This window comes from Rhizobium sp. Leaf321 (assembly GCF_001423215.1).
In the GTDB taxonomy this organism is placed as follows: Bacteria; Pseudomonadota; Alphaproteobacteria; order Rhizobiales; family Rhizobiaceae; genus Neorhizobium; species Neorhizobium soli.
Map to the genome: position 1 here is coordinate 814,883 of NZ_LMOF01000007.1, position 42,691 is coordinate 857,573.

Below are 42,691 nucleotides of genomic sequence, written 5' to 3' on the forward strand. Positions count from 1 at the left end.
CCCGGCGACCTCGTCAAGGTGAGCATCGAACGCACCCTTGTAGGCGGCCAGACCCGCGTGTTTGGCCTCGGCGGCCTTCTGCGCAGCGGTCACGAACATGCTCGGATCAGGTGTCCACATTGTCCATCTCCTCGGCCGGGTCCCTCGGGATAACGAGGTCGCCGTCTTCTGGGTCAATAAGGGGGTCAGGGAAGGCTACGGATTGTGACGGATCGCTGCCGTGAGGCAGGACGAGCGTAAGGCTAATCTCCCCGTCAATTCGCTCGACAGGTCCGGCTATCCATTCGCACGGTACGTTCCCGTACGGTATGGTCGCGCCGTCGGGCAGGGAGATGAAGCTGAACAGCGCGCCGTTGATGCGCAGTTTGTCTCCATCTTTCACAACTTTGAGCGATCCTTCACGACGCTGCGGCGAGAACGAAATACGCATCAGAACCACCTGCCGATTGCCATGAAATAGATGCGGATGCTGCTTCCTGAGAGAGCGGTAGGAGCAAACACGGGAACGCTGTTTACTTGTGACGCTGAAGCGGCACCAACGCCGGTCCAAGCCGCGTTTGACGCCGCCGAAGCAGAGACGGCCGGCGCGGCGGCAAACGCCGCTGGATAGCTCCAAGCGCCAACGCCCGTAGTGTCGCGATGAATGGAACCGACAGGCGACGTTGTGATAGGAAAAACGGCGTTATAGGTGCAGATCTGCGTTCCGTCCGCGTATCGCACATACTCACCGTTGGCATTGCTGCCACGCTCGACGATCGCGCCGGTCGGAATGCCACCGCTCTGGGAAACAGGGCCGACGATATCCTGCATGACGGCGGTATTCGGCCCCGTAGAGCGGATGAACTTTCCATTGCCGCCAGTCAGACCGATGATTGCACGGCCATGGGCGACCAAGTCCGTTAGCGCCGCCACTCCGGCACCTGTGTAGTAGGCAAGCTTGTTCACGGCGGTAGTCAGGGCACCGATCGAAAACAGGTTGCCGTTCGTCAGGGCATCGAGCACTTGGCGGGCCGCCGACAGCGCTCGCGTCGCATCGGACGCGAAGCGCACCTCATAGACATCGGCCGAGCGGGTCGTTCCCGGCCAGGCGTACGCTAAAGTCAGGGACGTGTTGCTGTTGACCGCGGCAATACGAACAGAAAGCCCGGCCGCCCAGAATATGTCACCCGCCTGCAAGCCAGACGTCAACCAGCTTGTCCCCTGCCCGGTCACCGCAGTGCCGTTGGCGTTCACCGTGGCTGTGCCCGTGTTATAGGATGTCGGTAGAGCCATCAGTCGTCTCCTCCGACGCGCTGCGCAGTTTCGAGTTGCGCTTTAAGGTTCTCGACCTCTTCCTGGCTTCGAGCGAGAGCATCGCGGAGTTCCGCAACGCCTTGGGCCAGGATCAGAACGCGGTTCTTCAGCGTAGCCGAAATCGCCCGCTCTTCCTGAAGGGCGACTTCAGGCGCGATATTGACGGTTGTCATGGGGTTGTCCCTAGTTTTGGGGGATGCCGAGGATGTAGTAGCGGATGCCGATTATAGGGTCGGGCACGTAGTCGAATTTCCACCGGTTCTCGGCGTAACGCTCATTGTATGGGTTACCGTTGAACGTCCAGAACGTCGCCTGATTGTCGGTGAGCTGGCAGTAGGACGAATTAGCCTGATGATACCGGGCCGAGCCGTTGTAGCTTTCGGTGATACGCGTCTGCGGAAACTTCACGCATTTTCCGAATTCCTCATGGTGATGCACGGTCATGTACTTGACGATCGGAAAGAAGCCGTCGCCTTTGAAATCGACCGTGAAGGACTGCCCCGAATTCGTCCCGCTTGGCGGGGTTCGGTTCGCCTGCGCGGCGATTGGCTTGTAATCTTCGGCCAAGATTTGCAGGCAAGGCCAACGGCTGTCCAGGACGATGTCGCGGAAGGCCGGCGGGTTGCCAGATCCGGGACGCAACAGCTGCATGACCCTTTCGCCGCCAGACGTAAACTGGCGAAGAAAATTGTTATCTCCGGACGTGAGCGGCGCACGATCGTTCGCGAAAACGACAAAGCGACAACGGCAAGCGCTGGATTGCTTGTTATCGAAGTAGATGCTGTTTCCGGAAAACCAGTATTCCGCGACTAACGACCGATTAAAGCGGCTCATCGGGAATGTGATCACGTCATCGACATACAGGAACAGATCCGCCAGCATGTTAGGCGTGACGGCGAACCCTAGATCGTAGCGGGTCACGCCGGCAGGAAGATTGATGTCAGCCGCTCCAATTGCCGATAAAGGCCGCCCAGAGCTATCGAAAGCAAGTTGCGTCTGGCTAGCTGTTCGGACGTCATAGCCCGGCTTTGCGACCCTGCAGAAATCCTTGCTGAACTGCGCAGACCACTGCCCCGCGATCGGAGCCTTCGGCGCGCCGTCGAGGATAGGCGTGTTGTCGGCAGGCAGTCGCCAAATGACGATTTCCTTTTCGAGCTGGTCCGCATCCCCGGTCGCATAACTGTTGCCTTGATAGAGTAGCCCGTTTCCGAGCGCGCCAATGACATCACCAGTGTTGCTTGTCGTGTCCGGCCGATTTTCCCACCAAACGCTCTGACCGCGATCGAAGGTTTCATAATAGCCGGGCTCTGCCCCGCCATACCCCTCGCGACCCTCGCGCCTCACCCGGTTCTGCTCGATATACTTGCCGTCAGAGAGGCGACGGGTTTTGATATCGAACATGGGAAGCGAGTAAGGAATAGCGTCTCCATAAAAGCTGTTTCTGACGCCGATATCCTTGACCGCAGCGGAACCCGCAGAGGGAGCCTGCAAGACTTTTTGGTAGTTGTTGACATTGGAGCCGGAGGGCAGGTAGCGGCTCCCGGTTTGAAAGGGAGTGCTGTCAGTGACGGCCAACTTCACATCGGCCGCCACTTTCGAGTTGTATAGGAAGGACGCTGTATTGCCGTCCGGTTCGGTCACTGGATCGATATTCCCCTTGGTGATTTTCACGCATGAATGCCCCAGGTTATCGATGCCAATCATAAATCGCGTCATGACTTGATCACTATCGTTCCGGCGTTGATGTCGATGGTCATCTTGCCGTCAGGGCTTGTAATAAGCCCCGCCTTCACAGTGCCAATGCTGGCGATCGCAAGCGTCAGCTCGCCGCCTTCGAAGACGAAGGGCTGCTTTTTCGAGCTCCCGTTCAGGATTGCGAACCTGTCAGCATTGATTAGGAACTGCGTAGGCTCCGAAACGTCCGTTGGGACATCCATATACCAGCCGGCAGTTCGCCACCCAGCACCGCTTGAAACCCTCGCCTGTGCTGCAATACGGGCAAAGCCGCTAGGCCCTGACGTTGCAGTCATCCGGAACCGGGCATCAGCCGAGACGTCGTCTACCCGAGAGGTAACTGTCGACAGGCTGTCCGATACCGCCGAGATCTGGCCTTCTGCGGTGCCTACGCGGGTCGTGAGCGCCGTAAGTGCTGAAGCGCTCGCCTTCGTTCCGACAACGCCCTCCAGGTTGCCGAGATCGCTCTGAAGCGAGGTGATCGCGCTAGAGGCGCTACTGATGTTGGCTTCCGCGGACGATACGCGCGTAGTGAGTGCGGTGAGTGCCGATGCGCTGGCTTTGGTGCCCACCACTGTAGTGAGATTGCCTAGATCACTCTGCAGCGATGTAATGGCACTCGACGCACTGCTAATGTTTCCTTCGGCTGCCGTGACGCGTGTGCTGAGAGCGCTCAAGGCACTCGAAGTCGCGAGGCCTGGCAACACCGACTGCACCTGAGTTACGGCTCGGGCTACGATATCGATGCTGTTGTTGGTCAGGGTTATCTTTGTGTCGAGGACGTCACTTGCGTCCGCAGTGACCTTGAGCGCACCCATTGTGCCAAGGAAATTGGCGAAGTCCTGCTCGATCGTTTCGCTGGCAAGCGGCCATATTTCGTTTCGAACGGCTCGAATATCACCGCCCTGCGAGACTAGCCCACCGCCGCCCAGAGCCTCGACTTCAGCCGACAACTCATTGACGACATCGATACCCGCCTTACCATTGAGTGAGACTGCTAGCGCATCGAGCGAAGTTGCCTGCGCGTTGATCAGCCCCTCGTTATCGGTTACGCGGGCTTCCAGGATGGAAACGCCGGTAGCGACTGCACCAAGACCGGTCTCCGGATCGTTGAACTCCGCTTCAAGAGCAACGAGACTGCTTGCGATTGCTTCGTCCTGGTCGATCCTTGCAAGACGCTCGGCCGCCAGCTCGGCACGGGACGCGCCGGGGGACGGGGCGCCAACCGAGATCCAGTCGATGATGAAATAGTCCGTAGCAGTCTGGGCCGCTGAGAGGTCGATCCTGATCTGCGCAATCAAGCCGGACCATTCCGGGTTGAACGTGATCAGCCCGATACCGTTGGCATCATAGGCAGGTTCACCGACGACCGCGCGGCGCGCCGTGTCCCATGTGCTGTCGGTGGATGCCTTCCAGTAGCAATACCCCTCCCATACTGGCGAGCCGAACTTGCGGATGCGCAACCTGACTTGCCGATATTTCGCGGCCATGACCTCGATAGCAGGCGACGCCACGTAGGGGTCCGTTGCAGCATTCGCCGGTCGTAGAAAGCCCGAGGCGACTGTCGGCGTGCCGTTGCCGGTCCAGCCGGAAGCGTCGACCTCGAAGTCCCATAGGTTGACAGGGTCAAACTGGTTGTCCGTGCCGGCCGATAGAAGCGAGATCTGTTGGGCAAGCGCAAGATCTCCATCGACGCGGGCTTCGTCAATATCGGTGATCTGCGCCGCGATGCTGCTGGTCGAAGCTTCCAGCGTTGTCACGCGCTGCGATACCGCTGATGTATTCGAGGCTGCTACCGTGATCCGTTCTTCGAAAGATGCAAACCCACCTTCGACGCGGGCGGTTATGGCTTGGCGAAGCTGCTCCTTGTCCCGGTAGTTTGCGAAATCTTGGTCGGCTGCATAGTCGCGTATCGCCGACATCTCATCCAGGATCGAACGATACCGGGAAGCGTTCTCGATAGCCCCGGATACCCTGTCACCGATCTCACTCGACAGGTCTATCACGACCTGATCGAAGTCGGCCTTGAAGTCCTCGTCGATCCAGCCCTGCAGCGTCTCAAGATCTTCTTTGATCTCTGCTGCGAGCTGGCCAACGGTGATCTGGATCGAGCCCGTTGCGACAGTTGTGGTCGCGTAAGGCGTCCATGTCTTGAAACGATCCGGAACCGTCGAGATCGTCGCGCGTGCTTGGTAGATCAGCGTTGGCACCACGTTCGTCGTGATAATAAACTCGCCTTCGTCAGGGTTCGGGCACGACGTGGTCGACAAATCCGAGCCGTTGGTCTGGGCCTGGTACTCGATGCGGACCGCAACAATCGTCGGGTCATCCGGCGGCGTCCAGCGAAACCGCAGTGCTGGCTCCTGATACCCGCCATCGTTCTTGATCAGCCAGGCTTCAACCGTGAAGTTCTGGACCGTCGACAGGACCGAGGGGTTCACTGGCGGGGTCGGCGGGATGACGACCGGACCCGGCTCAATGTCCTCGTCGTCGTAGATATCAGCGCCGGTCTCAGTGAGCTTCAGTGTGACGCAGAACTGCTCGTCAAGGCCCCACTCGGAGATCATCCATTCACGGCCGCGCCATGAGACCCATTCGCCTTCCTGGACACGGAAGCCGACCGACCGGCTTACTGGGAGCGTGGCGGTGGCACCCTTGCGGTTCTGCCGATACCGAATGTTGAGCAGGTACTGAGCCAGATCGGGGTCGCTGACCTGCAAGAAGTCGTTCGACGTCTGGCGATTGCGTCCATCTTCTGCGATGTCGGCGTTTACGTAGACAGGCTTCAGGCTTTCCGGGTTCCACATCGACTCGATCGAGGTGAACTGTCCGGAGAGGTGGTTGAACCGCTCGAACGCTGATTTGCGGAACTGGATATCTTTCGCGCGGTCAACCGGAATATCGTTCGCCGTGATCTCCAGAACGGGGATCTGCGGTGCGCCCGGGATGACACCGGAAAGACCTCTACGATTGAGGCCGTAGCCTGCCATCGCATCTTCGAACTCGCGAAGAACTTCCGTGTGGTCATCGTCGCCGGTCACGAAGAGTGAGCACTGGTAGCGCTTCTTGCCGTCCGTGCGCAGCGCATCGCAGACGTTCATGGCGAGGAAATATGTCCCAAGATCCAACTGGCCGAGGGACTTGCCCTCACCGATCAGTGTGCGGCCAGAGACAAGCGCTCTGAGGCCAAGCTGATAGTTCAGTCGGTGAACAGCGGGATTGAGCGTGTGACGCCACGTAGACGGATCATCGACCCTTTGCGTGCCCGATCCGCCGGCAACTGTCGAATCCTTGCGAGGGTCATACTCGCGCAGACCACGCAGCACGAACTCGATCTCCGGCTTGCCCTTCGTGCCGAAGAACTCTTCTGACCAGCGACGCTCGACAACCACATAGCAGATGCCAGCGTTGACGCTTGTCGTCTTCCACTTCTGGCCAAGATCCGCCGAGACGTCGACCAGCCGCTGATCGACGGGTTGACCAGGGCGCCCGTCGTAGAACCGGAGGACGAGCATGCCGTTCGGGCCGTCCAAGAAATCTTCAACGAAGTAGCGGGCGGTCTCGCCACCAACGGTAGGCTGCGAGATGAGAGACTTCTTCTCACCGAAGACATAGATGTAGGGTTCAAGCCCGTCGCACCATCCGTTTGCCAGCAGGAAGACGTCGGCGTTCAGGCGGTTACCCTTATCCCACTTGGCGTAAAAGACGCGCTGGCCCTTGGTCTTGCCGGTGCCATACAACGTTTGAGCGGAGATATCGCCGCCGTACTGGGTCTCACCCTGAACAGCCGAGTACTTCCGGGCCTTCGGCCGATTCAGGTACTGCATGCCGATCCGGGCAGCGAACGCCAGACCTGTGCTGATCACCGTCGCTGCGAGAGCGGATCCAGCAAAGAGCGCACCAGCTATGGCCGCGCCGATCGCAGTGAAAATTGCCATTCAGATTTTATCCGATGTGAAAAGCTGCGACGACGTCAGCGAGCGCGTGATCGGTTGAACCGTCAGGGGTTTTGGTTCGGAACCGGGTGCCGATGCAGATGGCGACATGCTCGGCGCCATCATCCAGCTTGAGAATTACGAGATCGCCGAACTGCGCTTCCGCTGGCGCCACAGGTGGGCGGCCGAGTTCTGTAGTCCAAAAGTCTGTGAGGCTCGAGAAGCCCCGCTTGCGAAGCGCCTTCTGCGCGCCCGGGAGCGTCTTGTAGGTTCCGGCATAGGCCCTTACCGTCGAACGACCCTCAAGCGCGTCCACGAGCGCGCATCCCATCATGAAGCAGTCGGAACGGGCGGGGTCGCCATAGGCGTACGGCTTCGCAAGCTCACGCTCGAGCGTGGCCTGTACAACACGGAATCGGTTCATGATTACTGAGCTGTCCTTTGGCCCCATTCCTCGGGAATGGTGGCATTGGTGGCGACGTATTCGAGGCCCGTATCGGTCGGGTCGTTGTCAAATTTCTGCTCGGCCATCGACCGTTTCACACCGGTGGAGCCTCGCGCCGATCGGCCAGGCGGCTGCAGGTCAATCGAGAGGGTCAGACTTCGTTCCGATCCCGACAGCGCACCCTCGTTGAACCGTACTTGGTCAATTTCATAGATGGACGAGGCAAGGATGCCGACGACCTGGTCCGTATCGGGGTTGCCGGCAAGGTGGGCGATGATCACCGGCGAGTTCTGATAGTTGAACTCCTCGATCGTCGCGACTGCGTCGTCTGGGTTCGATACCGGGATATTCGAGAACACGATCGTTCTCGTCGTGACCGCCGTTCCCAGAGCGCTTGTCATGCTTCCCATCTGAAGGAAACGGTTCGGGAGGTAGACCAAGCCATTGTAGGTGTACGGGCGCCCGCCGCGGTGATAGCCGACAGACTTACCGGGAAGATCGAAGCGGATCAGGTCAAGGCGCGCGATGCGTCCGGCGATGACCAGCGCTTCGACGCTTGGGTCTAGAGCGCTCATGAGAAGAACACCTCAGTAGCGGCGAATGAAATTTCACGGTTGTTGAGCGACTTTGGTGCGGAGGAGCTGCCGGGATCCATCATCATGACAGTACATGGCTTCTCGAAGTGCACGGTAGCAGACGTTGTGAAAATCTGCGTGTCCAGACCGTATAAGATTGAAACGGTCACGACGCCGAAGTTTGTAGCCGTTGCAGGCTCCATAACCCGATGCATTGATCGAATGAGCAAGCTCTTGCGGAACTCAATGTAGTCACCCGGCAAAAGCTTGAAGCCTGCTGGCAGTCCGGCAATCACGACCTGACGGCTATTCGAGATCGTCTGTAGGACGGCCTGCCCGGTGAAGGCCCCGCCGCCGGACTTCGTTCCAGAGAGCGGCTTCCCTGTGTCCATCGCAATAGGCCTCGGGCGCCACGGATCATATGCTAGGAAGGTGAAGCCACCGCGCGCGTCCGCTTTCATTAGAAAGGCATCGAAGAGACCCGACTGCTCCCGAGTGAGAGTGCCAGTCTTGTAAGAAGCAATCCAGTACGGCGTCAAGCTCGCCATGACTTCGGAGCGGCGCCCCTCCATCATGCTAACATTGGCAGGGCTGACAGGCGTCAAGTTCACTTCTGCCCACGGGATAGCAGGTAGATTGATTGGGTCTGCCATTATTGCGATTGTCCATTGGCATACAGGTTTTGCTTGTCGAGGTCGTACTGCTTTATCTTGGCGGATGACCTCTCATCGGCGATCTCGGACGACCGGCGGTCGACAAAAGCTTGCAGATTGCCGTTCTGGTCAACCGAGACCTTGACTTCGCTCGTTACATGGACGCCCGATGATCTAGCGCTGCCCTTTGAGTGATCAACGACACTTTCATCGGGATGGAGCAGAGCCATAAACCCGCCCTTCCCGTCCAAGCCGCCACTGCGCGCTCCCGCCCCTGTGTAGCCGCCACCATCAAATGATTTGAAGTCGCTCAAGCCCGAACTCCAACTCGTGGTCGACTTAGAGCCACCGCCGCCAAACAGACCACCGAAGAGAGAACTCAAGAGCCCTCCCCCGCCGCCAGAGCCGGTGGCAGCGTTGTTCACGGTGAAGATGGAGTCGAGCACGTCATCAAGAAGTTTGTCGGTGATCTTGTCCAACATGCTGATGCCGATATCGGCCCATTCCTTCCATGAAATCTTGCCGTCATCCAAAGCGCTCTTCATGTCATCGATCACGGAGCGCGTCAGATCCTTCTCGAAGTCGAGCTGGTCCGCCAAGGCTTCCCGGGCTTGCTCTTCTTGGTAGATCGCTTCCGTCAGACTGATGATCTTCTGACGCTCGCCATCCGTGGCCGCCGCTCCTGCTTGGCGGGATGCCGCAGCTGACCGCTTGGCCGCATCACCAGCATTTACGAGGGATAACTCCTCTTCCAGTTCGGATATGAGGTCAGCTACGGCTTTCTTTTCCCGTTCAGCTTTTGCGGCTTCGTTCGACCGCCCGCCGCCGCGTCTAGTTCGCTGCCTGTTGAATTCCTCCCACGGGAACCCAGACAATTCCGGCGTGCCGCGCGACCCAGGAACAGGAACATCGCCTTTAGGGACAAACTGGTCGTCCGTGAACATCTGGCCGTTCTCGGACCACATTGGAGAAAGGGACCCCAACTGGGTTTGGGTGACCGTCAGCGCCTGGATAGCGCCCTCTTTGAAAGCATTTGCTTGGCGCAGTGCCCCAGCGATCGTCTGAGAAAGGCCATCGAAAGCGACACCAAAGTCTCCTACTGCAGGAATCCCAGTCTGCGAAATTGCGGCAGACAAAGCGTCCTGCATGTCCTTCATCGCAGCAGCGTCGTCTTTGCCTTCGGCGATAGCAGCTGATACCCGCGACCACGCGTTTTGCAGCTCGAGTATTGTATCGGTCTCGGCGCCAGCTTGCTGCAAGTCCTGCACAAGGGCGGCCAATTCGATGTTGAGGTCGCTGACCTGGACGCGCGCGAGATCCCACGACTGGTTCGCAAGAGCATCGGTTGCGGCTAGGAGATCTGATACCTCCTTAGCGCGACTGAGCTGGTCAACGTAGTCTCTTAGCGCCGGGACAGCTTCACCCCAGCTGTCTGCTACGAGGCGGATAAGCGTCTCTTGTTCCTTCAGAGCCTCTGATGCATCGCCTCGATTATCAATGACACTCGAAAAATACGAAAGCGCGGCGCCGGCCGCAGCGCCTGCCGCGATACCGATCGGGCCGAAGCCAAGAGCGAGGTCCGGCAACTGGATCGCGATAGCCTGCAGTACATTGCCGGTAGCACTGGCCTGCTGCGCCACCTGGGAAAGCTGCATCGCCTGCATTCTGAGCTGCTGGGTAGCAAATATCGAGCTTTTACCCACGCTTTGCATGCCCTGCGACATGCTGTCCGACGACCGCTTTACCTGTCTTTCTGCTTTTTCGGCAGCGCCAGTGATGCTGTCGAGCGCCTTCTCCCCTGAGACGATGCCGCGCGAGTCTGCTGTGAGTAGCAATTCAAAATCAGACACCTTTACGCCTCCAATGGCTAAGCGTTATCGTCCCGTTCGTTTTTCATGGGAGATTCGTAATGGACGGTTGGTTGAAGGGGCTTGTCACAGTTACCTGTGTCGTAGTGATCGCGGGGGGCGGGTACTACGCCTGGTCGGAATATCAAGCGGCTCAGAGACGTGAAGTCGCTCGGAAAGCAGCCGAAACTGCTGCTAACGGACGCTTCTGCCGAAATATGGTTAGCGACCTCTCCCGCAACGAAAACAAGAACTACAAAGGCGGCCATATCGCCTTTTGCATTAACGATGGATACGTCACTGAGCTGGACTTCCAAGCGGCCAACGCGATCGGCTACGTCGACAGTGTTCGGAGTTTGATAGAACCGAAGAAGTGAAAGGCCCGCCGAAGCGGCCGATCCCTAGCTTGACCTATCTGGGATATTTCGAATGCCTGTGAGGGAGCATTAAATGGCTACGTGTAAGGTCTGCGGCCAGAAATTCAGTATCTTCGAAATAGGAAGAAGCGGAATTTGCGATGGCTGCCTCGCAACGCAAGAAGACCGTGACAGAGAAAAACTTGCGAAAACAGCCGAAGCCGCCGCGGCGGAAGCCGAAGCTGAAGGCCGGATAGCCCGAGTTGTTGTAACTACCGCCCCGGCGCTTCCAGGAACGAATGACTATAAGATAATCGCAGTGATCGGCGCCGAAGCCGCCGTTGGGATGAACGTCTTCCGCGACATTGCAAACAGCTGGATAGACACCTTGGGCGGGCGAAGCGGGTCCGTTCAGAAGATGCTCAAGGAAGCTCGCGAGATTGCAATGCGTGAACTCAAGCGGGAAGCATTCCTTGTCGGTGCAGATGCCGTCGTCTCGGTAGATATAGACTACAACCAAGTCAGTACGTCTGGCGGGTCTGGCGGCAGCATCCTCTTCGTCGCTGCGACCGGCACCGCCGTAAAACTTGCGCCATAGAAAAGGCCCGCCGCACCGCCAAGAAACCCTGACTCGACTCCCGGTTGCCGCCGTGCTTCTTTCTGAGCGCCAAGCTTAGGAGGAACGCATGACATCTAAAGCAGACGAAGACGCCACACGCACCGCGACATGGAGCGTGATGAGCTGCTTAGTTGAAGAACTTACGAAGAGTGGGGCGATCGACTTTGGATCGCTGATCGAAAGGATTCAGGTGACGTCGATTGGGCACCAAAAGTCGGGCAATCCGCAGACTGCTCAGGTGATGTATCTTCTGAGCGAGTATCTGCAAAAGACAGTCCCTCAATCTTAGCCGCCAACTCGATATCAGCGTCGACACGGTTTTCCATCCTCATCTCCAATAAAAACGAGGCCCCCCATTATGGGAGCCTCTTGTTGCTATTGCAGCGCTGCGCGCTCGTTCGGCGGGATCGACAAAGGCTCCTTACCCGATTGGAGCCCAGAGAGGTATGCCGAACACATCTTCCGGATGGCGCGGTATTCCCAAGGGGCCAGGCGCAGGCCGTTAGCAGAAGCGAAAGCAGTGATCTCCTGCCATTCAGGGGTGGTCAGACCCATTCCGTTTGACCGTATTGGCCCAAGCTCCCGCATCGCTTCGAGGAGATATTCCCCGCCATCTAGAGGAGCAAGCGGGAGGCGAGCACCTGCCTCAACGTAACGCTGCGCTCTAGTCTTGGTCTCGTTGGTGATTGTAGAAGCCAGCCACCCCAACTGTTCAGCAGCAAGAACTAGCTGGCGTTCCCGTTTCCCAAGATGGCCGCACGATCGGTCGCGAACGTCCGAACCTGTTCCGCAAAGGACAGTTGCCCGCGTGTCCCACTGACGATCTGCAGGTTCAGGAACCACTCGACGTCGGCCGGCGCCACAGCGGGCTTGCTTCCGCGGGAAACGTTCTCGAAGCCAACGATCAACGGTGAGATTTCCTTCACCAAGGCGTCGTGGATGTCCGAAACGGGCGTAGGCTCTCCGGCTGTCGTATCCCTCTTCATCCGCTCCCGTTGGCTCTGGAGAATGGCCGCCTGGCCAGTCTCGCCTTCAATGCCGAGAACGAGCAGCCGACACGGCTTGCTCTCGTCATTGTCGTCGTACAGCAGCTTGCCTGTGCCAGGATGCTTGAGGTGGAGCGCTCGCGGTGTTTCGGACGCTTTTCGGCTGTCGAACTGGTTGAAATCCATATTTCACCTTAAGGCGCTGTAGCGAAGACGGACGGATAGTTCGACCGAACGGTGGCAGTAAAGCCCGCGTAGGTTGTCGTGCTCCGCTCGTTACGCCGCCAATTTGAGGGGACGCCAGTGATGTACTCGGCTTGGCCAGACGCCGTAGGCTCGAGAATTTTGAAGCTATACTCAACAAAAGCATCGCAGGCAGCTTTGAAGGCGACCTGGCCAGGGTCGGCTTTGACCTCGCGAAGGGCAACTTCCGTCTCCGTACCGCTGCGAGCGCCCTTCACACCGAGTGTAAACCCGCTTTCCAGATCCGGAACATCGATAATGTTGTCCGAAACGCCGGTAGCGCCAATAGATACGACGCCTTTGACCTGAACCCACGTCATAGCCTCGTAGCCTACCTTGGTGAAGGTAGCAGGCTTCCCCGTAGCGACAAAGAATTTGCTGGTGATGTCTGAAGTGCTCATTGCGTTCCCCTTTCGTCAGGAAGCTTCGTAGTCGATTTGGACTGGCGTTCGCCAATCGGCGTCTTGAGGGAACCCCTCTTTGACGTCGGGTGGTTTGATGATGACGATCTGGCCACCGGTCACTGGTATGCGTCGACCCATTGGGAAGATGTCGGCAACTTGATCCGCCTTTTGATTGCTGACCCGGGACGAGGTGCCGCGAGCTGCAACAGTAGTGATCATGAGCATGCCGCGAGAGATGGGCATCACTCCATCAAGCGTCTCATCGCGGCGGTTCACGCGAACAATCTCGCACTGAATGTACGGCTTCGCGCCGTTATGATCCTGGTTGGGCCAAGCGATCGACCAAGACAGGCTTCCCGCCTCGACCGCTGCCTTCAGCGCGAGTTCAATGTCTGTTTCTGCGATGGGCATTATTTTACCTGACCAGACCACTTGGTGACGAATTGTGGGAACATCGCAGCAGCGGCGCCGACGAAGTGGTTCCCGGTCTGCTCGTAGTGGCGGCCGAGGCTGTCGGTGCCAGAGAAGCCATACTCGAGCCTGCGAGCGTAGGGGGCGGTCCATGCGAACTGCGCCACGTCGCCGATCATCATGCTTTGGAGCGTGACGACATAGCTCGCTTCGCCTGCCGCGCCGAAAGAGCCGTTCAGGCCGCTTACGAGGCTATTGATGAGGTTGCCGCTGATCCGGTTAGGCATGCGCCCGCCCTTGCTCTTCTCTCGCTGGGCGGTCTCGACAACGTCCTGAACGGCCTCTGCGAACACGTCCCGCATCCGCTCTTTCATGACCTGCGTCCGAGCGCGGAAGTGTTTCGCGTCTGCTCCGGCCATCAGCGAATGTACCTTATCCTCACCCGCTCGAAGCAGCGGCAACGAATGGTCTGCTTTGTGGTCGCCCCTAGAGACCGATCGCCGGGGAACATCAGGAGAGAGCCATCGGGTGCAACGAAGGGCGTTGAAAGGCCTTCGACCTTCTGCCCTTCCATCGCGAGATGATCCGGCCGCGTCTTCTTGTCCTCGGCGGAGTCCCAGGACCGTTCGATTTGGTCTTCGGATACTGTCCCGCCGTCGACGAGCTGACGAAATCCCTCGTGCCGCCCGGCCCGCATCGCGGTGATCGTCTCGTTCTCCGCAATCAACCTGGCTCGATACTTGAGCGCCCGGTCTTTGTAGGACGCAACGATGCGCCCGATCAGCTGTGCCTTCTTTAGGGGTTCTTTGCGGCCTTTATTGTAGGCAGCAAGAGCGGCGTCCCATCCCTCAGCCGCAGCACGCCTTGCGACGGCGTCATATCGCTTGTCGCGGAGATTGTATCCGAGATAGCGCGCGATCTCAGCCTTGTCAGCTTGGATCAGCCCGTTGCGGGCTCGCATGACAGTTCTGGCCATGTCGGGCGTGAGCCCGATCATCCCGCCTTCCCTGAGGCCAGTCACCGCACTCTTGCGCCCAAGAAGGTCGCCGGCGATGGCTGTCGGCGTGCGGTTCTCATGGAGCCCGGCGAGGATGACCTCGCGAGCCGCCTGCCTTATTCCTTCGATGACCCCTTCTGGTCCGGTGATGAAGGCTGCGATGTTGTTTCGACCCCAAGCCTCAGCTCGTTCATGCCTTCCATTGAAGCCAAAAACCGCTGAGCCACCCGAAAAGGGTCTGGTATCTTCGGGAGCGATGCAAGCGTGACCACTCCTCCCTGGTAAAAGGCTTCGGAGAGAAGCCGGTCCATAGGTTGGAAGAATGTCGGATCGATGCGCAGCGCGAGAACCGCTGCTTCGATGTTACCGGCCTCAATGTGGGCGATGACCGTGTTGAGTTGTGCCGTCGAGGTGATCCGTGCGATGGCGTCGAGAAAGGCCTGCCGGACCTCGGGCTCAAGCTTGTCGAGCACTGCCTGCACTTCAGAAGGTAGAGCCATCAGATCACCAAATCCAAATCATAAAGCACGGCGATGCCGGCCGGCGCCAACGGGCGCACTTCTTCGATCACAATCCAGTCGCTATCCTCGTCCGCCTGCTCAGCAGTTATGCCGACAGCGATCTTGAGACTCTTTAGCGGGACCGCATCAGGTTTCGCGGTGACGGTCAAGGTATGCCGCGTCTGGCCTATGAGGGTTCCGTTCTGATCGCGGATCTCCTGGTATCCTTCGACGCAGTGAAGCGTCTTGTATGTCGGAGCGCCTTCGACCGGGTCATAGCTCGGTCCTGTCTTCGCGCCTGGGAAGCGCAACGTGATGGGATATCCGTTGGGCTGAGACACGTCGCCGATCGAGCGAATGGCACCGTCAACCTCGGCAGCTATGGCGTTCCAATCTTCCATCAGACCACCATGATTGCGGGGCCGCAGCACATGTACGGGCCAAACAGAGCGTCAATTAGTGAGGAGGAAGGCATGTAGGCGTAGGCCCCTTCACTCTTGCCGACAACGGTCCACTTGATGCCTTTGACCTCGGTGAGCACCTTTGATTCCGCTCCGGTATAGGTCTTGGAGAAGAACCCCGGCGTTGTCAGCTCCAGAGACGCAGCAATATAGGCGGCTTCCTCGACGATCGGGATATCGGAGCCGGCCGGGATAGATGTGATGTCATAGCCGCAGAGATTGGCTACGTAGCGGAGGCGGATCATGTCCGACCCACGCATGAGGGCAGCTGTAGCGGCTACGTCTGAGGCCGCAGTGGGCGCGTTGTCGCCGCGGGCAAGCGCATAGGCCCGGAAGCCGGACAACGTTCCAAGCAAAGCCATATTCATTCTCCTAAGGGTGGGGAGCCCCGGCAGTTGCCCGCCGGGGTCAGTGTTTACGACTGCTTGTTCAATTCAACGAACGCGGCCTTGTCGTCGGCGCTCATCGTCGGGAACTCGGTCAGGTCATCTTTGCGAAGGGACTTGGTGACCTCGGCATCGCCCTTGACGATGACGAACCAGCCAGGGCTCTTCTCCTTGACGACGAACTCGGTCGCGGAGCCATCGTCCTTCGGCTGGCTTGCAGCTTCGAGCGATGCCTTCAAGCCGACGATCTCGCCATGCAGTGCCTCGATGGTCGCATCGCGTTCGCCAACCGTCGTCGTGAGGTCGGTGTTCTCGGAGTTCAGACGGCCGATCTCGGCAATCTGCTCCTCGAACTTCTTGCGCAGATCGTCCATCTGCTCTGCCGTCACTCGGACGCCCTGACTGGGATCAGCAGAACCGAGCACGTCTTCTTCGGCCTCACCGTCGAGCTCGAAGAAATCGAGGCCCTTGGCATGGCCTTCGAGCGTCTTGTTCAGCCGAACGGTCTTTGTCTGACCCGGCTGAACGAAGACGACGCCGGTCAGGGTGTGAATACCCTGAGGCGCCTTGCTGTTGTTGGTGACTTCCATCGTTCCGTTCTCCTTACGGTGCCGGGGTGATTTCGTCGCCATAGGCGGCTGCGCCAGGCAGACGCCATTCCGTGCCACCGGTGCGGGCGATCAGACCGGTTTCAAAGCCCATGATGGACTTCTGACGCGGCTGCAGCGCGCGGCGAGGCATCGGCAGGTGGAAGCGAAGGACTTCTTCATCCTTGCGATAGACCACCATGCGACCGCCACCGTTCTGCGATGCCTTGGCAAGCTCGCGGAGCGGCTGGATGTCCAGCGGCTGGTTCGTCTCAGCCGTGTAGACGTTGTTCTTGCGCAGGTATTCGAGCGCGGTGATGTAGCCATCGCCTGCGCCGAGGCGCTTGGTGGCGATGTACCGGAAAGCCGCCGGCGGGAGGCGGAGCGTGTCGACCCACTCGACTTCGCTGGTGTTGGTGCGAACGCTGGAAATCAGGTCGTTCACATCGCGCAGCATCTGGTCGACGGTCTTGTTCGCCCAGAAGGTGGTGGCGCCGGTACCGTCTGCAGCGACCGTGACGCGGGCAACCCCCGGGTTGTTGGCGAAGCCGGTCCAGTTCCTCTCGGTGTTGCCGATGATGGCAATCGAGTTGAGCAGGCGCTCGACCTTGTCGGCCGCGGACAGGGCCTTGGTCGAGTTCAGGTCGATGCCATAGAGCGCCGCCTGGTTGACCTCCTCCAGGTTCCATTCCCAGCCGGAGCCGATCATGGCGAAGTCGGTGCTCGACTGGTCGCGAACAGCCTGGTTGAACGGCATGTCGGTGCCAGCGCCAGAGAGGAACTTGGCCTCGCCGGCAGTGTCGACGGTGAAGAACGTCGTGCCGATCGCCCATGCGTTGCCTTCCGTCACCACGGGCACGGTGGCGCCGTAGTTGAACGTCGGATAACGGCGCTGGTAGATCTTGGTCTCGATGTTCCGCCCCTGCGCCAGGACGAACGGATAAGCCGCCTGGGCATCAGCAAAAGGCTGACGGATGATCTGGTTCATGGCTTATGCGCTCCTGTGCTTGAGCGACACTTCGACGATCGCTTCCGCGGCGCCTGTGGTGTCGAAGAATGCGTCGGGGATCGGACCGACGATGTTCGTGCCGGCTGCGGCGACGAAGCGGTCGGTGACGGTGTTGTAGTAGACGGGATCGCCGTCAGTGACGCCGCCGACACCTGCGCGCACGTACATCTGACCATCGGTCATGAACGCGCCGGTGAAATACTGCGGGTAGCCCTCGACGAGCGTTGCGCCCGGTGCGACCGGCGGGACGGCAGGCGTCAGGACAGCGAGGCCCATGAACTTGCCGCTGGCCGCGAGAGGCACAACACCATGATCGTTAGCGCCGCGCTGGACAGGCTGGCCGAACTTGACGCCAGCGGCGTTCTCGACGGTCCGGCTGACCTTGTTGCACTTTTCCTCGTTGGCGATCTGGCCAGGCAGGCCCTTCGGAGGAGCTTCGGTATACGTGGTCTGGTAGGTAGCCATTGAAGCGCCTCCTTAGTTGACCGTTGGGGAAGTCTTGCCCGCCTTCATGTCGGCGACCATCTCCGCATAGGCATCGGTCACGACCTTGTCGGCATCAGCGGTGGGAGTGACGCCGTCCTTGACGACGGCGGCGAAAGGATCAGCGCCGGCGACCTTCTTGGCGTCTTCAGCCAGGATGTCGAAGCGAGCATCGATGTAGGCGTCGGCCTTGCCAGCGACGGCAGCATCGCCGAGCTTGGCGGTGACGACAGCCTTGCGGATTGCCGCATCGGAAAGGCCAACGGTCTTGACGTCCTTGGCGATCGATGCTGCCAGCGTGATCAGGTCGGCGCGATCCTGCACGCGCTTGTCGAGATCGGCGTCGGACAGCACCTTGGCCTTTTCGGCGTCCAGTGCGGCGTCCTTCTTGGCGAGTTCGGCATCCTTGGCAGCCAGCGCGGCGAGGTGCGCAGCGTCAGCCGTGCTCATCTTGCTGTTGGCATCGTCCAGCCGCTTAAGCAGCGTGGTGATGACCGTGGCGCCCTGGTCGGTCACCTCGACCGGGATACCATCGACGGTTACCGTCTTCAGGGTCATGATCTTTTCCTTCTGAGGTTGGTGATCATTGATCGGGGCAACGCCCCACACATCGGAGGCACCATCGCCTATCCGAGCCATTGAACCGGCCCGGCCGCGATCTACGATTGCCAGGTGGTTGATCTTGATGTTGGTCTGGGTGGCGTTGAACGGCTCGCCTTCAGGCGTGATGCCGTCGCCCCACACCAGTTCGCAGGTATAGCCGGCGGACAGCTCGCGCTTGCCGCTCTCGACAGCTGCGATGGCAGCGCGATCCTTCAGGATCAGCGGCAGGTGTACCCATTCGCCGTCCCTCTTGGCTGCCGTGCTCACCTCGCCGACTGCCAGATCCTTCCAGTTGCCGTCGTTCACGGCTTCTGCTGGATGGTTCATGGTCACTGGCGCATGGGTGAAACTCTGAAGGCTGTCCTGCGCGAAGACCTGATCAGCTGGGCGGTAGACCCGAACCACGGGCATGTCCGGCTTGCCGACTTCATCGCCGGAATAAAGCTGGATGCCGGTGCGAACCGACCGAGCCTCGGCAACAAGGTATCCGTCGCCAGTCCGGCGGGTGCCGGACAGCGTTACAGCGTCGGTGAATTGCATGGTCGAAGCCCTTATATAACAGCCGCTTATAAGCAGCTTCGGGAGGTTCCTGCCCGAGGGTATCGGGACCCGGCGTCGGACGATTGATTGAGAGTGACGACCACTACAGGCCTGTAAGCTCTCTTATTTTCAATATATGATCTTTAAATATCATTATTGGCTTGATAAGAATCATAAATGGTTATATGATGAACTTATAGTCAGCTATTTAACCAAAAAGAGGAAATATGAACGCCAAAGTCTCGAATACCATTCTTAAAAACATTCGCCAGCTCTATAAAGAGAACGATCGAGCAACCATTTTGTTTGATGCAATGGCCAGTCGCCGTAAAGACACGGGCACCACAAGCATAGACCACCTCTCCAAGTCCCTAGGCATTTCCCGTGGAGAGGCAGTCAGCTTTGCTCGCGTTCTTGAAACAGCCGGATGCGGTTCTTTTCTTGTCGGTCGCAGGGGTCAGAAGTCGCGTTTCGTATGGGCCTACAGCCCTATCAGCCTTGGAAAAGCAGCTTTGGGCGAAGATGATGAAATCGAGGATATCGACAGCACAGTCGCGGCTGTTGAGGATGACGAGGAAGAAATGGATGATGCTCACACCGCAGATGCGGCACCCGTACTTTCGAGTGCAAGGAAGTTCCCCAACATAACGATCTCGGAGGCAAAGGCTGCACTCGCAGAATCGCTCGGTGTTCCCATCACGTCGGTTGAGATAACAGTGCGGTCCTAACGCCCACTATTATCGAACGCAGCGAGAAGTCCCTGATCTGGGCAAAATCCTTGATGTTCTGCGTGCCATGCACTAAACTGTAATTAGTCGCCCGTCGTTTCAGACGTTAGCCCAAGGACTGCGAAAGCAGGGCATGAGGCAGGGTGACAGTCTCCCTACTTTTTCCACATCGTAACCATGTCGATCCTGCGCTTCTTGCGCCTGATCTCGGCGACGTAAACGTATCGATCGCCTTCAATGGTGGCATGAACCTCGACACGACGTGGCCCGAAAGGTCGCTGATCAGTTTGGCGGTAGACACCCTCTCGCGTAATGTCGGGAATGCGCGCCAAATCACGCTCGGTCAGCGCCTTTTGCCCCCTCGCCGTTTCTGACGCATAGTCTCCGTGTTGCCGAAGGGCATGACGCATAGACTGGTTGCTGGCGGCATGTTTGAAGCCTCGCACGTCCTCGCCAACCAGTTTCGACAATTCCGCCGGACGGCGTACAGAGCCAATCTCGACGTGGTTGATCGTGTTCTGTCCCGCCTGCGCAGCAGCAGACCGAAGCCGCTCACCAGTCGATACAAATCTGCCGTTCGCGCCACGCGGATGCTGTGACGGATCAAACCTCCGTCCGCTTCCGCGGCTTCTTCGCTTTTTCGCGTCCTCGAAAGGTCGCGCCACCGAATGGCGCACCTCCGTCTTCGGTCACACCTTCCTTCCAGTCTTCCTTGACCTCCTCCGCGAACAGTTCCGGTCCGAGGATGATCTCACCCTGGTAAGGCTCGACGTCGGCTAGATCCGGCGCATCCGGATCGTAGCTGATGGTGATGTGCGGCTGGTACTCGGGGTGATCCCACGACGCGCCAGCTTCCTTGATGCTCTCGTGCCGCCACTGCAGCTCGCTCGCCTTGAACAGCAACACTCGGGCTTCCCCGAACTGCTCCATCAGCCGCGGGCCACCGGCTGCCACCTTGAGTTCGCTCTGCCAGCTCTCGCCGATCGACATCCAGTCCACCGGCGTGCGGCTGAAGGCGATCGTGACATGCAAGTCGCCGGCCGGGAGCGTGGTCTTGAACCCCTGCCCCTTTGCCCATGCGATCAGGTCCGCAGCGTTCAGCACCTTGCGGGTTACGTAGAGCGTCCGCGGCGCGGCGTCGTTCGCTGCCTGCTGCATCCGCACCACGTTGTTGGCGTTCGGCTGCTGCGCGGCCGCTGACGCGGCAAGCTCGGCCTCCGATGGCTCTTGCTCGCCGATCTCTCCGAACACGTCGACTGCATCCTCAAGGCCTGGCAGAACACCATCCTCGACGAGGCGATTGACCAAGGCACGCGATACCGCATCACGAGCAATGATCTCCTGACCTGTCCCGCTACCGACGAGCTGCCTTGCGGCGTCTGCGGTGGTCTTGAATATCTCCGCCCGTTCCTTCTCGCTCATCTGCTCGAGAGGCGCCCAGACCGAGTGAACCTCCGCCGGCCGCGATCCGAGGGCCGATCTGATCAGGCACTCATCAGCGATCTGCAACGCCGGCGAGATCTCCAGCTCCTGGATGGACTGGATCCGATCGTGGTAGTTCTTCATGTCCGAGGTGCCGGTCGCGCTCATGCCTGCAGGCGACTGACCGAGCAGACGCGTAACCGGGATATCAGCCGCACCCGACACGATCTGCATGAAGGCCATGAGAATATCGGTCAGGCCCGCGAGCTGCGCGCCCTTGGTCTCGTATTCCTCTTCCTTGTCGAGGAGCAGCGTGCCGTTGATGCCTTTCGACATGTTGGCCAGCGTGTAGCGCTCGATGATCTTGGCCTTGTACCGCTCGTCGCCGAGCGAGGCCATGAAGTTCGGGATTCGGATCACATCGACCTTCGCCTCGAACACCAGCGATGCGATGTTGCCGGCCGTGCTGTCGGCGTTCTTGATGGCATCAAGCGTGGCGGTCAGGACGCTGTCGCCCCATCCATCCAGCGCATTGAACGTCATCAGGCTGTCGGGCTGGCGCGCTCCCACGAACAGGATCAGGCGCGAGGGATGGATTCGCACCATGACGTTGGCGCCGGTCACCTCGTAGTAGGACGGCTTGCCATGATACGGGCTTGTCACGTCCTGCTCGATCGGGCCTGCCGTCATGTCACGGCGGGACAGGACCGTGAGGTACTTCAGTCCACCTTGGTTGACCGTTGCCGGATCGAGCGGCTTCTCCGGGTTCTGGTCACCAGTCCCGATGAAGATCGCAGAGCCGCCGAACAGACGCGCCTTTGTCAGCGCATCGAGCACCTTGCCCTTGTAGTTCAGCCGGATCTCTTCGGCCTCGATCAGCTCAATGTCGGCAGCCTTCGCCTGCCAGTCACGCCACTTGCGGCAGCTGTCCAGCGCTGGGATGTCGACGATCTTGCGCGGGAGCCATGAGCCCCGATAGGCGGCAAGGGCCTGCTCATCGGTCATCACCGGATGGTTGTAGAAGACCGTGGCGGCCTTGTCCCTGTCTGTGCCCATGCGGGACACGAGACTGGTCAGGCTGTCATTTGCCTGAAATGTCGCTTCTCCCATTGCAGTCCTCAAAGGTTGTCGAGTGTGAAGGTGGACCCGGCAATATGCACGTTGTCAGCGGCGATCACGGCGTCGGCCAAGTTGTGCGACTTCACGCCGAGGTCCTTCTTCAGCTTGAGCTTAGGAACAACCCTCTTCTTGCCTTCTGTCTCGACCCACCAGGGGACACAAAGCTCGGTAAAGAGCGCGTCAAGCTTGTCCTTGCCAATCTGCGACGAGAACGACAGCACATCACCCGTCCGGATCGCTTGACCTCTCGTCACGGCATTGAAAGTCAGCATTGCTTTGCGCGCTGTATTCGCCCAGGCCTGCGCTTTGAGGTTTAGGTACTCGTCTTTGTTGAGCGTGCTGTTGTCGTTCTGCAAATCGCTCGGCTTGTCCGGGTCCATGACCGCGCCGCCAGCATGGAAGGCGTAATGTTTTACCTTGGCGCTATGCTCTTCGTTCTGCTCGTCGATGTACCCGCCGACAAAGGCGCCAACGCCGATCGTGTCGTAAGAGACCGTGGCGCCGGCGTTCTTCGCCTTGGCCCATACTCGCTTTGCATTCTGGACGAGCTGATCCTTGCCGGATGACCAGTCTTCGGCATCAGTGAAGACGCCATCAATCTTGTCGGCCGTCGCGCTCTTGTCCTCGCCATCGTCGGCAGGGTCGAAGCCAATGATATTGAGCCCGGTCAACTCGACTTTAAGCACATCATGAGCGTCAACGCAGGCATCAAGCCAGCGGCGCTTGAAGATCGACAGCTCGCTATCCCCGAGAGGGACGCCGCTGTAGATGTGCTCGAACATCTCAGGGTCGCGGGCCTGCATGGCCGCGATATCGCGTTTGGCCTTCTCTGAGAGAAACGGGTTCTCCGTGTAGTTGATTTTGTGCACGATGCAGTGCGGCGGCGTGTTGACGACGAAGTCTTTCCAGACGTAGTCGGTGACCATCTTCGGATTGAAAAGCAGGATCGCGAGGCTGTCCTCTTTGCGGATCGTCGGGCCGATGACGACCCACTGATCTTCGGTTAGCTTCTCCGCTTCTTCCACCCACAGGATATCGACGTCTGACGTTCCCTTGATGTCCTCAAGGTTTCGCTCGATGCCGTAGAAGATGAACTCCGAGCCGGTAGCCCGGTGGATGATCGTCGTCTTCTGGATCTCATATGCGCTTGTCAGCCCAAGGTGAGCGATTGCCCACTTCAGCTCGGTATAGACCGATTCCTGGATTCTGTTCTGGAACCTACGGATGCATAGAACGCGCATCTTGACCCGGACGTGATCAACGAGGCGAACGAGCTGGCAGGCCGTGTCTCGTGTCTTTGAGCTTGAACGCCCGCCGTGCAGAACAGCGATGTCGTTCTCCCCGAAGAAGACGCCTTCCCAGAAATCATAAAGCGCAGGGTTGGTGAGTGGGGTTGAGGCGCTCAGCTCTTCTTTTCGCTGCGCAGAACCTCTCGCCATGTCCTCGTCTCTGTCTGGATCGGACCGCCATCCGGCCCGGAGTGCTCATGCTTCTCAACGAACATGCCCAGGTGCTTGCCGATATCGACCAGCGCGCCTTTCTTGTCGTGAAGCTTGATCTTAATGCCGCCCGTGCTGTTCTGGCTGATCTCAGCGATCGCGCCGGCCGTGTCGTCATCAATCTCTTCGGACGAGATCAGCGTTACATTGTTGGTGACAACATTCTTGATCACAAGAACGTCGCCACCATCCGGGTTATCTTCTTCGGTAACGAGAGTGCCTTGCCACTTGATGGCCTTGCGAATGTCTGCGAAGCCGATCTTGGCCAACTCAGCCAGGACGCGCTCCTTTGTTATCGCGAGCTTGTCGATAGCCTTCTCTGTGGCTTTCCGTTCTACTGCTTGCTCCCACTCAAGAAGCTCAGTCACGCGTTGTCTGATGTTGTCTTTCTGCTGTAAGCGAGATGCATTTCCACGGTCAGGCTTGAAGCCGGCGTCCGCGTATGCATCATCTGCTGTCTTCCCCTTCGCGAGGGCTTGTGCGAACTTCTCATGCCGTGCGTTCTTGAGGACTGGCATGGATTAACCTTGGGAGGGTGGAAATGTCTACGTTCAACTACATGTTCTATGAGACGACCGAGTTGATCATCGCCGAGATCAAAAGTGATGTGGCGCTGCCAGGCATCGACGTGGGCAACGAACTTATCCTGTCCACCGAAAGCTATGGGAAAACAGGTGGGCTTCTCCACATCGAACACGTAAGGGTGGCTACGTCTTATTGGAACGGCGCATTCCAGCGTTACGACATCCACGTGATCTGCCGGTTTGGCGATTCCAAAGCAGGGTTCTAGCCCAAGGTAACGCAATCTCTGCCCTATCGGTACAGATTGAGGCACCGGAATGGAGACGCCCGTTGTCGGCGGCGTCTCCTCTATGGTGTCAGCCTGCGCCCCGCACGATAAAGGGGCGAGTTACGAAACAATTATATGTTGCATCTATCGCCCGACATAACCAAAGGTCGCGCAATGGATTACTCATATGCGCTCGCGATCGTCGGCTTCTTCGTTATCCTAGGTGTCGTAATGATGTGGATTGGCCTGCGCGGATGGTGAGACCTGATCCGACGACGCGAGAAAAATTTGGTTGCGAACGCAGGATTTGAACCTGCGGCCTTCAGGTTATTAGCCTGACGACCTACCGAGCTGCTCCACCCCACGTAAATGATGCCGGGCTACCCTCCCGGCTTGGCTGCTAGCGATCGTCATGACGATCGAGATCTACAAGCGGGGCTCAGCGGCTTCCCCTGGGTATGGCTTTGGAAGTGGATGGTGAGCGCATCGCGCAAATCACCACCATAATCAATACATAGCCAACAGGTTATAGGTTGGCAAGCGGCTTACGCGTTTTCGTCTTCATTCCCCACAGGTCTGCAAGATCGTCGAGTGCATTGCGGAGATAGTCCGCAAGCGTTGTTTTCTCGCGGTGACTGTTGCCCAGCTTGGCGATCGGCACTCCCTCGCCCGCAACTTTCTCGACAATTCCAAAGCAGCGCGTGCCGATATGCTTGCGGGCTTCCTCGAGCTTAAAGCCCGCATCGATCTGCCTTTCGGTTATGGGTTCCTGTGGCCCGCCTCCATCGACTGGTTCGCGGGTGTAGTCGAAAGACCCTGCACCTGAACCACCAAGCGACTCCCATAGGCGGCGAAACTTAATCGCTGCTTCGACCTGATGGGTTTCGAGGTGGCCCTTCGCTGCCATCATGGCGATAGGGCTCTCTCGCAGGTTCAGCGCAGCGCTCACCGTCTTCGGATTGCCCGAGGCGCCGGCATGCCTTTTGCTGTAATGCGGGTTGTCGATCTCAATGATTTTCATCTCTGAGTGCTGGCTGCCAAGGCCAATGAACTCGAAGTCGGTGTTTGCGATCTCGAGCCCCTTGAACGATCGAACCGATTGCTTCCTTGTTTTCTTTACTGCCATCTTCGTTCCCTCGCCTTAAGCCCGTTCTACCTGGATAGTTCTGCCCCCGCCGAGGAACAGCATTTCAGCTTTCATGCGGGCCGAGCTGGTCGGCTTCGCATCGAATGTCTCGCCGCGGATCGGTCGGCCGTTCATGAAGGCGACCAGGTGCTTCAACGCTTCTTCCGCAGCCTCGCCCTTGGTGGCGAACACCTTCGGCCTGTCGGCTTCGGCCATGATCGGAGCCGGATGAGCGTCACGGCATAGGCGAAGCATCGCCCAGTATCCGAAGCCGCCTGGGATGCGATGGGGATAGGCGCTATATTTGTTCATGCCGCGGTCCTCTGCTTTTCGATTTGGCGAGCAGAATGATCATGCTGCTTGCTCCTGGAAATCCTGATCCTGCCGAACGCCTGGCGCCCAGACCTCGTCGATCGCCCAAAGGTGGACAGCGCCGACCGGCAGTTCCCGCTTCTTCAGAAGGTTGGCGAACTTCTCGTGACTCTTGCACTCGCGGATGAATACGAACCCGGCCCGCTGAAGCTCTTCCGAACGAAGGCGGGCAGTGATGCGCAGATCCCTGAAGCCCTGAGCGTGGGTATGGCGCGGCGTGGCTTCCGACTTGGCGTTAAAGATGGCCCGGGCGCGCGCCAGGTCCTCGACCATCGGCGCATCCTCTCCCCGGGCAAGGATGGCGAACTCCGGCGCGTTCGGAATGAAAGCGCGATGGATCTCGTATTCGCCGCGGATGATCTTCGCCACGACGCGCTTCAGCGCCGATCCGGATATGCCCTTGAGGGCGAAGGCGTAGACTGCCGGCGCCATGTCGGGCGAGAGCGAGGAAGGCAGGGACAGGCCGGACGACAGCAGAGACTTGATCGCCTCGGCTACATGCGCCTCAGTGCTCGGCGCCAGCTTGTCAGTGAGAACGGATATCTCGGCTTTCAAGGTCGAGAGTGTTGCCGGTAAATTCGTCATCGTTGATAATTCCTAGTTTCCGGTCGAATGCTTTGATGGCTGCTTGGTGGCGCTGCTGATGCGCCGTCATGCTCGGACGCTGTCCGGGCGGCGGCTGAGCGCGCTCCCACGTTCCAGCAGACCTTCGGCGGTCGAAGGCGTCTTGAATGGCTGGCACGAAATAGGCCCAGGATCGCGCAGGACGCGTGAGTTTGCTCGCGGTGGAGCGGATGGCCGGGAGAACGTCGAGATCGACGTCAGCGCCCGCCAGGATCAATTCCATGATGGGTCCGACGACAAACCCACCACTCGGCTGGATCTTATCGCCGGCAGCCTCTCGCATTTTGCTTTCGAGGATCGTCGGATCGAGCGCGGCGCCTGCTGATGCTTCGTTAGAAGCAGAAGCAGTAAGGTTGTCGGTTAAAGGTGGCACGCGCGTGTATGTGCTTTTGCTTTGCACATGCATTGCATTTGCATCTGATGGCTGCTTTTTGGGCTTCGAATAGCGGGCCTCTGCGGCCGCGCGCCGCTTCTCGATGATGTCATCGGCCTTCGAAAGCTCCGCGTCGATGCGCTTGTGCGTCCAGTTGGGGCCGAACAGCATGGCGATCACGTCGCGGCTCTCTTCCCACTGGTCGACCGTCATACGAGCCACGCGAGCGATCAGCTTTTCGTTCTGTGGAAGATGGCCGTTCTGCCAATAGTGCATGATCAGCAGCAGGTAGGCGCCGTGCTCTGCAGCGTTCAGGTGCCCGGTGTCTGAAAGGTAGTCCGCGATGTAAAGCGGCATCCACGCCCCGTTACTCATTTCTGCACCTCGACATCGATGTTGTAGGCGGCTTTGATGATTTTCTGGACGCGCTTGAAGTCCTTGGTGACGACGTCCTTCACGTCGATCGTCCGAAACCTGCCGTCTTGGTCGTGGTCGATGAAGCAGAAGTCGGCGCGGTAGGTTCCGATGATCTGGCCATTGACGATCAGCTCGAATTTGCGCTGAAGCACGAGGCCGGAGATACGGCCGGCACGCTCGAGGTTCTTGAGGTCGCTGTAGACCTCGCTCTCGCGCTTGCTGTCGAAGGTGACGCCGTCGACGACCGTGCGCTTGGCACCGAACTTGTTCGTCTTCTTCTCGCGCCTCTTGCCATGTTCGATCATGGCGAGCTCGGCGCGGTACTGGTGGCGGGACAGGACCTCGGTCATGCGGAGCCCCTCTCGTCATATCCGGCGTAGCGAATGAGCTTCTCGGAAATTTGGCGAGCTGGAGCGGGAGATGTGACCGCGCGAACAGGCCAATTCAGCCTTTCAAGATACGCCGCATTCATAGCGGCATTGATCAGGCAATCTACCTCGTGCGGCGCGATGCCGGTCTCTGAGGATATGCGTTCAACGTCGGGACCATAGAGAGCGAAGGCATTGCGGAAGATCATGCAACGGCCTCCGAACCAAATCTTAAGCTTTCCTGTTCCCATATCGCTGCCGGAATCGAAGGAGGAGCGGGCGAATGCGTGACATGATGAATGAGGTACTGGAGCTCCAGCTCGAGTATTCCCCGGAAAATACCGACGCTATGGCCAGACGCGGGATTATAGTCCGGCAGCGTATCCCAAGATGGATCCGGGCGCGACAAGGCGAACTGGCCCCTAGTCTTGGCGAATTCGCAAATGAATTCGACGTAACGGGTAAGGACGGGACTGGACGCAAGACAGTTGTCCCCTGGGTAAGGATCTTCGCCGACAATCAATCTCCAAACCCGCAGGACGGTTGGTATGCAGTTTACTTGTTCCGCCCGGACGGCCGCGCGGTCGCATTGTGTATCTGCCACGGTTCCACAACGTGGGACGGAATGACTTTCCAGCCTAGGCCAGCGGCTGAAGCGCTGGCTTTGATGAACTGGTCTCGCGGTGAGATTGGTACGGCTGCGGCCGAAAATGGGTTCGACGAGGGTGTCGCACTTGGCAGCACTGCGCAACTTCCACAGGCATACGAGCGTACGACCGCGTTCTCGAAATCGTATGCGGTTGGACAGATTCCGGAAGAGAGAGTTCTTCTTGAAGACCTCGTGAGAGCGCTCCAGCTTCTTGAAATGCTCTATAGCGCAGCCAACCGACAACCGGGCGCTCTTGCCCGTGACGTATTGGACGCTGCAGCGCAGATTAATGGACTTATCAACCCAAACCGCCAGCCGCGCCGAGGGCAAGGCTATGGGCTCAGCCCGGCTCAGAGACGTTCTGTTGATGAGAGAGCCATGACTGTCGCAAGAGAATGGCTGCAGGTAAACGGCTTTACGGGAATTCGAGATGTGCATCTGCGAGAGCCATGCGACTACAGAGCGGCGCTTGGCGGTGTTGCAAAGATCGTGGAGGTCAAGGGAACAACCGGCGGTCCAAACGTGATTTTGTTGACGAAGAACGAGGTGGATCTGCACCAACAGTTTTACCCGAACAATGTTTTGCTTATTGTTCACGGGATAGTGCTTAACGGAGACTTGGCCGCTGGGGGTGCAGTAGAGGCACACGATCCCTGGCGAATGGAAGAGGACAGCCTTACGGCTACCGCGTTTAGATATACTTTTCCGGGTTAAGGAGATCATGCGGCTTCATCGCGCTTCTTAATCGCCTTCAGATACGCACCCTTCACCTCCTCAAACCGGGCGATGTCGTATTCTTTGTTGGTGATCTCATGCTCAGGGCGGGGCTTCTTGGAGCCCTTGCCGTGGTCGTCTAGCCAGGTCATCGCGCTGGCGATGCGTCTGTCGAGCCAAGCGATCATTTCAGAGGGGTCGGTCATACTGACGCCCTCGCTGAGACGCGCATTGTCTGCTCAGGCCCGCCGTAGGGCGGCTGAATTATCAGGTCGGCGACCGCACGCACCCGAACGCCAGTTTCCTTCGCGCACCACCGCGCGACATCCTGGATCACCTCCTCCATGCCGCGGATGCTTTCGAAGCCTCCAACATATCCGCGGACGCGTTCTTCCAGCACCTCGACGGGCACAACGATGTTCTTAGGAAGGTAGGAGACGCGGACAGTCGAGCCTGGGCGCGGGTTCTTCGAGACCGGGCAGCATTCCGGGATGGGAACGACGTGGCTCACGAAGGCAGAAACGGATGGGTCGCAGGTTCTGATCATGCAAACATCTCCATCTGCCAGGGCTCGTTGTTCTGGTTTGCCGCTTCCCGCACCCGTTGGACGAGACGATCGGCTTCGCGCCAATCGTTGGCATCGCGCCCTTGCTTACGAGCTGCGAAGCTCCAGGCCATGCTGTCTGCTGTAGCCAACAACGCGCGGACGCCAGCGTGGAGCAGCGAGGTGATCTTGACGCCGAAGCCGTGGAGCAAGAGGTCAGGGCGCTCCGAAGCGATGGCTTGAAGGACGGCGATGATTGACCGAGGATCACCTTGGCGCTTGCAGACAGAGCCGACACCAACCCACATGCCGGGTTTCAAGCGGTCGCCGTACATCCGGATATGATTGACGTAGTCTTGTGGTGCAAAGCCTTGAACGACTGGCATGATATGGAACGGGCACTTGCCGCCGAACAACCGATCGAGTTCAGCAACGAGGGCGTCATATCGTTCAATTGTCAGACGCTGGTGCTCTTCGATCGTCAAACCGGTTTTCGCCAGGATAAAGGGCTCACACATGTAATCCTGGGCAACGGCCGCTGCGATTTTGACGACGCCCGCAGTGAACAGCCGATGTAGCTCGGCGGCGTATTCCTCCACGGAGTGGCGATAGCAGCCGTGGCTGGAGATTTCCGTGAACGCCCCGCTGTCGACCATGACGTCGCCGCATGGCACCTGCTTCTTGCGTCCACGCAAGCGGTTGATGCTGATGCACGCCAAATCGAAGTGCTTAGCATCCGAAGGCTGATGCAATCCGACATAGAACTTGACCGCATCATACATCATCTTGGTCCTTAAGCTCTGGGCAAATCCATTCTGCGAGGCCCGCGGCGCTATCTCTCAGCCACAGTGCGAGCGACTGTCTCCGCTCGAAGCTGAGCCATCTGACGAAGAGCGGCGGTCTTGGCTTTGTATTCAGCATGGGCGTCCCTCGCCTCCCTCAGGGCTTCGGCAGTTTCGAAAAGCTCGACCATCTGGAAGTGCTTGACGACACGGCTCTCGTTGTTCCACCACCCGCGAAGGCGGCGTTCTGTCCATTGATTTTCGGGGTCGTCGCGGTGAGGAAAGCGTGCACGCAGTTCGCGGCAGGCGGCGTGGAACATGTCGCCTACATGGCGCCTCGCTCCGATCTCCTCGACCAAGAAGTTTGCTGTTGCTACGTCACTCATTTTCCTGCGGGCGCCCTGTTTCAAGTTTCCCGAATTTCCGGGTGAGATTTCCGATTTCATGCTCGGCTCCTGTGCGATTGATCTCCTTGCAACCGGAGACGCGTGATGCGCAGAAGCGATGATGTAAGCGGCAGAGGAAAAGACCTTGCAGGGCCTTCGCCCTCTGCCGCCGGCTCAGACCGCCGCCTGGGTGCCGTGATTCAATTTCCAAACCGCAGAGCCGAACCGCCATCCGGCTTTGCCGCCGAAGCTTCTCCGCCGGAGGCTTCGGCACCTTTCGTAGCGCTGGGTCCGATCGTCCAAGCCGTGGTTCTCAGGCTCAAAGACGATCGTGTCAGGCTGCGAGTTGAACGGGTCCAGACCGATCGGGAGGATTCAATCGGCCTGGACCCGGATTGACGGGCTGGGAGGAGGTCAGCCCGTCAATTGGTTAGCCGGGCCACACGAATGGCCTCTGGCTGGATGTTGTCGTCTTGGCTCTTGTGCTCTTGGGCCACGGCTTTTGAGCCGATCAGGAGAGCCGCGAGAAGGAAGCCTGCAGGTGCGCCAATGACGCCGCCGACGAATGCTCCGAGAAGAAACATGCGCATGCTGACCTCACAGGGCGTTGGACGGGTTTGCGATCGAGGCCGACGCCGTGCTCAATTGCGCGCTGTGCCATTGCATCGATCGAGGATGGGGAGAGGATCGGTGTCATGCCGTCTCGAGCTCCCGCATCACCTCCAGGCAATTCTGGCAGTGGTTCTTTCCCGATCCGCCGCAGACTTCTTCGCCGGGGTGCCGGCAATGAGGTCGCAGGAGGAGGATGGGATGGTCGGCCGGGCGGCTGGTACTGAACGGCGACCCGGCCTGCTGTGTTGCGGCGTACTGGGGTTGAGCTACTTCATCGTCGCCTCCTTCGAGAGGTTGCTCGGACTTGGAAGTGGTGGGGAGGTCGGACGATTTACTCGCCGCCTCCCCTGCGCTTTCGGCGCTGGTAGCCACGGTCTCCGAAGGTTGCCCCTCTATCGTGGCCTCAGCCGGGGAATGATCCTCGACCTGAACTGCGGTCCTCTCGGATACCGCCTCCGCCGCCTTACGCGGGGATTGCAGTGCCATTGCTGGCGATCTTGTAGGCTTGGGAGCGCCCGGCGCCGGAGCGATGTCGGCCTCGAAATCAGGGAGCATGCCCAACGCGGCAAGGTACGTGTCGCGGACCATGTCTTCTTCGGTCCGCTCCTGGTCGTCCTTCTTCCGAAGGGCGATCACCTGCTTCATGATCTTGGTGTCGTAGCCCATGCCCTTGGCCTCGCCGTAGACATCCTTGATGTCGTCAGCGATCGTCTTCTTCTCTTCCTCGAGACGTTCGATCCGCTCTATGAAGGCTCGGAGCTGGTCGCGGGCTACGCCGTGTGCGTCGGTCATGCTGATATCGCCTTCCTGGAAGATGTGTGCCGGGTAGCAAGCCACTGCCAATCGACGCCCGCGATGCTCTTGCGGGCGGCCGCTGCGATCACGCCATTCCAGTGCCGAGGCGAAATGCTGTCTCGCAGTCTCATCTGGCGAGCGGCTTCGTATCCGCAGCCGACGTCATTGGCGAAATCACCAATGGTGTCCCAGAGGTCGATGAGGCTCGAAATGGAGGTGGGTGTCTTACTCATGGACTGCATCGTACAAAAAGTACTGAAAGCCCGCAAGGTGAAATCGTACACATTGCACGATAAATTTGAGCGATAATGTACGAATGGAATTGCCAAAGGACAGATTGAAGCAAGTGCGCGCCGCGGCAGGGTATGAGAGCCCAACCGATGCGGCGAACGCGTTTCCGCGTGACATCAACAAGAATACCCTGATCAGCCACGAGAACGGCAATCGTCCGATCTCACGCAAGGCCGCCGAGAAATATGGCGAACTATTCGGCGCCAAAGCGGGGTGGATTCTTTTTGGTGACGGACCGGGAGAGGATACCGGAGCAGCGTTGAGCGATGTGACGCTCAGCCGTGTTGGCATGACGGTCGGGCGCGTTGCTGGCATCGTCGAAGCTGGCGCTTTCCGCGAGGTCGACGAGTTCGATCAGTCGGAGCCGATCGAGATCATGCTCCCGCGTGATGAAAAGTTTCCGAACGCTCGGCAGCTGGTGTTCGATTGCGCTGGCGACAGCATGAATGATCTGCGCCCCCGCCCGATCTTTCCCGGCGATCGCCTCGTCTGCCTGGCATATGAAGACATCGGGCATATCGAGCTGCGTTCTGGGATGGTTGTCATCGTCCAGCGCTCGCGAGACGGCGGTCACTTCCGCGAATGGTCGGTTAAGCAGATCGAGGTGTTCCCCGATCGAGCAGAGTTTCACCCGCGATCCACTAACCCGAAACATAAGCCGATAATCGTCGAGCGCGACGATGAGGCGGACGAAGGCGTTACAGTCGAGGTGATCGCGCTGGTTCGCCGCGTGATGAACGACCTGCCGGGGTTCTGAAAATGACACCTGATCGTTTCAACGAATGCCTTCGTGTTATTCGCTGGACGCCGATCAACATCGCGTCGGCCCTACAGTGTGAGCTTTCATGGATCGAGGCTTTGGAGACAGGAAACGAAGAGGTCCCGACAGAACTAGGCGCTTGGTTGGAAGTCCTCGCTCAAACTCACGAAGCTCTACCTCCTCCGTCTACTTATCGACGCAAAAGAGCTAAAGCGTGAGAGGCTAAGCCGCAAAGTGACGCGTGCCTTTCAGGTCGAACGAGGCGCACGCATCCGCAATGTCTTGGACGAACCACCTTTTTGGCGGATCGCACATGTAGCTCTCCCCGTTTGGTCCGGGATAGTTCATGACTGGCAACACACAGAATTCGTCTTCGTCACCGACCGGCGCGAATGGCCCAACCGTGAAGTCGTAGCCAGGGAAGCGGCGCGACAGGTAGTCCTCGAACCGCTCTTTCGCCGCCGTGACTACAGCCCGTTGAGCATACGGCGGCACGATGATGAAACTCAAGACTTCCCGCTCAATAGCCATTTGACGTACCTCCATCAATCCCGACAAGCCGGCCGATCACGCTTCCGCACGGCTGGCATCTGAACGGGATGTTTTCCAGATAAACGCTTTCGGTCAGCTCATCCGCATCACGCGGGATTCCCTCACCTACCGGCATGACGATAGAATTTTGACTGTGACGTAAGCAGTTCTCGCACCGGATATGGAGCGTGAACTCTGCTGATGCCTGAACTGCTGCCAACATTCCGTTCTCCTTCTGTTCTCATGAAAAAAGAACGATAACGCAGAGTCGAATCGATTCTTGCTGGGTCGCTAATTTTCGCAAATACGGCTAAATCGTACAAAATGTACTTGACGAAATATCGTACATAACGTACGTTCTACTCATACACCGAGGAGAGCAGCGATGCACGTCACAGCAGCAACCACAGCCGACGCACTGAGAGAAAACCTCAAGGTCGTCAACGCCAAGATCTTCACCGTTCGCCACCGCGCAACGAATGGTCTCCGGTCTCCGAACGCTGCTGCATCTTACCTCGTCGCTCTCCGCGCCTGCCATGAGCTTCGCGAGATTGGCGGCAATGGCCCGCTGTTCGACGAACTCGCTCCCACACCCATCAACGACCAGCTGGTCGGCATCACTGCTGACCAGCGCAAGGAACGCGAATGGAAGGGCGTCTTTGCTCGCTTCCCGTTCCCGGTCGCCGCCCCTTTCCAGTTCCTCGAAGCTGCGGAGTAACCGCGATGACCGCCACGAACATATCAAACGCGATGGCCCACGCCGACCGGATCAGGCTGGAACTGGCATGCGCTAGCGCTTTTGCCGGCAAGCACGACCCGCAGCTCGACTGGGACGTGGCCTATCACATGCAGGCGGCCCGCCTTCTCCTCGACAGCCTTGCTCATGAGCTTGGCTGCACCGTCGAGCGCGCTTCAGTCCCGATGCTGCAGGCAGCAGAATGAGACCGCAAAGCGATCCCGACCTCGACGAAGAGCTGGCGCTGATGGAGGCGAAGTCATTCGTCGCCCGTGCAGAGGCGATCAATTGCAAGATCAGAGCCCGGCAGACCGCGGACATGGTTCTTGTCCCGATCGCGTCTGCCATCGCCTTCGCCCTCATCGCATCATCATTCATTTTTGCCGCCATGCCGGAAAGCAGCCGGATGGCGAAGGCTCAACAGGAGAACGTTTCCTATGCCAAACGATAACCCATGGAAGTGGTGGCAGGACGCCCTCGCCGGCAACCTTGGCCCGATCCACGACAGCGACCCCCAGCAGGGATTCTACCGCACTCGCTACAAGGACAAGCCTTGGGAGCCGGTTGCCATCTGGTTTGAGGATGGCAAGTGGAACGCGATGCGCGGTGATCGCACTACCGACGCCTCCGAAATCTGGACATACTGCTGCCGGAACCCGATCACCCACGAGGCCTACACCAAGGCTATCGAAGGCGGCGGCTGGGACGACGAGCCGGAGCAGGTTCTCGGCATGGGCGACAATCTGCCCAGCGATCCGTTCGAGGCTTTGAAGTTAGAATTTGCCGGCGAGCAGGAGCTTGCCGATGCATTGCTCAAGTCCAAGGTCGAGACCCAGGATCAGGCGAACAAGATCGGCGTGCTGTCAAAGCGTATCGCTGGCATCTCCAAGCGCGCGGCCGACCTGCACAAGGTCGAAAAGCAGCCGCACCTCGACGCCGGCAGAACGTCGACAACAAATGGCGCGACCTGAAGGAGGAGCCTGACACCCTCTCCAAGCGCCTCAAGCGCCACCTCGATGCCTTCCTGCAGGAAGAAGCTCGCAAGGAACGCGATCGCCAAGCAGCAGCGCGCGCGGAAGCCGATCGCATCCAGCGCGAGGCCGACGCCGCTCGCATCGCGGCAGAACAAGCGTCCGCGAAGAACGACAACAGCGCGGCAGCAGCTGAAGCCGAGGCGGAACGTCTCGCCCGGCAGGCTGCTGACGCGGAGAAGGAAACGCAAGCTCGGAACGCCAGCGCCGGCCGCACCGGTGCCAAGGTTTCGCTCCGCACCTTCGTCTTTGCCGAGATCACAGATTTCGACGCTCTTCTGCTTGCGCTGAAGGACCGGGCGGAGATCCGCGAAGTTGTCGAGACGCTGGCAAACCGCGCGGCGCGCTCCGGCGTCGAGCTGGCCGGCATGGCGATCAAATCTGAACAGAGGGCTGCCTGATGAATGCTCACGTACCTGCACTATCCGCCGGCGGCCAGGTCATGGCCATTGTGCCGCAGACCTTCGAAGAAACGATGCGTGTCTCTCGCGCCGTCGTCGCTTCGGGCCTCGCGCCTTCCGCCCTTGTCGGCAAGCTCGAAGGTGACGCGGCGGCAGCTGCCGTCGCCGTTGCCATCATGTCCGGCGCCGAGCTCGGCCTCAAGCCTATGGTAAGCCTGCGGAGCTTCACCGTCATCAATGGCAAGCCAGCGCTCTATGGCGATGGCCTGATCAACGTCGTCCGGATGTCCGGTAAGGTCACCTACCTGCGGACCGGATGCGACGAGGTCAACGGCAAGCTCATTGGCTTCTGTGAAGCGAAGCGGAGTGACACCGGCGAAGACAAGCGCGTCGAGTTCAGCCAGGACGACGCCGTTCGGGCTGGCCTGTGGCAGACTGAAGCCGTCGTCACGAAGTGGAACAAGTGGGACAAGAAGAACGAGCAGAAGCCAAATGACAGCCCTTGGTATCGCTTTCCGAAGCGGATGCTTGCATGGCGCGCGGCCGGCTACTGCCTTCGCGAACTGTTCGGCGACGTCCTTGGCGGCATCCGCGACGAGTTCGAAGCGCGCGAGATCGCAGACGCCGACGAGATGCGGGACGTAACCCCGGCATCTGAAAGCCGCCCAACGCCTCCTAAGCCACCGAAGCCGCCAGCGCCGCCCACCGCGAAGACGATCGAAGCCGAGCCGGCCAAGGAAGATGCCGGTGAAGATCAGTTCGATCTTGGCGGCTATCTCGAGGAAATCGAAACGGCGCTCGGAAGCGCGGCGGATGAAGCCAGCGTCGAGGAGATCTGGAACGACTTCGATGCGCCGGCCACGCTGGAAAGCGAGGGCCATGCCGACATGATCGATGCGGCGTTCTCGATAAAGACGCGGCGTCTTGCGCAGCTCCACCCCATGAACGGCGGCTGATCATGACCCACCGCCAACGGTTCATCCTCATCAACGACAAGGTGCGCGCGAACGCCCTCGCCGCTGTTGCAGCTGCCGACGAAGGCAGCGCGATCAGCATCGGGCCGAAGACGCGCAGCGGAGACCAGAACGCAAAGTTTCATGCGATCTGCACCGACATAGCCAGCTCGCAGATGACGTGGGCTGGAAAGCGCCGGGATGCCGAAGCTTGGAAGGTCTTGCTCGTCTCCGGGCATACCGTTGCGACAGCCGGCGAGGTCGAGATCATCCCCGGCCTCGAAAACGAGTTCGTCAACATTCGCGAGAGCACCGCCCGCATGTCGGTCGGTCGCGCCGCGAGCCTCATCACCTACGCGATCGCCTTCTGCGACACGAACGGAATCCATCTCACCGAGACGATCCGTGGCGGCTTCCATGAGGGCGCAAACGATTGGAGAGCAGCATGAGCACCAGTGTCAAAGCGCACACGCGCGGCGCTCCCGATCCATTCGCACCGGTCATGGAAGCCAAGCGGAAGCGGTTCGCCTCGAAATGGGGTGTCGAGCTCGTCTCCGCGAATGACGATCGCCTGGCAGCACCTATCCCCGATCCAGTGCCGGGGCCGGCGCCTATGAGCCTTGCCCAGATCGCAGAGCAGCTTGCCGAGCTATCGAAGCTGGCTGCACAGATCGGGAGGCAGGTATGACGCGCACAGTGGCGGAGTGGATTGGCAAGACGGACGACCACCGCGCGCCTGGCAGCGTTCGGGACCGCATCATGAAGCGACAGAACAACGCCTGCCATCTCTGCAGCCGGCCTATTGCACCCGGCGAGACTTGGGATCTCGATCATATCCAAGCGCTCATCAACGGCGGCGAAAACCGTGAAACGAACCTGAAGCCCGCGCACCGCAAGTGTCACATCGCAAAAACGGCAGAGGACGTTGCGGAAAAGGCAAGGGTAGCGGCGATCCGCAAGAAGCACATCGGCATCACGAGGCCGAAACAGACCATCAAGTCGGCGCCATTCGCGAAATCCGAGAAGCCCGATCGAGGCACCCCGAACAAGGGCATGCCTCCCCTTCCCCGTCCCCAGCTATACCGCGAGGAATCCCCATGACCGAACAGAAGCGCCAGCCCATCACGCCGCTAACGCTCACCGAAGACCAGCAGAACGCGATCCGGTCTTTCGCAGCTCGTATGGAGGCCTCACCTGAAGCAGTCCTCAGGCGGGCGATCGGAAGCTACTGCGCGAATTTCAGCGGGGAACGCGTGGCAAGCGAGGACGACACAACGAATGTAACGATTTTTGGGGGCCAGCCATGACCGAACAGAACAAGCAGTCCAGCCAGCCATTCGCCTGGTACTGGTACGATCAGCACGGCTGCCTCTACATCACGGGCCACGATCGGAAGCCGGATCTGCCGTCCGACGCCCAGCCACTCTACGCGACTGAACAGAACAAGCAGTTTGATACCCCAGCGCCCGATATGCATGTGCCGGCCATGGAAGCAAAATGGCAATGGTGGGCTGGTAGCACCAAGGAATGGTGCACAGTCGGCCCAGAAGACACCCGCGAAGCGATCATCCAGGCAGCGACCAACGACAGCCTTGGAGAATTCCAGCACGAGGAAGGTGGATGGAACCTCGGTTTCTATATCGTCGAAGCGCGTCAAGATCCGTTGCGACTGGCCGACTGGATAGAGAGTGATGAGCTTCTAGAACGTGCCGAAGAGAGCATGGCTGACAGTGATCGCACGTCCAGCGAAAACGATGACGGCCCTTGGTTCGAATGCACCCAAGAGCAAGGGAAAGACCTTGAAGAGCGCGTCAAACGCGCGTGCGACGAATGGCAGGCAGCGCACGGTCTCAAGTTTACCTGCTCGACGTTCAGCCATACCCGCAACCAAGAGCACGTCATCGTAGAGGTTGCTGACGATCGCGCTACCACGGAGGGCTCACGCTGATGGAAACGATCAAGCTCGACGAGTTCCGCGCTCGCATCAAGGCCCAGGACGTGTCCGACCGCTCTCACGCCGCGTTCAAGTGCCCCATGTGCAAGACCGTGCAGTCAATAACAAGCTTCGCACGCGCCGGCGCTGATACGGAGACCGCCGAGAGGCAAATCGGCTTCTCCTGTATTGGTCGCATGACAAGCGCAAAGAGCCCGCGCAAAGAGCCAGATGGCGATCCCTGCAACTGGACCCTTGGGGGACTGTTCCGGCTGCATGAAATGGAAGTCATCGACGACGAGGGCAAGGCGCATCCGCACTTCGAAGTCGCGACACCAGAAGAGGCGCAGGCGCTCGAAGCCGCCCTCGCCACCACGGAGGGCCAATCATGAAAATGCCTCTTCCTCTTTGGCCGGCCGTCTACTCTTCGGTCCGACGCAAACACAGTCACCGCTGTCAGTGCTGCCGGAAGATCATTGTCGAGGGCGAAGCCGTGATCATGGCTCGCGTCGTCGGCAAGGCCACCCGCTGCATGCACGAAGATTGCGCAGCAAAGCCGTTCGGTGGCTCGACGCTCACTGGTCGCGACTTTCTGGAGGGTTGGGGCATGGAATATCTCGCCGCGTGTGGCTTTCCCGAAGCGAAAGCCTTCATCGAAACAGCGCCAATTTTTCAGCCGAGGACGGCAGCATGACCGACACCAAGAACCCACCGCCCGAAACGAGCAAGCAGGCCTCGACTGGTCGAACTTTGACTACAAGAAGCAGAATGGAGGTGGGGCATGAGCTACACATTTGCCGTCGGTGATATCCACGGGTGCAGCGAAGCAATGGAACGGATGATTGCTGGGATCGAGGCGTACGCTGCATCCGGCACCATAGTGTTTCTTGGCGATTATATCGACCGGGGCTCAAGAAGCGACGACGTGCTGAAGCGACTCATGGACGGGCCGAAGCCTGGGTGGAACTGGATCTGCCTTAAAGGCAACCATGAAGACATGATGTGCGGCGTCTATGCGGGCCGAAGCGAGCGTTCTTGGTGGCTCGACAACGGTGGCTTAGATACAGAAATGTCTTTCGGCGGCCGAGTTCCCAACGACTGTTTGGCTTGGGCGCAGGCGCTTCCTGCCATCCATGTGGATGAGCATCGCATTTTCGCACATGCCGGTGTGTCGCCCGAGTTCCCGCTCGACCGGCAGTCTGAACGCGATCTTCTTTGGCTTCGAGTTCCTCACGACTATTCAGGCAATTATTGGGGCAAGCATCTTGTGCACGGACACACTCCCTCCGACAAGAACCCGAAGACGGTCGGGAACCGCACCAACATCGACAGCGCTTGCGTCTTCGGCGGCTTTCTTACGGCGGCAGTCTTTGATGACGACACGCCAGGCGCTCCCATCGAGTTCATCAAGGTGGCAACATGAGTAACACCGAACATCCAGCGCCCGTGTCGAATCAGCTTGGATCATCAGGAGGAGAAACGCGGGTGAGAAATGCCCAGAGCACCACAGCTGCTAAGAGCCCGACAGAAACTGCGAACGCTATTAGATACGAGCCCAATTTAGATTCTCCTAAAGAAGGACAACCTGATGGCGGCGTTGGGGTTCCGCAGCAGTTGCTTGTTTATGGCACACCACCCGTGCAGAGTGACGTCGGGACGAGACGATGAATAATCTACCGCGTTCCAAAGGTCTCGGCGTTCTTTCTCTCCTGGATATGGAGAAGCTCCAAATACTGCCCTGCAGTGAGGAGGACCGATCCATCGACGGTGTGAACGATGCAGTTAAAACCGTAGCCGGTCAGCTCGTCACGGATGATCGCCCGCAGAACAACCGGAAGCCAGCTCTCGATGTAGGTTATGGGCTTTGTCTGTATGGTGAAGCTAGCTTCGCTATGGTCGTTCTCGTCGTAGAACTGCTCGGCATCCCAGTCAGACAAGTGCGTTCTCGCTTCAAGCACCGACAGTGCACCGAGTTCTTTCGGACTGCAAGTTCAATAGGTGTTCCGCTACCGGTTGACGGCGCCAAGGCCTCTGTCGCGCTAACCCGATCAACAAACATGAGGCTGGGCACGGAACAAGCAGGCACTGCTGTTTTAGGCGCCTGGAGCAGCGTTAGAACCGATAGCGAACAGTCGCAGAACGCCTTGCCGTTACAAGGTCCAAAGAAGGCAGACTTGCCCGTGCTGAGTGAAGCAAGCCTGCCGACTACTTCTTGTCTCTCACAACTTGAAGCACGTAAGTCATGCGCCGCGTCGGTTAACGATTCAATAAGGCTCACAGGCGAGACGGCCCCTGTTAATACGGATAGCAGGCCATGACAGCGCGAGCGATCATCACCGAGATTGAGTTGCGCAGAATGGCAAAGGTAGCCAAGAGGGATGGTGTTCGCGTCGAAGTCGAGATTGGCGGCCGGCTATTTCGCGTCGCGCCAGACAATGCGAAGCCAGCTGCTGTTGACGAACAGGAGGAGATCAGGCTTTGAATGATCCCATGCCGCGAAAACTCCCGCTCTATGTCTGCAAGCAAAAGGACCGTAACGGTTCGTGGGTCTACTATTTCCGCATCGGAAAAGGTACGCGCACCCGCCTCCCCGACCCCAACGACACGAGATTTCGTGCAGCTTATCAGGCGGCTCTTGCAGGAAATGCAGTCGAGATAAAAGATCGCGACACCCCGAACACGATCGCATGGCTTATTGCTCGCTACATGGAGAGCGCAGACTGGGCAGGCCTCCAGCCGGCGACCAGGAAGCAGCGCAGCAACATATTTTTCCATGTCAAAGAAAAGTCAGACGGTCGCGGCGGCAAGATCGGGATGAAGCCTTACGCCCTGATCACGGACAAAGCCGTGCGTGCAGGCATGGAAGATCGAGCGAAGACGCCGGCAGCCGCAAACAACTATCTGAAATCGATGTCTGCTCTATGCCGGTGGGCCGTCAAGAACGGCCACATGAAGATCAACCCTACAGAAGGAGCGGAGCGCTTCAAGCTGAAGGGTGACGGCTTCCCGGCGTGGGAGATCGAGGACGTTCGGGCATTCTGCATCAAATGGCCGATCGGTACTAAACAGCGGCTGGCGATGGAGCTCGCCATGCATACTGGGCTAAGGCGGTCGGACCTGGTCCGCATCGGACGTCAACACATGCGCGGCAATACCCTCTCGATCACCACTACGAAGACATCAGCGCGAATCACTGTCGAGCTTCCGCAGCGCGTGATCGACATCATCGCGGCAACGCAGACCGGCGATCTCCATTTCTTGGTGACTGATTATGGGAAGCCATTTTCGGTCCCAGGGTTTGGAAACTGGTTCGGGGACGCCTCAAGGAAAGCGAATCTCGAAAAAAATACGCATGGTTTACGGAAGCTGGCAGCGACGATGGCCGCAAATGGCGGCGCAACAGCGCATGAACTGATGAGCCAGTTCGGCTGGTCGAATTCGAAACAGGCTGAAATTTACACCAAAAAGGCGGACAGAGCCCGCCTTGGAGTGAAGTCTTCACGCATCGTCAGCGAACAGCTCGGGAACGAGCTTGCCCCTCTCAGCAATTCTTGTGAGGGGAATATTCCAGATAGTGTAGCGATATCAATAACTAAGAATTGAGGTGGTGGGCCCGGAGAGACTCGAACTCCCAACCAAGCGGTTATGAGCCGCCGGCTCTAACCATT

62 protein-coding genes and 1 pseudogene are annotated in these 42,691 nt (G+C 58.9%); 23 read left to right on the top strand and 40 right to left on the bottom strand.

The window, feature by feature from the left end:
* Window positions 1-106 precede the first annotated feature (106 nt).
* From ASF70_RS16800 to ASF70_RS16840, 9 genes are read right to left on the bottom strand one after another with little or no spacing between them, the layout of a single operon-like run.
* Window positions 107-430, bottom strand: a complete 324-nt coding sequence (locus ASF70_RS16800) for a hypothetical protein (protein ID WP_062581262.1) — start codon at window positions 428-430, stop codon at window positions 107-109.
* Window positions 430-1,272, bottom strand: a complete 843-nt coding sequence (locus ASF70_RS16805) for a hypothetical protein (protein ID WP_062581264.1) — start codon at window positions 1,270-1,272, stop codon at window positions 430-432. Before ASF70_RS16805 ends, ASF70_RS16800 begins: the two co-directional genes overlap by 1 nt.
* A complete protein-coding gene (locus tag ASF70_RS16810) occupies window positions 1,272-1,466 on the bottom strand; it encodes a hypothetical protein (RefSeq protein WP_062581266.1) in 195 nt (64 codons plus the stop codon). Before ASF70_RS16810 ends, ASF70_RS16805 begins: the two co-directional genes overlap by 1 nt.
* A gap of 10 nt (window positions 1,467-1,476) precedes the next feature.
* Window positions 1,477-2,997 carry a hypothetical protein gene (locus tag ASF70_RS16815; RefSeq protein ID WP_062581268.1) on the bottom strand — a complete coding sequence of 507 codons (1,521 nt, stop codon included), beginning with the start codon at window positions 2,995-2,997 and terminating at the stop codon, window positions 1,477-1,479.
* Between the two features lie 8 nt (window positions 2,998-3,005).
* Window positions 3,006-6,965, bottom strand: coding sequence for a hypothetical protein (locus ASF70_RS16820; protein ID WP_062581269.1), 3,960 nt, complete (start codon window positions 6,963-6,965; stop codon window positions 3,006-3,008).
* Window positions 6,966-6,972: 7 nt separating this feature from the next.
* Entirely contained in the window at window positions 6,973-7,386 is a 414-nt protein-coding gene (locus tag ASF70_RS16825) for a hypothetical protein (protein WP_062581271.1), read from the bottom strand.
* A 2-nt stretch (window positions 7,387-7,388) separates the two neighbouring features.
* A complete protein-coding gene (locus tag ASF70_RS16830; RefSeq protein ID WP_062581274.1) occupies window positions 7,389-7,982 on the bottom strand; it encodes a hypothetical protein in 594 nt (197 codons plus the stop codon).
* Entirely contained in the window at window positions 7,979-8,635 is a 657-nt protein-coding gene (locus tag ASF70_RS16835; RefSeq protein WP_062581276.1) for a hypothetical protein, read from the bottom strand. The genes ASF70_RS16830 and ASF70_RS16835 overlap by 4 nt, the downstream gene beginning before the upstream one ends.
* Window positions 8,635-10,485: a hypothetical protein gene (locus ASF70_RS16840; protein ID WP_062581278.1), complete on the bottom strand. Its 1,851-nt coding sequence runs from the start codon at window positions 10,483-10,485 to the stop codon at window positions 8,635-8,637. The genes ASF70_RS16835 and ASF70_RS16840 overlap by 1 nt, the downstream gene beginning before the upstream one ends.
* A gap of 59 nt (window positions 10,486-10,544) precedes the next feature.
* On the opposite strand from ASF70_RS16840, the gene ASF70_RS16845 reads away from it, so the two are divergent.
* The 3 genes from ASF70_RS16845 to ASF70_RS16855 all read left to right on the top strand — a co-directional run bounded on the left by ASF70_RS16845 (window position 10,545) and on the right by ASF70_RS16855 (window position 11,746).
* Window positions 10,545-10,859 (top strand): hypothetical protein, encoded by a 315-nt coding sequence (locus ASF70_RS16845; protein WP_062581280.1) that lies wholly within the window; start codon window positions 10,545-10,547, stop codon window positions 10,857-10,859.
* Between the two features lie 73 nt (window positions 10,860-10,932).
* Window positions 10,933-11,436, top strand: a complete 504-nt coding sequence (locus tag ASF70_RS24665) for a heavy metal-binding domain-containing protein (RefSeq protein WP_062581282.1) — start codon at window positions 10,933-10,935, stop codon at window positions 11,434-11,436.
* A gap of 88 nt (window positions 11,437-11,524) precedes the next feature.
* The gene (locus ASF70_RS16855; protein WP_062581285.1) at window positions 11,525-11,746 is read left to right on the top strand and encodes a hypothetical protein; all 222 of its coding nucleotides are present in this window, start codon (window positions 11,525-11,527) and stop codon (window positions 11,744-11,746) included.
* A 436-nt stretch (window positions 11,747-12,182) separates the two neighbouring features.
* Here the strand turns inward: ASF70_RS16855 and ASF70_RS16865 are convergent, their stop codons facing one another.
* The 12 genes from ASF70_RS16865 to ASF70_RS16920 form a co-directional block, all read right to left on the bottom strand.
* Complete coding sequence (locus tag ASF70_RS16865) at window positions 12,183-12,629, bottom strand: hypothetical protein (protein ID WP_062581290.1); 447 nt, start codon at window positions 12,627-12,629, stop codon at window positions 12,183-12,185.
* A gap of 8 nt (window positions 12,630-12,637) precedes the next feature.
* Window positions 12,638-13,087: a hypothetical protein gene (locus tag ASF70_RS16870; RefSeq protein ID WP_062581292.1), complete on the bottom strand. Its 450-nt coding sequence runs from the start codon at window positions 13,085-13,087 to the stop codon at window positions 12,638-12,640.
* Between the two features lie 15 nt (window positions 13,088-13,102).
* Complete coding sequence (locus ASF70_RS16875) at window positions 13,103-13,501, bottom strand: phage tail terminator-like protein (RefSeq protein WP_062581295.1); 399 nt, start codon at window positions 13,499-13,501, stop codon at window positions 13,103-13,105.
* Window positions 13,501-13,920, bottom strand: a complete 420-nt coding sequence (locus tag ASF70_RS24230) for a hypothetical protein (protein ID WP_062581297.1) — start codon at window positions 13,918-13,920, stop codon at window positions 13,501-13,503. Before ASF70_RS24230 ends, ASF70_RS16875 begins: the two co-directional genes overlap by 1 nt.
* Entirely contained in the window at window positions 13,920-14,498 is a 579-nt protein-coding gene (locus ASF70_RS16885) for a phage minor head protein (protein WP_062581299.1), read from the bottom strand. The genes ASF70_RS24230 and ASF70_RS16885 overlap by 1 nt, the downstream gene beginning before the upstream one ends.
* A 116-nt stretch (window positions 14,499-14,614) precedes the next feature.
* A complete protein-coding gene (locus ASF70_RS16890; RefSeq protein ID WP_156461859.1) occupies window positions 14,615-14,998 on the bottom strand; it encodes a hypothetical protein in 384 nt (127 codons plus the stop codon).
* Entirely contained in the window at window positions 14,998-15,399 is a 402-nt protein-coding gene (locus ASF70_RS16895; protein ID WP_062581304.1) for a hypothetical protein, read from the bottom strand. The genes ASF70_RS16890 and ASF70_RS16895 overlap by 1 nt, the downstream gene beginning before the upstream one ends.
* Window positions 15,399-15,821, bottom strand: a complete 423-nt coding sequence (locus ASF70_RS16900) for a hypothetical protein (protein ID WP_062581306.1) — start codon at window positions 15,819-15,821, stop codon at window positions 15,399-15,401. Before ASF70_RS16900 ends, ASF70_RS16895 begins: the two co-directional genes overlap by 1 nt.
* 53 nt (window positions 15,822-15,874) lie before the next feature.
* On the bottom strand, window positions 15,875-16,435 hold the full coding sequence (locus ASF70_RS16905) for a hypothetical protein (RefSeq protein WP_062581308.1): 561 nt from the start codon (window positions 16,433-16,435) through the stop codon (window positions 15,875-15,877).
* A gap of 13 nt (window positions 16,436-16,448) precedes the next feature.
* Complete coding sequence (locus ASF70_RS16910) at window positions 16,449-17,420, bottom strand: DUF2184 domain-containing protein (protein WP_062581311.1); 972 nt, start codon at window positions 17,418-17,420, stop codon at window positions 16,449-16,451.
* A gap of 3 nt (window positions 17,421-17,423) precedes the next feature.
* On the bottom strand, window positions 17,424-17,906 hold the full coding sequence (locus ASF70_RS16915) for a hypothetical protein (protein ID WP_062581314.1): 483 nt from the start codon (window positions 17,904-17,906) through the stop codon (window positions 17,424-17,426).
* 12 nt (window positions 17,907-17,918) lie between these two features.
* Complete coding sequence (locus tag ASF70_RS16920) at window positions 17,919-19,067, bottom strand: DUF2213 domain-containing protein (RefSeq protein ID WP_062581316.1); 1,149 nt, start codon at window positions 19,065-19,067, stop codon at window positions 17,919-17,921.
* A 227-nt stretch (window positions 19,068-19,294) separates the two neighbouring features.
* Between ASF70_RS16920 and ASF70_RS16925 the strand changes: the two genes are divergently transcribed.
* Window positions 19,295-19,795 (top strand): hypothetical protein, encoded by a 501-nt coding sequence (locus ASF70_RS16925; RefSeq protein WP_062581318.1) that lies wholly within the window; start codon window positions 19,295-19,297, stop codon window positions 19,793-19,795.
* A gap of 603 nt (window positions 19,796-20,398) precedes the next feature.
* Here ASF70_RS16925 and ASF70_RS16935 read toward each other — a convergent pair.
* Genes ASF70_RS16935 through ASF70_RS16945 form a run of 3 tightly spaced genes read right to left on the bottom strand, consistent with a single transcriptional unit; the run spans window position 20,399 to window position 24,353 of the window.
* Window positions 20,399-22,327: a phage portal protein gene (locus tag ASF70_RS16935; RefSeq protein WP_082471937.1), complete on the bottom strand. Its 1,929-nt coding sequence runs from the start codon at window positions 22,325-22,327 to the stop codon at window positions 20,399-20,401.
* A gap of 8 nt (window positions 22,328-22,335) precedes the next feature.
* On the bottom strand, window positions 22,336-23,775 hold the full coding sequence (locus tag ASF70_RS16940; RefSeq protein WP_082471938.1) for a PBSX family phage terminase large subunit: 1,440 nt from the start codon (window positions 23,773-23,775) through the stop codon (window positions 22,336-22,338).
* Entirely contained in the window at window positions 23,739-24,353 is a 615-nt protein-coding gene (locus tag ASF70_RS16945) for a terminase small subunit (protein ID WP_062581322.1), read from the bottom strand. Before ASF70_RS16945 ends, ASF70_RS16940 begins: the two co-directional genes overlap by 37 nt.
* 23 nt (window positions 24,354-24,376) lie before the next feature.
* On the opposite strand from ASF70_RS16945, the gene ASF70_RS16950 reads away from it, so the two are divergent.
* A complete protein-coding gene (locus ASF70_RS16950) occupies window positions 24,377-24,625 on the top strand; it encodes a hypothetical protein (RefSeq protein WP_062581324.1) in 249 nt (82 codons plus the stop codon).
* Between the two features lie 526 nt (window positions 24,626-25,151).
* Here ASF70_RS16950 and ASF70_RS16960 read toward each other — a convergent pair.
* The 6 genes from ASF70_RS16960 to ASF70_RS16985 are packed head-to-tail and all read right to left on the bottom strand — an operon-like array spanning window position 25,152 to window position 28,114.
* Window positions 25,152-25,751: a hypothetical protein gene (locus tag ASF70_RS16960; protein WP_244474061.1), complete on the bottom strand. Its 600-nt coding sequence runs from the start codon at window positions 25,749-25,751 to the stop codon at window positions 25,152-25,154.
* Between the two features lie 15 nt (window positions 25,752-25,766).
* Window positions 25,767-26,063 (bottom strand): hypothetical protein, encoded by a 297-nt coding sequence (locus tag ASF70_RS16965; RefSeq protein WP_062581326.1) that lies wholly within the window; start codon window positions 26,061-26,063, stop codon window positions 25,767-25,769.
* Between the two features lie 39 nt (window positions 26,064-26,102).
* Window positions 26,103-26,708 carry a hypothetical protein gene (locus ASF70_RS16970; protein ID WP_156461861.1) on the bottom strand — a complete coding sequence of 202 codons (606 nt, stop codon included), beginning with the start codon at window positions 26,706-26,708 and terminating at the stop codon, window positions 26,103-26,105.
* Complete coding sequence (locus tag ASF70_RS24670; RefSeq protein WP_244474062.1) at window positions 26,650-27,477, bottom strand: DUF1376 domain-containing protein; 828 nt, start codon at window positions 27,475-27,477, stop codon at window positions 26,650-26,652. Before ASF70_RS24670 ends, ASF70_RS16970 begins: the two co-directional genes overlap by 59 nt.
* A 14-nt stretch (window positions 27,478-27,491) precedes the next feature.
* On the bottom strand, window positions 27,492-27,887 hold the full coding sequence (locus ASF70_RS16980) for a DUF1064 domain-containing protein (RefSeq protein WP_062581330.1): 396 nt from the start codon (window positions 27,885-27,887) through the stop codon (window positions 27,492-27,494).
* The gene (locus tag ASF70_RS16985) at window positions 27,884-28,114 is read right to left on the bottom strand and encodes a hypothetical protein (protein WP_062581332.1); all 231 of its coding nucleotides are present in this window, start codon (window positions 28,112-28,114) and stop codon (window positions 27,884-27,886) included. Before ASF70_RS16985 ends, ASF70_RS16980 begins: the two co-directional genes overlap by 4 nt.
* A gap of 74 nt (window positions 28,115-28,188) precedes the next feature.
* On the opposite strand from ASF70_RS16985, the gene ASF70_RS16990 reads away from it, so the two are divergent.
* Window positions 28,189-29,268: a DUF3578 domain-containing protein gene (locus tag ASF70_RS16990; protein WP_062581334.1), complete on the top strand. Its 1,080-nt coding sequence runs from the start codon at window positions 28,189-28,191 to the stop codon at window positions 29,266-29,268.
* Between the two features lie 5 nt (window positions 29,269-29,273).
* On the opposite strand, the gene ASF70_RS16995 is transcribed toward ASF70_RS16990, so the two are convergent.
* The 7 genes and pseudogenes from ASF70_RS16995 to ASF70_RS23705 form a co-directional block, all read right to left on the bottom strand.
* Complete coding sequence (locus ASF70_RS16995; RefSeq protein ID WP_062581337.1) at window positions 29,274-29,474, bottom strand: hypothetical protein; 201 nt, start codon at window positions 29,472-29,474, stop codon at window positions 29,274-29,276.
* Window positions 29,471-29,815, bottom strand: coding sequence for a hypothetical protein (locus ASF70_RS17000; protein ID WP_062581339.1), 345 nt, complete (start codon window positions 29,813-29,815; stop codon window positions 29,471-29,473). The genes ASF70_RS16995 and ASF70_RS17000 overlap by 4 nt, the downstream gene beginning before the upstream one ends.
* On the bottom strand, window positions 29,812-30,597 hold the full coding sequence (locus ASF70_RS17005) for a hypothetical protein (protein ID WP_162237994.1): 786 nt from the start codon (window positions 30,595-30,597) through the stop codon (window positions 29,812-29,814). Before ASF70_RS17005 ends, ASF70_RS17000 begins: the two co-directional genes overlap by 4 nt.
* 47 nt (window positions 30,598-30,644) lie before the next feature.
* Window positions 30,645-31,040, bottom strand: coding sequence for a hypothetical protein (locus ASF70_RS17010; RefSeq protein ID WP_062581343.1), 396 nt, complete (start codon window positions 31,038-31,040; stop codon window positions 30,645-30,647).
* Window positions 31,041-31,402: 362 nt separating this feature from the next.
* Window positions 31,403-31,570, bottom strand: coding sequence for a hypothetical protein (locus tag ASF70_RS24050; RefSeq protein ID WP_156461862.1), 168 nt, complete (start codon window positions 31,568-31,570; stop codon window positions 31,403-31,405).
* 571 nt (window positions 31,571-32,141) lie between these two features.
* Window positions 32,142-32,384, bottom strand: a pseudogene (locus tag ASF70_RS17020) (DUF2312 domain-containing protein); the annotation flags it as partial.
* The gene (locus ASF70_RS23705) at window positions 32,381-32,620 is read right to left on the bottom strand and encodes a hypothetical protein (RefSeq protein WP_082471958.1); all 240 of its coding nucleotides are present in this window, start codon (window positions 32,618-32,620) and stop codon (window positions 32,381-32,383) included. The gene ASF70_RS23705 and the pseudogene ASF70_RS17020, both read right to left, overlap by 4 nt.
* Before the next feature lie 83 nt (window positions 32,621-32,703).
* Here ASF70_RS23705 and ASF70_RS17025 point away from each other — a divergent pair, with 83 nt between their 5' ends.
* Together ASF70_RS17025 and ASF70_RS24675 are read left to right on the top strand one after the other, a co-directional pair.
* Window positions 32,704-33,435 (top strand): hypothetical protein, encoded by a 732-nt coding sequence (locus ASF70_RS17025; RefSeq protein ID WP_062581348.1) that lies wholly within the window; start codon window positions 32,704-32,706, stop codon window positions 33,433-33,435.
* A gap of 2 nt (window positions 33,436-33,437) precedes the next feature.
* Window positions 33,438-33,656, top strand: coding sequence for a hypothetical protein (locus ASF70_RS24675; protein ID WP_082471941.1), 219 nt, complete (start codon window positions 33,438-33,440; stop codon window positions 33,654-33,656).
* Window positions 33,657-33,660: 4 nt separating this feature from the next.
* Here ASF70_RS24675 and ASF70_RS17030 read toward each other — a convergent pair whose 3' ends face one another.
* A complete protein-coding gene (locus ASF70_RS17030; protein WP_200943545.1) occupies window positions 33,661-33,969 on the bottom strand; it encodes a hypothetical protein in 309 nt (102 codons plus the stop codon).
* Window positions 33,959-34,192, bottom strand: coding sequence for a hypothetical protein (locus tag ASF70_RS23715; RefSeq protein ID WP_082471942.1), 234 nt, complete (start codon window positions 34,190-34,192; stop codon window positions 33,959-33,961). Before ASF70_RS23715 ends, ASF70_RS17030 begins: the two co-directional genes overlap by 11 nt.
* A gap of 162 nt (window positions 34,193-34,354) precedes the next feature.
* On the opposite strand from ASF70_RS23715, the gene ASF70_RS17035 reads away from it, so the two are divergent.
* From ASF70_RS17035 to ASF70_RS17095, 13 genes are all read left to right on the top strand, one after another.
* Window positions 34,355-34,687 (top strand): hypothetical protein, encoded by a 333-nt coding sequence (locus ASF70_RS17035; RefSeq protein WP_062581350.1) that lies wholly within the window; start codon window positions 34,355-34,357, stop codon window positions 34,685-34,687.
* 5 nt (window positions 34,688-34,692) lie between these two features.
* Window positions 34,693-34,911 (top strand): hypothetical protein, encoded by a 219-nt coding sequence (locus ASF70_RS17040; RefSeq protein ID WP_062581352.1) that lies wholly within the window; start codon window positions 34,693-34,695, stop codon window positions 34,909-34,911.
* The gene (locus ASF70_RS17045; RefSeq protein WP_062581355.1) at window positions 34,908-35,156 is read left to right on the top strand and encodes a hypothetical protein; all 249 of its coding nucleotides are present in this window, start codon (window positions 34,908-34,910) and stop codon (window positions 35,154-35,156) included. Before ASF70_RS17040 ends, ASF70_RS17045 begins: the two co-directional genes overlap by 4 nt.
* Window positions 35,143-35,676, top strand: coding sequence for a hypothetical protein (locus ASF70_RS24680; protein ID WP_244474063.1), 534 nt, complete (start codon window positions 35,143-35,145; stop codon window positions 35,674-35,676). Before ASF70_RS17045 ends, ASF70_RS24680 begins: the two co-directional genes overlap by 14 nt.
* 460 nt (window positions 35,677-36,136) lie before the next feature.
* On the top strand, window positions 36,137-37,093 hold the full coding sequence (locus ASF70_RS17055) for a recombinase RecT (protein ID WP_062581362.1): 957 nt from the start codon (window positions 36,137-36,139) through the stop codon (window positions 37,091-37,093).
* A gap of 2 nt (window positions 37,094-37,095) precedes the next feature.
* Window positions 37,096-37,539 carry a recombination protein NinB gene (locus ASF70_RS17060; RefSeq protein ID WP_062581364.1) on the top strand — a complete coding sequence of 148 codons (444 nt, stop codon included), beginning with the start codon at window positions 37,096-37,098 and terminating at the stop codon, window positions 37,537-37,539.
* Window positions 37,536-37,778 (top strand): hypothetical protein, encoded by a 243-nt coding sequence (locus ASF70_RS17065; RefSeq protein ID WP_062581366.1) that lies wholly within the window; start codon window positions 37,536-37,538, stop codon window positions 37,776-37,778. The genes ASF70_RS17060 and ASF70_RS17065 overlap by 4 nt, the downstream gene beginning before the upstream one ends.
* A complete protein-coding gene (locus ASF70_RS17070) occupies window positions 37,775-38,191 on the top strand; it encodes an HNH endonuclease signature motif containing protein (RefSeq protein ID WP_062581368.1) in 417 nt (138 codons plus the stop codon). Before ASF70_RS17065 ends, ASF70_RS17070 begins: the two co-directional genes overlap by 4 nt.
* On the top strand, window positions 38,188-38,397 hold the full coding sequence (locus ASF70_RS17075) for a hypothetical protein (RefSeq protein ID WP_062581370.1): 210 nt from the start codon (window positions 38,188-38,190) through the stop codon (window positions 38,395-38,397). The genes ASF70_RS17070 and ASF70_RS17075 overlap by 4 nt, the downstream gene beginning before the upstream one ends.
* Entirely contained in the window at window positions 38,394-39,038 is a 645-nt protein-coding gene (locus ASF70_RS17080; RefSeq protein ID WP_062581373.1) for a hypothetical protein, read from the top strand. Before ASF70_RS17075 ends, ASF70_RS17080 begins: the two co-directional genes overlap by 4 nt.
* Window positions 39,038-39,415, top strand: a complete 378-nt coding sequence (locus ASF70_RS17085; protein WP_062581374.1) for a VVA0879 family protein — start codon at window positions 39,038-39,040, stop codon at window positions 39,413-39,415. The genes ASF70_RS17080 and ASF70_RS17085 overlap by 1 nt, the downstream gene beginning before the upstream one ends.
* Window positions 39,412-39,717 (top strand): hypothetical protein, encoded by a 306-nt coding sequence (locus ASF70_RS17090; RefSeq protein ID WP_062581377.1) that lies wholly within the window; start codon window positions 39,412-39,414, stop codon window positions 39,715-39,717. Before ASF70_RS17085 ends, ASF70_RS17090 begins: the two co-directional genes overlap by 4 nt.
* Before the next feature lie 87 nt (window positions 39,718-39,804).
* Window positions 39,805-40,446 (top strand): metallophosphoesterase family protein, encoded by a 642-nt coding sequence (locus ASF70_RS17095; protein ID WP_062581379.1) that lies wholly within the window; start codon window positions 39,805-39,807, stop codon window positions 40,444-40,446.
* 250 nt (window positions 40,447-40,696) lie between these two features.
* Here the strand turns inward: ASF70_RS17095 and ASF70_RS17100 are convergent, their stop codons facing one another.
* Window positions 40,697-40,960, bottom strand: coding sequence for a hypothetical protein (locus tag ASF70_RS17100; protein ID WP_062581381.1), 264 nt, complete (start codon window positions 40,958-40,960; stop codon window positions 40,697-40,699).
* A 377-nt stretch (window positions 40,961-41,337) separates the two neighbouring features.
* On the opposite strand from ASF70_RS17100, the gene ASF70_RS24055 reads away from it, so the two are divergent.
* Both ASF70_RS24055 and ASF70_RS17105 read left to right on the top strand, forming a co-directional pair.
* A complete protein-coding gene (locus ASF70_RS24055; RefSeq protein ID WP_156461863.1) occupies window positions 41,338-41,505 on the top strand; it encodes a hypothetical protein in 168 nt (55 codons plus the stop codon).
* Window positions 41,502-42,626, top strand: a complete 1,125-nt coding sequence (locus ASF70_RS17105; protein ID WP_156461864.1) for a tyrosine-type recombinase/integrase — start codon at window positions 41,502-41,504, stop codon at window positions 42,624-42,626. Before ASF70_RS24055 ends, ASF70_RS17105 begins: the two co-directional genes overlap by 4 nt.
* Window positions 42,627-42,691: the final 65 nt, after the last annotated feature.

Excerpts from the sequence above, each read along its gene's own strand:
- ASF70_RS17030 (WP_200943545.1), bottom strand. The coding sequence starts at position 33,969 with ATGGCTATTGAGCGGGAAGTCTTGAGTTTCATCATCGTGCCGCCGTAT.
- ASF70_RS16985 (WP_062581332.1), bottom strand. The coding sequence starts at position 28,114 with ATGATCTTCCGCAATGCCTTCGCTCTCTATGGTCCCGACGTTGAACGC.
- ASF70_RS23705 (WP_082471958.1), bottom strand. The coding sequence starts at position 32,620 with ATGAGTAAGACACCCACCTCCATTTCGAGCCTCATCGACCTCTGGGAC.
- ASF70_RS16875 (WP_062581295.1), bottom strand. The coding sequence starts at position 13,501 with ATGCCCATCGCAGAAACAGACATTGAACTCGCGCTGAAGGCAGCGGTC.
- ASF70_RS17035 (WP_062581350.1), top strand. The coding sequence starts at position 34,355 with ATGCACGTCACAGCAGCAACCACAGCCGACGCACTGAGAGAAAACCTC.
- ASF70_RS24675 (WP_082471941.1), top strand. The coding sequence starts at position 33,438 with ATGACACCTGATCGTTTCAACGAATGCCTTCGTGTTATTCGCTGGACG.
- ASF70_RS16830 (WP_062581274.1), bottom strand. The coding sequence starts at position 7,982 with ATGAGCGCTCTAGACCCAAGCGTCGAAGCGCTGGTCATCGCCGGACGC.
- ASF70_RS16810 (WP_062581266.1), bottom strand. The coding sequence starts at position 1,466 with ATGACAACCGTCAATATCGCGCCTGAAGTCGCCCTTCAGGAAGAGCGG.
- ASF70_RS24680 (WP_244474063.1), top strand. The coding sequence starts at position 35,143 with ATGCCAAACGATAACCCATGGAAGTGGTGGCAGGACGCCCTCGCCGGC.
- ASF70_RS17090 (WP_062581377.1), top strand. The coding sequence starts at position 39,412 with ATGAAAATGCCTCTTCCTCTTTGGCCGGCCGTCTACTCTTCGGTCCGA.
- ASF70_RS17095 (WP_062581379.1), top strand. The coding sequence starts at position 39,805 with ATGAGCTACACATTTGCCGTCGGTGATATCCACGGGTGCAGCGAAGCA.
- ASF70_RS17025 (WP_062581348.1), top strand. The coding sequence starts at position 32,704 with ATGGAATTGCCAAAGGACAGATTGAAGCAAGTGCGCGCCGCGGCAGGG.
- ASF70_RS17055 (WP_062581362.1), top strand. The coding sequence starts at position 36,137 with ATGAATGCTCACGTACCTGCACTATCCGCCGGCGGCCAGGTCATGGCC.
- ASF70_RS16905 (WP_062581308.1), bottom strand. The coding sequence starts at position 16,435 with ATGGAAGTCACCAACAACAGCAAGGCGCCTCAGGGTATTCACACCCTG.
- ASF70_RS16910 (WP_062581311.1), bottom strand. The coding sequence starts at position 17,420 with ATGAACCAGATCATCCGTCAGCCTTTTGCTGATGCCCAGGCGGCTTAT.
- ASF70_RS17085 (WP_062581374.1), top strand. The coding sequence starts at position 39,038 with ATGGAAACGATCAAGCTCGACGAGTTCCGCGCTCGCATCAAGGCCCAG.
- ASF70_RS24055 (WP_156461863.1), top strand. The coding sequence starts at position 41,338 with ATGACAGCGCGAGCGATCATCACCGAGATTGAGTTGCGCAGAATGGCA.
- ASF70_RS23715 (WP_082471942.1), bottom strand. The coding sequence starts at position 34,192 with ATGTTGGCAGCAGTTCAGGCATCAGCAGAGTTCACGCTCCATATCCGG.
- ASF70_RS16895 (WP_062581304.1), bottom strand. The coding sequence starts at position 15,399 with ATGGAAGATTGGAACGCCATAGCTGCCGAGGTTGACGGTGCCATTCGC.
- ASF70_RS16800 (WP_062581262.1), bottom strand. The coding sequence starts at position 430 with ATGCGTATTTCGTTCTCGCCGCAGCGTCGTGAAGGATCGCTCAAAGTT.
- ASF70_RS17070 (WP_062581368.1), top strand. The coding sequence starts at position 37,775 with ATGACGCGCACAGTGGCGGAGTGGATTGGCAAGACGGACGACCACCGC.
- ASF70_RS16960 (WP_244474061.1), bottom strand. The coding sequence starts at position 25,751 with ATGGCAGTAAAGAAAACAAGGAAGCAATCGGTTCGATCGTTCAAGGGG.
- ASF70_RS16855 (WP_062581285.1), top strand. The coding sequence starts at position 11,525 with ATGACATCTAAAGCAGACGAAGACGCCACACGCACCGCGACATGGAGC.
- ASF70_RS17060 (WP_062581364.1), top strand. The coding sequence starts at position 37,096 with ATGACCCACCGCCAACGGTTCATCCTCATCAACGACAAGGTGCGCGCG.
- ASF70_RS16805 (WP_062581264.1), bottom strand. The coding sequence starts at position 1,272 with ATGGCTCTACCGACATCCTATAACACGGGCACAGCCACGGTGAACGCC.
- ASF70_RS17080 (WP_062581373.1), top strand. The coding sequence starts at position 38,394 with ATGACCGAACAGAACAAGCAGTCCAGCCAGCCATTCGCCTGGTACTGG.
- ASF70_RS24670 (WP_244474062.1), bottom strand. The coding sequence starts at position 27,477 with ATGCCGCTTTACATCGCGGACTACCTTTCAGACACCGGGCACCTGAAC.
- ASF70_RS17010 (WP_062581343.1), bottom strand. The coding sequence starts at position 31,040 with ATGAAATCGGAAATCTCACCCGGAAATTCGGGAAACTTGAAACAGGGC.
- ASF70_RS16920 (WP_062581316.1), bottom strand. The coding sequence starts at position 19,067 with ATGCAATTCACCGACGCTGTAACGCTGTCCGGCACCCGCCGGACTGGC.
- ASF70_RS16825 (WP_062581271.1), bottom strand. The coding sequence starts at position 7,386 with ATGAACCGATTCCGTGTTGTACAGGCCACGCTCGAGCGTGAGCTTGCG.
- ASF70_RS16945 (WP_062581322.1), bottom strand. The coding sequence starts at position 24,353 with ATGCCAGTCCTCAAGAACGCACGGCATGAGAAGTTCGCACAAGCCCTC.
- ASF70_RS16885 (WP_062581299.1), bottom strand. The coding sequence starts at position 14,498 with ATGATCGGGCTCACGCCCGACATGGCCAGAACTGTCATGCGAGCCCGC.
- ASF70_RS16980 (WP_062581330.1), bottom strand. The coding sequence starts at position 27,887 with ATGACCGAGGTCCTGTCCCGCCACCAGTACCGCGCCGAGCTCGCCATG.
- ASF70_RS17040 (WP_062581352.1), top strand. The coding sequence starts at position 34,693 with ATGACCGCCACGAACATATCAAACGCGATGGCCCACGCCGACCGGATC.
- ASF70_RS16870 (WP_062581292.1), bottom strand. The coding sequence starts at position 13,087 with ATGAGCACTTCAGACATCACCAGCAAATTCTTTGTCGCTACGGGGAAG.
- ASF70_RS17005 (WP_162237994.1), bottom strand. The coding sequence starts at position 30,597 with ATGATGTATGATGCGGTCAAGTTCTATGTCGGATTGCATCAGCCTTCG.
- ASF70_RS16815 (WP_062581268.1), bottom strand. The coding sequence starts at position 2,997 with ATGATTGGCATCGATAACCTGGGGCATTCATGCGTGAAAATCACCAAG.
- ASF70_RS16845 (WP_062581280.1), top strand. The coding sequence starts at position 10,545 with ATGGACGGTTGGTTGAAGGGGCTTGTCACAGTTACCTGTGTCGTAGTG.
- ASF70_RS16820 (WP_062581269.1), bottom strand. The coding sequence starts at position 6,965 with ATGGCAATTTTCACTGCGATCGGCGCGGCCATAGCTGGTGCGCTCTTT.
- ASF70_RS16950 (WP_062581324.1), top strand. The coding sequence starts at position 24,377 with ATGTCTACGTTCAACTACATGTTCTATGAGACGACCGAGTTGATCATC.
- ASF70_RS16835 (WP_062581276.1), bottom strand. The coding sequence starts at position 8,635 with ATGGCAGACCCAATCAATCTACCTGCTATCCCGTGGGCAGAAGTGAAC.
- ASF70_RS24665 (WP_062581282.1), top strand. The coding sequence starts at position 10,933 with ATGGCTACGTGTAAGGTCTGCGGCCAGAAATTCAGTATCTTCGAAATA.
- ASF70_RS16965 (WP_062581326.1), bottom strand. The coding sequence starts at position 26,063 with ATGAACAAATATAGCGCCTATCCCCATCGCATCCCAGGCGGCTTCGGA.
- ASF70_RS16890 (WP_156461859.1), bottom strand. The coding sequence starts at position 14,998 with ATGGCTCTACCTTCTGAAGTGCAGGCAGTGCTCGACAAGCTTGAGCCC.
- ASF70_RS16865 (WP_062581290.1), bottom strand. The coding sequence starts at position 12,629 with ATGGATTTCAACCAGTTCGACAGCCGAAAAGCGTCCGAAACACCGCGA.
- ASF70_RS17000 (WP_062581339.1), bottom strand. The coding sequence starts at position 29,815 with ATGATCAGAACCTGCGACCCATCCGTTTCTGCCTTCGTGAGCCACGTC.
- ASF70_RS16935 (WP_082471937.1), bottom strand. The coding sequence starts at position 22,327 with ATGGGAGAAGCGACATTTCAGGCAAATGACAGCCTGACCAGTCTCGTG.
- ASF70_RS17065 (WP_062581366.1), top strand. The coding sequence starts at position 37,536 with ATGAGCACCAGTGTCAAAGCGCACACGCGCGGCGCTCCCGATCCATTC.
- ASF70_RS16940 (WP_082471938.1), bottom strand. The coding sequence starts at position 23,775 with ATGGCGAGAGGTTCTGCGCAGCGAAAAGAAGAGCTGAGCGCCTCAACC.
- ASF70_RS16900 (WP_062581306.1), bottom strand. The coding sequence starts at position 15,821 with ATGGCTTTGCTTGGAACGTTGTCCGGCTTCCGGGCCTATGCGCTTGCC.
- ASF70_RS16995 (WP_062581337.1), bottom strand. The coding sequence starts at position 29,474 with ATGACCGACCCCTCTGAAATGATCGCTTGGCTCGACAGACGCATCGCC.
- ASF70_RS16925 (WP_062581318.1), top strand. The coding sequence starts at position 19,295 with ATGAACGCCAAAGTCTCGAATACCATTCTTAAAAACATTCGCCAGCTC.
- ASF70_RS17045 (WP_062581355.1), top strand. The coding sequence starts at position 34,908 with ATGAGACCGCAAAGCGATCCCGACCTCGACGAAGAGCTGGCGCTGATG.
- ASF70_RS24050 (WP_156461862.1), bottom strand. The coding sequence starts at position 31,570 with ATGCGCATGTTTCTTCTCGGAGCATTCGTCGGCGGCGTCATTGGCGCA.
- ASF70_RS16990 (WP_062581334.1), top strand. The coding sequence starts at position 28,189 with ATGCGTGACATGATGAATGAGGTACTGGAGCTCCAGCTCGAGTATTCC.
- ASF70_RS16915 (WP_062581314.1), bottom strand. The coding sequence starts at position 17,906 with ATGGCTACCTACCAGACCACGTATACCGAAGCTCCTCCGAAGGGCCTG.
- ASF70_RS24230 (WP_062581297.1), bottom strand. The coding sequence starts at position 13,920 with ATGGCCGGAGCAGACGCGAAACACTTCCGCGCTCGGACGCAGGTCATG.
- ASF70_RS17075 (WP_062581370.1), top strand. The coding sequence starts at position 38,188 with ATGACCGAACAGAAGCGCCAGCCCATCACGCCGCTAACGCTCACCGAA.
- ASF70_RS16970 (WP_156461861.1), bottom strand. The coding sequence starts at position 26,708 with ATGACGAATTTACCGGCAACACTCTCGACCTTGAAAGCCGAGATATCC.